We start from the raw sequence: 57,452 nt of genomic DNA, 5'->3' as shown, positions 1-57,452 counted from the left end.
TTTACTGCACGGATTCTGCTGGGTATTTACTGCCAGACCAGGTTGAAGAGCGAATTGCACTGCTGCGCCGTGAACTTAAACCTGGGACCGAACTGGGCTTCCATGCTCACCACAATCTTAGTCTAGGTGTAATGAATTCGCTGGTTGCTGTGGAGGCTGGTGCGAATCGTATCGACGGTTCTGTTGCGGGTCTGGGTGCCGGTGCCGGTAATACCCCACTCGAAGTTTTAGTGGCGGTAATGGAGCGTATGGGTGTCGATCACGGTATTGACCTGTATAAAATTATGGACGTTGCTGAAGACCTTGTTACCCCGATCATGGATAGCCCAATCAGAATCGACCGCGATTCCCTAACCTTGGGCTACGCTGGGGTGTACTCGTCGTTCTTGCTATTCGCTAAGCGCGCAGCAGAAAAATACGGTTTATCGTCGCGGGACATTCTGGTGGAGCTCGGTCGCCGCCGCACTGTGGGCGGCCAAGAAGACATGATTGAAGATCTCGCTCTAGATATGGCTGCAATAAAATAATAAGTTCATTTAAATAATAAACAATTCGAGGTAAATCGTATGAGCTCAAACTATACAAGAAATCATCTTTACATCGGTGGTGAATGGATACTTCCGAGCACAGATAATAAAATAGAAATTATCTGTGCATCGACTGAGGAACGATTGGGCTTTGTACCTGAGGCTGGGAAACTGGACATAGATAAAGCCGTAGATGCGGCGAGATCTGCGCTTAATTCAGCTGAGTGGCGAGATTTAAGTGTTCAAGAGCGGTCAGCACTGCTTGTAGAATTCTCTAATTGTATTGCAAAGCGGGGAGCTGATATAGCAAATGCTGTGTCTCTGCAAAATGGTATGCCTGTTAATCTAAGTTCAAGTTTTGAAGCAGGCTTTCCGGTCGGGTTGTTGCAGTATTATGCAGCGAAGATTGCTGAGGAGTCAGAGCCAGACATTCGGATGTCGAATTTCGGCAAAGAGTCGCGCGTTGAAAAAATTCCGGTCGGTGTTGTTGCGGCCATTGTGCCTTGGAATTTTCCAGTGACATTGGCGATGAGTAAAATCGCTCCCGCTCTAGCCGCGGGGTGTACATTAGTTGTTAAGCCTTCTCCAGGGACTGTCCTTGATAGTTACTTACTGGCAGAAGCAGCCGAAGAGGCCGGTATTCCTAAAGGTGTAATAAACTGGGTTCCTGCAGATAGAGAGGTCGCATCTTATCTTGTAAATCATCCGGGAGTTAATAAGGTCGCCTTCACTGGTTCGACTGAGGTAGGTAGGAAAGTCGCGGCGGACTGCGGGCGGTTGCTTCGACCTGTGTCCCTGGAACTTGGAGGTAAATCCGCGGCTATTCTACTCGACGATGTTGACCTGGATAAATATTTAGAATCAATGTCAGCCGTTTCGTTATTAAACAATGGCCAAACCTGCTTCAGTTGTACTCGAATATTAATTCCAAAGCCCGTTTACGAGAAAAGTGTTCGGACAATAGCCGAATATATGAAAACATTAAAAGTTGGTGACCCATTAAACGAAGCCACAATGATAGGGCCATTAGCGTCGGCTGAACATCGGAATCGTGTAGAAAAATATATTGAGATCGGGAAAACCGAGGGAAAGGTGGTGGTCGGCGGAGAAAGACCCAAAAACCATAAGCGCGGATGGTACGTAGAACCGACTCTATTTTCTGAAGTCAATTCGAAAAGTAATATTTGCCAGGAAGAAATATTTGGACCAGTACTTGTAGCGATCCCGTATTCGGGTGACGACGAAGCAGTTCAAATAGCTAATGATTCGAAATATGGTCTTGGGGGCAGTGTTTGGAGTTCCAGTACTTCCCGCGCAGAGAGTGTCGCAAGCCGTATCGAGACAGGTACAATTGGTATTAACGGTTATGTTCCGGCAATAGGATCTCCATTTGGGGGTGTGAAAAATAGCGGTATAGGAACAGAATTAGGTCCCGAAGCCTTAGCAGCATATCAGCGATATAAAACGACTTATTATATTGGATAAATTGTTTATAGAGATATTTTAAACTGATAGTTCGGGAGCATGGGACGCGTAGAAACGTAATCGTGTTATCAATGGGAGTATTTTAATCATAGTGTCATAGGGTTTTCAGCATCTTGTTCGAGGTAAAAATATCACCTAGAACAAGATTCCGTAGATCAACCCTGACGGATCATATTTTGAAAGTTTTTTATTGTTTGCAGTCATTGGGGTTTTCTATGAGAGGTCAGCATGTGGCGATCTTGATTAATTTAAATCCAATTAGTCCGGTATTTGGGCGGTGATTTATAGCGAAATTTGCGCGCTTACCGGCTAGATTAAAATTTGGCTTTTTGGTGTTGGGCTATCGAATTCTACCGATGCTCTGCAATCCATTATGGAATAGTTTGTTGGTTATTACAGCCAACAAGGCCAAATCAACATAACCGTAGTTTAAACTAAAATGCAGTCGAGGGGCAGTACTGGGTTAGCCACTGAACCGTGACCAGTTTTTCTTGACCACTACAGACAAAGGTTACACCCATATAAGTAATGACGTGACAGTAATGGTGAAAAAGTTAATAAGTTTACGAGGTCTCGGCATGACTTTCAGCGAAGCTGGCGCAATGGATTTGAGTTATACCAAGGAGATTTCCGAGGGTAATGTGGTCGAAATCATGGAGAGTGCTAGCGTTAGCAAATTTCTGCCAGTTGCTAAATAGCTAGGTGTCTCATGAATCGTGGAGAAAGGTCAGCGCTAGTCACGCAGGTTTCTTCAAAACTTAAATAGGATGATCAATGAGAATAAGCAGATCCTTTTCTGCGACACATTTGATCCTGCATCATAACCCTGGCCATTTTGGGAATACGTCAAAGTCTGAGAAATATTTTAAAGTTTACAAATAAATCTAATAAATCTATAGGAATATACAATAATGAATGCTTATAGCGAGTTAGAAGCACTAAACACGCTGAACGATGAACCTATGAATAAATTGCAATGGTATATCGTTGCTATTTGTATAGGGATATTGGCGTTAGACGGGTATGACGTACTATCGATCGCCTTTGCTGCACCAGGTTTGGCTGCAGAGTGGGGCTTGTCCAAGGATGTTTTGGGTATTGTCCTTTCCCTTGAACTATTGGGTATGGCCGTGGGTGCAATCATAATGGGCTCGCTGACCGATTCGCATGGGCGCAGGCCAATCATGCTTTCGGGGCTGGTTATTTTGACGGTGGGGATGCTTATTGCGGGAATAGCACCGAATATTTATGTACTAGGTGCGGCACGGGTATTTACAGGTATCGGTATCGGCGGATTAATGGCAACGGCAACGGCAACTTCGTCCGATTTTTGTAACGCTAGGAATCGTGCTCTAGCCGTAACTTTAGTGGCCGGTGGGTTTGCATTCGGTGTCTATTTAGGCGCTAGTTTCCTCGCGCCGCTATTAAAGCACTACAGTTGGCGAGTGACATTTTACTTGGGTGCCTCCGTTAGTTTTATCTTTATTCCTTTGGTGTATTTTCTAGTGCCGGAATCTATCAGCTACTTAGAACGAAAGCGACCAGAAGGGGCGCTAAAGCGTATCCAAAAAACAATGATTCGTTTAGGGCACACGCCTCCGAAATTATTGGTGATGCAATCGACGAGTAACGTTGAGCCAATGGGTGTAAAAAACCTATTTAAAGATGGTTTGTTACTTCCTACGAGCATTTTACTGTTTGGCTATCTCGGTAATATTGGGACTTACTACTATTTCGTAAAATGGACGCCAACTATCGTGGCGGACCTTGGTTATTCAGCGTCAGAGGCCATTGCTGTTTTAGGGGTTGTTAGTTTAGGTGGCGTCCTTGGCTCGATAGGGATAAGCATCTTGTCACGCTATTTTTCCATTCGGAAGTTAATGGCTTTTAGTTTGATTAGCGCTGCATTGGGCGTTGCACTTTTCCCCCATTTTAATGATTCACTTGCGAGCATGAAGCAAATAGGCTTTTTTGCTGGCGTATTCATACTGGCAGCAATTTCAGGTTTTTTTGGGCTTTTCGCAGCGACTTATCCTTCATCGTTATTGGGTTCGGGTTCGGGGCTAGTCCTTGGTATTGGCCGCGGTGGGGCAGTTCTTGGGCCTATGATCCCCGGGTTTTTATTTGTGGCGGGTTTTCCACTGGCGACAATTTCGCTAACGATGGCGGCCGGCTCATTCTTTGCGGGTTTAGCCGTACTTTTTCTTTCTACGAAATAGTGCTATTCCTTGGGGAGCCTTCGGGCTCCTCTTTTTTATAACAGTATTATTAATGGAGCGGGCTCATGGTTCATAAATGCAAAGCATTTAATAATGCCTGAGAATTACGATATCGTAAGCTGAAATCCCAATAGCAGTGTTTTGTTACAATAACGGCGTGTATTTCGAATTTATACTTCGCGGGAGGTATGTGGAGTATGCGCCCGTGGAGGATAAATTCGCCTGCTTCATTTGACGGCTAGGTTCACGGTCTCGCCGCGGTCAATTGTTGCTAATTTATGATGTCAAATACCAAAATAATTAATTAGAGGTTTAGTCGATGTCCCCGTTAATTGATGTACATTGCCATGTTACGCCGAAATCATTTCCCGCCTGTCCAGATATTTCTGTGTCTAATCGGTGGCCGTGTATGCAGTGCTTCGATAAAGATAAAGCTAAAATATTTATGGGCGATAGTCATTTTCGAGACTTAGATGATAGGTCGTGGAACGCGGCTCGCCGTGTTGAGGATATGGGAAGGGATGGGGTTTCGCTCCAGGTTCTCTCCGCAATGCCTGAATTACTTTCCTATTGGATGCCTTCTAATAAAGGGCAGATCATTTGTGATCACAGTAACGCCTTCCTGGCTGATATGGTGGCCCGTGATCGGAAGCATTTCCGAGGTTTTGGCTTGGTGCCTCTTCAAGATCCTGAATCTGCTGCAAAAGGTCTTTCAGATATAATAAATAAATTTGGTTTGTCTGGCGTTGAAGTGGGCAGTAACGTAAATGGACGAATGCTTGGCGATTCATTTTTTAATCCGTTCTGGGAGGCTGCGGAGGATCTCGAATTGGCGGTTTTCGTTCATGCTTTACATCCAGTGGCAGTTAAATCTATAAACGCTACACCTATATTTACGAATATGGTTGGATTTCCGGTTGATGTTGCTATGGCAGTTTCTTCATTAATTATTAGCGGGACTCTCGAACGCTATCCCCGTCTAAAAATAGGCTTTAGTCACGGCGGGGGCGGATTGGGGTCGATGTTGGGTCGCCTCGATAAATGGTGGGAGATTAGCGATGGATACGGCGGATCTTGCTTTAAAAAGCCAAGTGAGCAAGCTAAAGGACTTTTTTTAGACAGCAATGTTTATGACCCGATTTATTTGGGCCATCTTGAAAATATTGTTTCGCCGGGCCATATTTTTGCCGGTTCAGATTACCCCTATTCACTTATGCAGGAATCGCTTTCTGATTATATCGGGTCCGCAAAATTTAATGCATCCAGTTTGATGGATGTAAGATATAAGGCTGCGGAGGCGTTTCTCGGTGAAATAATATATTCTTAAGTGCCGTTGGTGAAGAGATCAAGGTATACCCTGTATTGGAATTATTTGCTTTGGCCTCGTGAGGGTTCTGCAGCCTCTGAATAATCTGTGTTGTTTATATTAAATCTAGATATAAAATATTTTGGTATCGCTGATCTTGCATAAAACATTTTTATTTATGATAGATCTTATATCTCTGCAGTTTTAAACATTACTTGCTTAGTGAGGTTACGTTGGATTATTTTTTGGTATACATGGGAATCGGAGTGTTTACTGGTTTAATGGCAGGGCTTCTAGGGGTAGGCGGGGGAGCAATCGCCGTACCCTTACTACTTTGGGTTTTTGACCTACAAGAAATAAATTCTGAAATTGCGACACATATGGCTCTTGCGACAGCACTGGCGGCCATGGTGCTAACCTCAATTAGCTCTACCTATGCTCACGCTAGTAAAAAAGCAGTTTTATGGCCAGTATTCTTTAAATTAAATGTTGGGGTGATCTTTGGCTCAATTATTGGGGTGGTCACAGTTGTGGAAATATCGGGGTCAGCTTTGCAGATTGCTTTTGGGATTTTCCTAGCTTGTCTTGCTATACAAATGGCTTTCGGCTTGTCTCCTGCGCCGTCGGCGAAGTTGCCATCTGGACCTGGGCTCCTAGGTGCAGGAGGGGTGATAGGTTGCGTTTCAATGTTTTTCGGTATTGGAGGAGGCTCCCTGACAGTTCCATTCCTCATTTACTCCGGTGTTACTCCAGTCAAAGCCATTGGCACCTCTGCCGCACTGGGGCTGCCTATCGCAGTTTGGGGCACTGTTCTTTATGCCGCTAACGGTTGGAATCATACGCTGATGCCGGAGTATTCCTTTGGGTTCGTGTATGGGCCTGCAGTTACGGGAATTATTATCATAAGCCCCATTTTTGCAAGGCTGGGGGCAAAGATAGCTCATCGGATGAATTCTGATCAATTGAGACAGGCTTTTGGAGTGACCCTGGCTATTGTCGCGGGGATGATTGTTTTGCAAAACCTGAGTCGTTACCTGTAGATTGCGAGCCAGCTGATTTTAGTATGAAATATATTGTCGAGAAAAAAGAATGCCTCTGTATAAACTACGTTAAATATTGAACGTTTTTAGGAAAAATTTCGCAAAATAAAATATATGTAAGCATTTAATTAAGTGACGAAAGTATTGATTTCGATTGAATTTTTTAATTTAACGTTGGCATTAATACGACTTCTAATTAAAATCACCGATTTTTAGTTCAGGGTTTTCTCGAAAATTCACAGACTTTTATGAGTGGTTCTGAAGGAGCGTAGCCGGGACGTGATTCATAACGCACGGCGCCATATACGATATAAAATTAGTTTTAGAAGGTTTTTCTTGGCCCGCGGCGAAGGTTGTCGGAGACATTATTAAATTTATTTCTTATAGCTCGAGGCTAATTAGTTGGAGAGTTATTTTTTTGGTGAAATAATTGTTATTTATATGTCGATATAAGACTACTTGATACGCTTAACCTGTGCTTTTGTGCCATATAATTCTTAATATTTATAGTCCCAGGAACTACCGTTTATGTCATTAAATGTATATTATTTAGCATGGTCACGCGGGCTAGTGCCAGCGATAATGGGGGAAGTGAGTGACGTTTAATTTATTACTTATCCATTGCGCGGATTATATTAATTGCGTTGCGTGCAATGGAATTTAGTCCGTATCCCCCTGCATTAAAATGTATTTTGATTTCGGATTTCATCATTCTCGGCCAGAAGCAATTAATGTGGTTTGCGACTTTCTCCGCGGCAATCGTATCATCACTGGCGCCATGTCTTAGATTTTCGGAAATGTCATTTATCATACGAACTAAATTGTGAACACTCTTGCTGTGCGCGTTGCTCATCGCCCAGTTACTCCCAAGGATTATTATAAATAACGTGACGCCCTTCGCGGGCGAAGCCAATAAGCAATTGGCCAGCTGCAGCAGCTTGCTCTATCGCCAATGAAGTGGGGGCTGACACCGCAACCAAGGCGCCAATATCTACCGCGCAACTCTTATGCACCATTTCATAACTTGCGCGGCTCGACACCAACACAAAGCCTTGGCTCAAATCCGTATGCGCTTGCAGCAACGCACCGATTAATTTATCCAGCGCATTATGGCGGCCAACATCTTCGCGCACTTTTATGATACTACCCGTCAAGTCACACCAGGCGACGCCATGACTGGCGCCGGTTTGCGCCTGTAATGCTTGGTGCTGCGGAAACATTTTAAGTGCGCGTTGTACGGCGTCATCAGACACGATTGGCGCCGTGACATTGCGTACGGGGCGAATCGCGCTCTCTAGGGATTCTGTACCGCATAAACCACAACCAGTACGGCCCGTTAAATTACGCCGCCGCTGCTTGAGGGCTGCCAAACGGGAATTGGCAATGCGCATTTCAATCGACAGGCCGTGCTCAACGTTTTTAACGTCGCAATTAAATAACTGGGCTGTATCTGTGAGTATGCCTTCACTAAGGCTAAAGCCCAGGGCAAAGTCTTTTAGGTCAGCGGGTGTCGCCATCATCACTGCGTGAGAGATGCCGTTATAGACCATCGCCACCGGCACTTCCATAGCAATATGATCATCCAGCGGCGCAGTCTTACACTGGTTGGCGCGGCGCACATCGACTGCTGCCCGCGCACTGCCTACTGGCTTGCTGCTTTCGTCCACGAGCTTAACGGCCAACATGTTCTGACGCTCCCTCGGGCTTGCTATACAGTTTGCGCTGACGCTCGTCAAAGTCTTTGAACTGCCGCTGCCATTCCGAGGGCTGACTTACCTTCTCTACCTGCACCGCCGTGACTTTGTATTCTGGGCAATTGGTTGCCCAGTCGGAATTGTCGGTGGTGATAACATTGGCGCCACTGCCAGGATGGTGGAAGGTGGTGTACACCACCCCCGGCAACATGCGCTCGCTTACCCTTGCCCTCAGTACAGTTTGACCAGCGCGACTGGAAATTCCCAGCCAATCGTTATCGTGAATTCCCCGCAGCTCAGCGTCGTGGGGATGAACCTCAAGCACGTCCTCGTCATGCCATTGCTGATTGGCGGTGCGCCGGGTTTGCGCGCCCACATTGTACTGGGACAAAATTCGACCAGTCGTTAACAATAGCGGGAAGCGGCGGTTGGTTTTTTCCGAGGTCGCCACGTATTCGGTAATCGCAAACTGGCCTTTGCCAATCGGAAAATCTACCTCGTGCATGGTTGGCGTGCCGTTAGGATGCTCTGCATTGCAAGGCCATTGAATACTGCCCTGCTCTTCTAACTTGGCGTAGCTCACGCCATTAAAACTCGGCGTTAGCTGGGCAATCTCATCCATGATTTCGCTGGGGTGTTGGTAGTTCATGGGGTAGCCCAGCGCGTTCGCCAAATCCACGGTCACCTCCCAATCTTCTTTGCCAGCAATGGCGGGCATGACTTTGCGCACGCGATTGATACGGCGCTCGGCATTGGTGAAGGTGCCGTTTTTTTCTAAGAAGGTAGAACCCGGTAAAAGTACGTGGGCAAATTTTGCGGTTTCATTGAGGAAGATATCTTGAACGATTAAGCAGTCCAAAGCCCGCAGTGCCGACTCGACGTGTTGAGTATTAGGATCAGATTGCGCGATATCCTCACCCTGAACGTAAAGCGCTTTAAAACTGCCGGCAATGGCAGCGTCAAACATATTGGGAATGCGAAAACCTGGCTCGTCGTCGAGCACCACGCCCCACGCCGATTCAAAACGCGAGCGCGCTACTACGTCGGAGACATGCTGATAGCCCGGCAATTCGTGGGGGAATGAACCCATATCGCAGGAGCCTTGCACATTATTCTGGCCCCGCAGCGGGTTTACGCCCACACCTTCGCGGCCGATGTTACCCGTGGCCATCGCCAAGTTAGCAATACCCATCACCATGGTCGATCCTTGGCTATGTTCGGTAACACCGAGGCCGTAATAAATCGCGCCATTGCCTGCATTAGCATAGGCCCGGGCGGCGTTGCGCACATCCGCTGCGGCAACGCCGGTGATCTCTTCTAGCGCTTCGGGGGAATGACGTGACTCGCTAATAAATTTACGCCAGCCTTGATAGGCCTTTTCGTCACAGCGGGTCGACACGAAGCTTTTATCTTCTAAGCCTTCCGTCACAACCACATGGGCTAAGGCATTTATGATGGTGACATTGGTGCCGGGCCGCAGCGGCAAATGCATGCCCTTGCCCATATGTGGTGTTTTTAGCAGATCAATTTTACGCGGATCAATCACGATCAGCTCGGCACCTTGACGCAAGCGCCGCCGCAATTGCGAGGCAAACACCGGATGCGCATCGGTTGGGTTGGCGCCAATCACCACTATGCAATCGGCCTTCATTACCGAGTCAAAAGTCTGGGTGCCAGCGGATTCGCCAAGGGTGGTTTTAAGACCGTAGCCAGTGGGCGAATGGCAGACCCGCGCACAGGTATCGGTATTATTATTGCCAAAGGCGGCGCGCACTAATTTTTGAACGAGGTAGGTTTCTTCGTTGGTACAACGCGAGGAGGTAATACCGCCAATACTTTCGCGGCCGTATTTGGCCTGCACGTCTTTAAGGCGCTTCGCCGCAAAACTAATCGCCTGCTCCCAGCTTACTTCCTGCCATGGCTGATCAATGCTGTCGCGAATCATTGGCGCGCGCACCCGATCTTTATGGGTGGCATAGCCAAAGGCAAAGCGGCCTTTTACACAGGAGTGACCGTGATTTGCATCGCCGCCTTTGTACGGCACCATGCGTATTACTTCATTACCTTTCATTTCAGCTTTAAAGGAACAGCCTACGCCGCAATAGGCGCAGGTGGTCACAACACTGTGTTCCGGCTGGCCTTGCTCAATAACGCTTATTTCCATCAAGGTTGAGGTCGGGCAAGCCTGCACACAAGCGCCGCAGGAAACACAGTCGGAGTCCATAAATGAGTCATTCGCCCCAGCGGACACCTTGGAATCGAAACCGCGACCATCAATCGTTAAGGCAAAAGTGCCCTGCACTTCTTCACAGGCGCGCACACAGCGCGAACACACTATGCACTTGCTGGGATCAAAACTGAAATAGGGATTCGATTCGTCTTTCTCGGCCTGCAGATGATTCTCGCCGTCGAAACCATAGCGCACTTCGCGCAGACCAACGGCGCTCGCCATATCTTGTAACTCACAGTCACCGTTAGCGGGACACGTCAAACAGTCCAGCGGGTGGTCGGAGATATACAACTCCATAATATTGCGGCGCAGCTTGGCCACTGGCTCGGTCTGGGTACTGACCTGCATACCCTCGGCAACGGGTGTGGTACACGAGGCAGGAAAGCCCTTACGGCCTTCGATTTGTACCGCACACAGACGGCAGGAGCCAAAGGCCTCTAAATTATCTGAGGCGCATAATTTGGGAATATTAATACCGGCGAGTGCCGCAGCCCTCAGTACCGAGGTGCCTTCCGGCACCACGATCTCACGGCCATCTATGGCAAGACTCACTAGCTCGGTCGATAAGCTGGGCGGGGTTCCAAGGTCTTTATTAGGATCAAGCTTTTTTGGGTCAAAGTACTGGATCATCTTAGCGCTCCCTGTCGGCTAGTGGCCGCAGATCGTCGGCAAAATATTTCATGACGCTTTGCACCGGAAAAGGCGTCATGCCGCCCATGGCGCAGAGCGAGCCATCTATCATTGTGGTACATAATTCGTCGAGTAGCGCGAGATTCGCCTCTGGCGACTGGCCGCTGCGAATTTTGTCGATGACCTCAACACCACGGCTTGAGCCAATACGGCATGGCGTGCATTTTCCGCAAGACTCCACCGCGCAAAACTCCATAGAAAAGCGCGCCTGCTCGCCCATATCGACCGTGTCGTCGAACATCACCACGCCGCCGTGACCAAGCACCGCGCCGATTGCAGCGAAGGCTTCGTAATCCAGCGGCGTATCCCATTGGGACTCAGGTAAATAAGCCCCCAGCGGGCCGCCGACCTGCACGGCTTTAAGCGGTCGCCCGGTGAACGTGCCACCGCCAAAATCGTCCATTAATTTCCGCAACGTGACGCCAAAGGCCAGTTCGACCAAACCGCCCTGCCGCACATTACCCGCTAATTGAAATGGCAAGGTTCCCCGCGAGCGACCCATGCCAACATCGGCGTAGGCCTGCGCGCCTTTATCAAAAATATAGGGTAGCGCCGCCAGCGATAGTACGTTGTTGACCACCGTCGGCTTGGCAAACAAACCTTTTAGCGCGGGGAGCGGCGGCTTAGCGCGCACCATGCCACGTTTGCCTTCAAGGCTTTCTAATAATGCGGTTTCTTCGCCGCAAATATAGGCACCCGCACCGAGGCGAACTTCCAGTGCAAACTGTCGGCCACTGCCGCAAATATTCGCGCCCAAATAAGCCGCCGCCGTGGCCCGCGCTATGGCCTCATTCATAATGCGCTGGGCCAGCGGATACTCCGAGCGCAGGTAGATATAACCCTGATTTGCACCCACCGCCAAACCGGCAATGACCATGCCTTCGATCAGCATATATGGGTCGCATTCCATCACTAGGCGATCTGCAAAGGTGCCCGAGTCGCCTTCGTCGGCATTGCAAACAATGTATTTTTGATCGGCCTCAGCATCCAGCACCGTCTTCCATTTAATGCCAGTGGGAAACGCCGCGCCGCCGCGCCCCCGCAAGCCGGAATCCGCAACCTGCTGCACGATATCTAGAGGGCTTAACCTCAGCGCGTGCTGCAAGCCGCGAAAGCCGTCATTAGCAAGGTAATGCTCAAGAGAAAGTGGGTCACCTAAACCCAGCCGTGCAAAGGTCAGGCGCTGCTGGTTTTTCAAGAAGGGGATTTCTTCTGTCGGGCCTTGGCATAAGGGGTGCTCTAAATCGCCATCGAGCAAGCCGCTCTTAAGCAAGCCATCGACATCACTAATGTCTACCGGTCCGTAGGCGACTCGACCCACTGGGGTTTCTAACTCAACCATTGGCTCTAACCAGAACAGGCCACGACTGCCGTTGCGGATCAGTTCGACATCCACACTATTCTGCACAGCAGCGAGTTCAATCGCTGCGGCGATGGCATCGGCGCCAAGTGAGCAAGCGGTGGTGTCGCTGGGTACAAAAATTCGTAATGTCATTACACCAGCTCCACAACTTGGGTCGTCATATCATCGAACAGCTGCTCAAAGCGCGCTGGCGAAACACGGCCATAAATTGAATCACCGATCCGTAAAGACGGCCCACAGCTGCAATTACCCAAGCAGTACACCGGTTCTAAACTCACGCGACCATCGGCTGAGGTTTGGTGGTAGTCAATATTCAAGCGCTGCTTAATATGCGCCTCCAACTGTTTTGCCCCCCGCGCCTGACAGGCCTCGGCGCGACAAATTTGCAGCACATGATCACCCGGCGGAGTGCGCCGAAAATGATGATAAAAACTGATCACCCCAGAGATTTCTGCGCGGGTCTGGTTTAGCCCATCTGCGATGATGGCGATCGCCTCGTCCGGCACATAAGCGAGCTCATCTTGCACCGCATGCAGAATAGGCAGCAAGGCACCGGGCTGATGCTTTAGGGATGCAACAACAGCCGCGACACTGGGGGAGGCAGGCTTCATAAATAGTCTCTCGATTTACTATATATATGATTCTAAATATGTAATTATTTGCATATTATTCGCACTTATAGCGCTATTATTGGCGCTTAGCTTAGCAGCTCGCCCACACTTACTAAATATGCACAACTTTGCCTATGAAACATTTGCAAATCTCCCCTGCGTGGTTTTTTACTGACGGCCAAGGCGAACAACTGGACCCTCGCCTCTTTGCCTTACTACGCGCTGTTCACAAGCAGAATAAATTAACCCAAGCCGCTGAAGCCTGTGGCTTTTCCTATCGTCATGCGTGGAATATGTTGCAACACTGGGAAGAGTTCTTTGGCACCCCGCTGATTGAGAAGCAACGGGGGCGCGGCTCACGCCTGTCGCCCTTAGGTGAGAAACTACTCTGGGCTGAGCAACGGGTTGCGGCGCGCTTGGAGCCGCAATTAGAAAGCCTTAGCTCAGAAATAAATTTGGAGATTGCCCATTTACTGGAGGGCAACAAACCGGTGCTTCGCCTGCATGCCAGCCACGGCTACGCCGTCGCGCTGCTGCCAAAGCACATGGGCGAGCTGCCATTGGATTTGCAATATTGCAGTCCCGCCGACGCGCTCTCGGCACTGGCCCGCAACGCCTGCGATATCGCTGGTTTTCATCTGCCTATTGGCACTGCCCAAGCGCTTAACCGTGAATACCGAAAACGTCTTAAGCCCCGCAACCACCAAATAATTCAGTTTATTACTCGGCGCCAGGGCCTAATGGTGCAAGCAGGCAACCCTCTGGGAGTGAAGGGACTCGCTGATTTAGCCGAGATTGACCTGCGCTTTATCAACCGCCAAACCAACTCGGGTACACGCTCACTGCTGGACGCACTATTGAAAGAAGCGGATGTTTCCAGTGTAAAAATAAAGGGGTTCGAGCAGGTAGAGTTTACGCACTCCGCCGTAGCGGCTTATATCGCTGCGAATATGGCCGACGTCGGCTTTGGGGTAGAGGCCGCCGCCAGACAATTCGGCCTCGACTTTATCCCACTCGCACGGGAGCGCTATGTGATGGCCTGCCACAAACAATTACTGAACGATCCGAAGTTTCAAGTATTTCTAAACATCATCCGCGGCGAGGAGTTTCGCAAGGCCGTAAGGCTGTTGCCGGGATACAGCGGTGACGACTGCGGACTTGTTTCTACCGTGGATGAGACATTTAAAGCCAGAGAAATTTCTATATACGAGGCTTAATAGGAGTGTGTGTTTGGCAGAAAGATAGGGGGCAATGTTAGATTTGATGACAGTGCTGGATGGGAGTGCGACAAGAGAGTCATTTAATGAACACTTAAACCCGCTCCGGAGATCAGGTATTTAGCACATTTTCTGGCGTTAGTTGTATTTTACATCACTTTGCAATAGGGCTAAATCCTAGCCGCCGAAAGGCATGTTATTCTGATCTAAACTTGACAACACAGGTGTTGATTGGCACTTAATACTGATCCAGGATTTTTACTTTTAAATGATCAGCTATGAATAACACTTTTACTTTTTAATTAAATGCTTGCAGGTACCTAAGGTTTAATAGGGGCGCCCGTTGCATTGCTTGGTGTTGTTAGTTAGTGCCTGTAGATTGAACTGCCAGCTTTGTCATAAGCCTGCTGCACGCTTTGGCAATGTTTTTATATCTAAAAACATGCACACAATAGTAGAGTCGTGCGTGTCGTATTTATTATTGATTCGCCGGTAGACTTTAATTGAGCTCTGGGTCGCTGAAATAATTTTATGTCACTCGCTCTGGATTATAATTAGTTTATGAAAAGGGATGCTGTTGAAAATCACGAAATATATGCAGCCAACGAGATTCAATGTATGAGGGTTTGCAGTGATGGGGTTATGCAAGAAAACTTTTCCTAAATTTGGAATTGCTTTCTTGGTTTGTTTTTTTGATTTAGCGGAATTTTTACTGGCAGCTCGATCAAACGCCATTTTTGAGCCATGCCATGCTGCAGCTCTCGGACTTTAACGAGCTGCTTTGCCAGCCAGATAGCGCCTTCCCCTGTGACCGCCAAATACTAATGCGCTGTTTGCTTCGGTTTTCGGGCTGTGAAATGGGCATTAATTCCGTTGCCTTCATAAAAACCCAGGAGCCAATCTGCGCAGTGCCTAGCTGCTGTGATCATGTGGGTCAGGTGACCGTTATTTCCTGAGCGGATGTGACCATCGCCGGCGAATAGACCGGCGGAAAAAGCCATAGCATGACTTGATTTTACGAACTTGGAAGGTGTGGATCTGAGTGTTTTCGAGCTAGTTACGCCAAAATTCTTTTCTAGAGCTTTAATGTGATTATCATTTTTCCAGCCGGTCGAGGAGTACACTGCACGGCTTCCGGTAATGGCGTTAACGGTCCGGTACTTGAGCGTATTCTCCAGCCCGATAAATCGTATCAGAGCGACCAGTATTAATTTGTCAATCGCTTTTAGCTCAATTGATACGCGTCCTTTCGCAGAAATACTCCCGTCCTCCCCGATTAGACCGGCAAAAAACAGTTCTTCGGTTTGATGCAGTCAAAAATCTCGTCGTATACTCGATTTGGTAGTAGCATTTTTGGGGGTACGCCTGAGGTCTCGGGCGTTACGATGCGATATAGTCTCGCTGTTGAGTTTTCCGTATGCAGGCGTTAAGCGGTTTAACGCTCTGCTCTGTTTATTATTGGTCCAAGTTGGTCGGTGATTTTTTGTAGTGCTTCTCTGCGCTCCTCTAGATAGTCGTGCCGGTCGTAAATTCCCTCGACTCCTCTTAGTTTGTGATTAAGGCAGCGTTCCGCTATGTGGGGCGAGACTCCTGCTGAAGCGAGGAGGCTGCGGCAGGTTCGCCGCAAATCATGTACGGTGAAGTGCTCGATACCTGCATCGCCAAGTTTGTTGGCTGGATGATCTCCCGGCTTGGTTTTCTTGCCGAACATTTTGGCTAGCGCATGATTAAGCGTATCGTCGCTGATGTACGCACGACGTTGACTAGTTCGACGAGCTGGGAAGAGATGCTCTGAGTTGTATCCGCGTACCTTTAGCTCTTCTAACCATTCGATGGCTGCGTTTGGTAGGGGGATGGTGATAGGTGCTCCGGTTTTGCTGCGTGCTTCTGGCAGTTTCCAAATGGCATTGTCTAGATCGAACTCTGTCCAGCGCGCGGCGATCAATTCCCCCTTTCGAACACCTAGTATGAGTAGCAGTGCGACGGCTAAGTAGTTGTCTCGGGTGAAGCTTACAGGGTTGTCGTGGAGTATCTGAAATACGGTGTTCAAGTCAGAAATAGATAGTGCTCGGTTGCGGCTTTTTTCAATTCCGCCTGCGTGGTGGATTGTGAATGCCTCGGCAGGGTTCGACTTCATAAGGTCGAGCCGAATGCCGTGCCGGAATAATTGCTTGCTGTAGCCCAGTGCATCGTTTGCTACTGTGGGGCGCCCGCTGGTGGTAATCGCCTGAATAGCATGTCGCACGTCTAGTGGAGTAACACGTTTTAGGGCTAGCTCACCGAAGTGTGGTGACAGGAGCTGCTTGTAGATCCGACGAGGTATCTGGGGGTGTTTGAGGCGTTTTTCGATGTCATTGTGTAGCCAGTCTTCGGCGAGGTCGTTTACGGTTCTTATTTTTACCATGTCGGGCCGTTTTTTCTCAGCCAGTGGGTCAATGCCTTTCCGTACGTCCTCTTTCAGCTGGAAAGCTTCGGCGTAGGCCGTAGCTAGTGACTTGTCTGGGTAGCGTCCGAGCGTGATTTCGCGCCTTTTGTTATTTGCGGTGTAGCGGGCGACCCAAAAACCGCTACCCTCGCGGCTAACCCGAAAGTAGAGCCCGCCTCCCACCGCATGTCGTCCCGCCTCGCCTTTGCGTAGCAGGGATTTAATTTGTTTGTCGTTAAGTCTGGTGGCCATAGTATCTCTGACGAAATTGGTGGCAGATTCGAGTGGCCGGTTACTTGTGGAGTAAAGTTGTAATTTCTGTCACCGCCCATGTCACCATTATCCTGCAACTTAATGCAATAAAAGTAAAATATGTGAACAGATAAATTTTTGTTGTATTTGTTAAGCTGTTGTTTATTAATGATCATTGTAACAACTAGCAACAGCTTAAAACGGTCTTAAAAAATTATTCAATATTCTGAATCTGCTCCCGCATCTGTTCAATCAACACCTTTAACTCCACTGCTGCTTGAGTGCTTTCAGAAACAACGGCCTTAGATGACAAGGTATTGGCCTCCCGGTTGAGTTCCTGCATGAAAAAGTCGAGGCGTCTGCCGCTGGCGCCGCCTTTTTTAAGGACTCGGCGTACCTCGGTTATGTGGGTGTCGAGGCGGTCGAGTTCTTCGTCTACGTCGGCTTTTTGGGCGATGAGGGCGATTTCTGCCTCTAGACGCTCGGGGTTGAGTTCCACTTGGAGTTCGGCAAGGCGCTGTTGTAGTTTTTCGCGTTGAGCGATGACGATGCCGGGCATTTTGCTGCGGATGTCGGCGACGATGGCGCTGATGCTGTCGAGGCGCTGAGTGATGAGGTCCGCTAGTGCTTGGCCTTCACGTTGGCGGTTGGCGAGGTGTTCTGCGAGGGCCTGTTGAAAGCCTTCGAGTAATTGGCTGCTAATGGCGTCGCCGTCGACACTTTGAGGTTCGAGTACGCCGGGCCAGCGCAATAACTCAAAAACATTGATGGGCGCGGCGTGGGCGATATCTGATTTCAGCTTATTGGCTGCGTCGAGAATTTGGCTGGCGAGCACATTGTTGAGTTGCAGCGCTTGCTGCTGGTTGTGCAGTTGAACCTTGAGCGCGCATTCAACTTTGCCGCGCTGCAGGCCTTTGCGCAGGGCGTCGCGGAGGCTGGGTTCTAAATTGCGCCAGCTCTCAGGCAGTTTGAAAGACAGCTCCAGGTAGCGATGGTTGACCGAGCGAAGTTCCCAAGTGGCACTGCCCCAAGGATAGTCAGATTGCTGGTGGGCAAAGGCGGTCATGCTGCTGGTAGTCAATGTCTTCCCCTTGGTGTTGATTAGAAACACCATTCTAAACTTTTTAGCCGGTTTCTTCAGCAGTGATTTGATTTGGCGGCGGGAGTTTGTCTGGGAGAAGTTTGGGGTGGGGATGGCTTGGCAGGTATAATCTGCGCCACTCTTTTGAATGCCTATGGAATTAAATGATGACACGACCCAGCGAGCGCGCCAGCGATGAAAAACGTCAGGTAACCATTACCCGCAATTACACCTGCCATGCCGAGGGTTCGGTATTGATTGAAATGGGTAATACCAAGGTGATTTGTACTGCGTCGGTACAGAACAGCGTACCTGGATTTTTGCGTGGCAGCGGTCAAGGCTGGGTAACGGCGGAATACGGCATGTTGCCGCGTTCTACCGGTAGCCGTATGGATCGGGAGGCGGCACGGGGCAAGCAGAGTGGCCGCACCCAAGAGATTCAGCGCTTGATAGGCCGCTCGCTACGCGCGTCTATCGACTTGACTATGCTCGGTGAGAATACCATTTACTTGGATTGCGACGTGATTCAGGCCGACGGCGGCACGCGCACCGCGTCTATCACCGGCGCCTACGTTGCCTTGGCGGATGCAGTGGCCAGTTTGCAGAAGAAGGGTTTAATAAAAGGTAATCCGCTTCAGCAGCAAGTTGCCGCGATTTCGGTCGGCGTATACCAAGGCGTGCCGGTGCTGGATTTGGATTACGCCGAGGACTCCAACGCCGAAACCGATATGAATGTGGTGATGGATGATAAGGGCGGCGTGATTGAAGTGCAGGGTACGGCAGAGGGCGCAACCTTTAGTCGCGCTGAAATGAATGCAATGATGGATTTAGCTGAGAAAGGTATTGCTGAATTGATCGAGGCTCAGCGCGCGGCGCTGGCCTAATTGTTTACCAGAAAGCCCTTAAAAGGGGCTTTCTGGTAACTCAAAGTCGTAATCCATAATCACCGGTGCGTGTTTGCCAAATTGCTGTACTTTGTAAATGGCACCGTATTCAACTCGCGGCGTCATGTGCTCTGAGGTGATTTGGTAGTCTACCCGCCAGCCGTTAGTGCCGGGCTCACCGTCTGGCCACCAGCTAAACTCGTCGGGATCGTTATTAATTAGACGAAATGCATCGGAGTACTGTTGTTCCCGAAACAGACGATCCATCCACTGCTGCTCTTCGGCCAAGCTGCCGGGCTTGCCGTGGTTACCGCGAATGTCCTGAATATCGATACCGCGATGGGCAATATTCCAGTTGCCGCAAATAATAAAGTCACGGCGTTTGTTGCGCACTTTGGTTAGATGGTTGCCAAACTGCTCAAAAAATTGGTTTTTACGAATTAGGCCTGCGCTATCGCCTTCTTCGGCGGTGGGGGCAAGCAAGCTGCCAATACTGATGTTGTCAAAGTCGGCCTGAATGTAGAGGCCGTCCATATCAAAATCTAAAAATCCCAGCCCTGTCATGATGGCTTTGGGCAGTTTGCGGCAGTAAATGGCGACGCCGTTGTGTTTACCGTCGGCGGCATCAAAGAAATAGGGGTTGTAGTCGCGGGGAAAATACACGTCGTCGCGAAGTTTGTACTCGGCAATGCCTAGGTTCTGAATGCAGATGATGTCGGCATCCTGCTTGGTAACCCAGTCGAAGAAGCCTCTTTTTGCAGCATCTACGATGCTGTCAGCGCAAAAGCTGATAATTCTCATGTCTTTCCTATCGTGTCGATAACGAGGCCGTGGTGGCCAAGCTTGAGCGTTGAGGTAAATCGTTATAGCGAGTTAAGACGCCAAACCTCAATACAAAAGTGGCGTTCAGCAATAGCGTGGCTGAATTTTCGATATAAACAAGGTGTTAGACTACAATGAAACCCTATTGACAACAATCACAGTAAAGAATATCTGTTAAAAAAACACTGGATTGATAGCCGAGGTTCAGTATTTTTACGGACTTTTGTCTGCATTTCGTGTCGTAGGTGAGGTTTTCACCGTAGCTGGGTAAAATGGGCGGCTACATATTTGAAATATTAGTCATTGGACGTATTAATGAGCATTAAACCCTATCAACAACGATTTATTCAGCAGGCCATTGCCAGCCAAGCACTTTGTTTTGGCGAATACACTCTAAAGTCGGGCCGTGTTAGCCCTTATTTTTTTAATGCCGGTCGCTTCAGCAGCGGTGGGGCATTGGCAGCACTGGGTCGCTGTTACGCCGATGCTATTGTGGCGTCGGGTATTCAGTTTGATGTGTTGTTTGGTCCGGCCTACAAAGGTATTCCACTGGCGGCGGCAACAGCTTGTGCACTGGCAGAACACCACCAGCTAGATGTACCGTACGCGTATAACCGCAAAGAAAAGAAAGACCACGGCGAAGGCGGCAGCCTTGTTGGCGCCGCGCTTGTTGGGCGCGTTTTAATCATTGACGATGTGATTACAGCCGGCACCGCAATCCGTGAAGCTATTGCAATGATCGCTGCCGAGGGTGCCGAGGTAGCCGGTGTTGCGATTGGTCTCGATCGCCAAGAGCGTGGCCAGGGTGAGCGCTCGGCGATTCAGGAGCTGGAGCAAGATGCCAATTTGGCGGTGGTGAGCATCGTAGGATTGAACGATATTGTGGCTTATTTGACGCAATCGGCAGAAGACGATGATCTGGTAGCACGTATCAATGCGTATCGAGAACGCTACGGCGTTGTTATATAAATAGCGTATTAAGTGACTTTGTAACGCGACGGGAGATGGGATTACAGTGATTATGGCTCGTGCTTTACTGCTATTAGCGCTGTGCTGGATTGAGCTGTCAACGGTTCAAGCCCAGAGTATTTACTATCGCTATCCCGGTCCAGATGGCACGGTGGTGATTGACGACAGCGTGCCGCCGGACGCCGTGCCCCGTGGTTACGATATTATTCGTCTCGATGGCAGCGTGGTCAAAACCGTTGCTCCCCAGTTGAGTGAAGCTGAGCGTAAAGCCCGAGAATTAGAACTTGGTATTGAAGAGGCGCGAGCTGCCGCTGATGCTAAAACCCGCAAATGGGATGAGTCGCTGCTGCTGCGTTATAGCAATGTTCAAGACATTGATGTTGCTAAAAAGCGTGCGCTTAACGATATAAAAGTGCGAATTTCTATTTTAAAAAGCAATCTCTCCGTTATTAAGCAGCAGGTCTACAGCAATCAAGCTGAGGCCGCAGAACTGGAGCGTCGCGGTTTAGCGGTGCCCTCTGAGCTTACGAATACCTTGGCATCGCTGCGCCGCGAACTTACCACTACCGAGCAACATATCCGCTCCCGTCAAGAAGAGCTTGAGCAGGTCGCCAATAATTACGAGCGGGATAAAAGCCGCTTTGCAGACCTGCAGGAGCAGGTTGACGTAAGGCGGCACTATTACTCAAATCCGAAAAAATAAGGCGTTTTCTTGGGGTTTGCTGTTTAGCGGAAAATCGTTTCACTGAGCAACTGCCACTGCTCTTCCCAGTTTTCGGTAGGGAGGCGTTTAAAATCACTGCGTACAAATTGGCCAATGCGGCCCTCGGCGGCAGCAATAAGGATATTGGCGGTGCTGTTGGCAGTGATTTGGGTGCGCAGCCCTTCACGAATTTCGGCTTCGCGTAAAATTTGTTTAAGCTGAGTCTCTAGGCGGTCGTAAAACTGCACCACTCGGCTGCGCAGGCGTTCATTTTCCCCCGCCAAGGCATCGCCATTGAAAATACGGGTGATACCGGGGTTGCGCTCAGTAAACGTCAGTAGCAGCTGCAGTACTTTGGCAATTTGGCCTCGAGCTTGTGACTCTTCGCCAAGAATTAAGCTGACGCGACTGAATATTGCGTCTTCTACAAATTCAATTAAGCCCTCAAACATCTTGGCTTTACTCGGAAAATGCCGGTAGAGGGCGGCCTCAGACACCCCTACTTCTGCCGCTAATTTAGCGGTAGTAATACGGGTGCCCGGCTGAGATTCGAGCATTTTGGCAAGTGCTTGAAGAATTTCTTCGCGTCGTGAAGGACGTTTATTCATAGGGTGTAAATGACCTTATCGAGCGCTGAGTTTAATCTAATTCGCTTTGAGTATTGGTGATCAGGGTGCCAACGCCGGTGTCGGTAAAGATCTCGAGAAGCACAGCATGGGGTACGCGGCCGTCAATAATGTGGGCGCTTACTACGCCTGCATTCACTGCAGAAAGTGCGCAGCCTATTTTGGGCAGCATGCCACCGTAGATAGTGCCGTCGGCAATTAAGGCGTCGACCTGTTCGGTGCTCAGGCCAGTTAATACCTTGCCTGATTTGTCCAGCAAGCCTTCGATATTGGTGAGCAGCATCAGCTTTTCAGCCTTAAGGACTTCTGCAACTTTGCCCGCCACTAAATCGGCGTTGATATTGTAAGACGCGCCGTCAGCACCGACGCCAATAGGCGCAATTACCGGAATAAAGTCGCTGTTGACCAACATGTCTAAGACTTCGGTGTTGATCTTTTCAACTTCGCCAACATGGCCGATATCAATGATTTCGGTTTTGGCCAAGTCTGGGGTGCGCTGCGTCACTTTGAGCTTTTTGGCGCGAATCAACTGACCGTCTTTGCCGGTTAGGCCAATGGCTTTGCCGCCATTGCGGTTGAGTAGCGACACAATTTCCTTGTTCACTGAGCCGCCCAGGACCATCTCAACCACGTCCATCGTGGCGGTGTCAGTGACCCGCATACCGTCAACGAAGTGCGACTCAATGGCGAGGCGCTTTAGCAGATCGCCAATCTGTGGGCCGCCGCCGTGCACGACGATGGGGTTCATGCCAACCAGCTTCATTAGCACGATGTCGCGGGCAAACTGTTCTTTTAGCTTGTCATCGACCATGGCATTGCCACCAAATTTGACCACAATGGTTTTATTGGTGAAGCGCTGAATATAGGGAAGTGCTTCGGTCAGTACGCGGGCAACATCCCCGGCGGCGGTGCGACTCATCGACATGCTGAAATCTCTTGTGGTCGGTGGCGAAAAAACGCCTATTAAAGACTATCTGCCAGCTTGGGATCAATCCTTGCTAGCAAATCCTTGAAATCATTCTGAATTCGACCCAGCGCAGCCTCGCTATCGGCCTCAAAACGTAGGGTAATCGCCGGTCCGGTGTTAGACGCCCGTATCAGTCCCCAGCCGTGACGGAAGTCAACGCGCAGCCCGTCTATCTCAGAGAGGGTGGCTTCGGCAAAATCCTGATTCTCAGCAAAGGTTTCGACAATCGCAAACTTGCGGTCTTCGTCTACCGGAATGATGATTTCCGGACTGCTGAGCAGGGCGCGGTGGTTGCTCAGTGCATCGTCCATGCTACGTCCGGACAGGGTTAGTATTTCGAGTAGCCGAGCGGCGGTATACATACCGTCGTCGAAGCCATACCAGCGCTCTTTGAAAAAGATATGGCCCGAAAACTCTCCGCCCAACAGCGCGCCGGTCTCAGCCATTTTACGCTTCATATACGAGTGACCGCATTTCCACATGGTGGGGCGACCGCCGTGCTCAATGATTAACTCGGGCAGTAGTCGTGAACATTTGATGTCGAACAAAATTTCGGCACCGGGGTTGCGCACCACCATGTCTTGGGCCAAGACCATGAGCAGTTGGTCGGCCTTGGGGCATTTCCCTTTTGATGTTACTACGGCAACGCGATCACCATCGCCATCAAAGGCAATGCCAATGTCGGCGTGATTGTCTGCGACGGCGGTGCGCAGCGCGGCGAGGTTTTCAAAGATGGTGGGATCGGGTGCATGGTTGGGGAAGTTGCCGTCGGTCTCACAAAATAGCGGAATGACTTCGCAGCCTAATTCTTCAAATAGTGCGGGTGCCACGTGGGCGGTGGCGCCGTTACCGGCATCAATAACAATTTTGAGGGTTTGCGCAATCACGACGTCGCCGCAGATCCGGTCGATATAGCGTTGTTCAATGCTGTCGTTGGTTAAGCTGCCCTGGCCCTGCTCAAAGTCTTGATCTTCTATGCGTTTGCGCAGGCTTTGGATGTCTTGCCCACTTAAACTTTGGAATTCCAGACTAATCTTCATGCCATTGTAATGGCCGGGGTTATGGCTGCCGGTGATCATAATCGCGTTGCCAATATTAAAATACTGGCAGGCGTAGTGGAGCATCGGCGTGGCGAGAAGACCGAGATCGATCACGTCTACGCCGCTACCGAGTACGCCTTTTACTAAGGCCTCGTGGATGCGTGGGCTGCTGAGACGGCCGTCACGCCCGAGCAGTAGCTTGCTTTGACCGCGGCTGAGTGCTTCGCTGGCGACCGCGCGGCCTATGGCTTCGCAGGTCTCATTGTTTAATTCGGTGTCGGCCACGCCGCGAATATCGTAGGCGCGAAAGCAGTTAATGGCTAAGGGGCCGGGGCGTTTGCGGGCGCCTTGCTGCAATTCCGGCAGCGGCGGCGCGCTGTCTGGGGCCGGAAAATTATCGCGACGGTTGGGCGTGCGACTGCGATTGGCGGCCAATTTTTTCGCTAGGGCTTGTTCTAAGTCGAGGATGTCCGTTTCCGCTTTGTCGACAACCGCCTTTTTCGGTGGTGAACTCGCTGGGCGTGCAATGCCGAAGCCACGAACAAAGAAGATGGCGTGGCTGGCGACGATTGCGGCGACGCAAAACATGCACAGTAACCACAGTAAGGTGCCATCAGAGCGCAAATTCTGCACCGTTTGGGGTTGTGGGTAAACTTGCAAGGTCCAGCCTGGTACCGATAAGACGCGGCTTTGCATCGCTTCAGCGTAATCGGTGTTTGCGGGGCGAATAACGGTGTCGCGGCGGGTTTTATAGGTTTGAATCAGCTCATTGGTAACGGCATTGCCAGCCAGGCTTTTGAGCATGTGTTCAAAATACTGGGCGCTGAAAGTGATAATGAGGGCGCCATGCTTGTCGACTTTTGTGACGAAGGAAATAAACCAGTCATTTTTGTGGCTGTAAGCCTCAATGACAATACCGTCTTCGCCGAGACTTTTGCGCAACATATCAATTTCGATATTATTGCGCAGCCTTGCGGTTTCGCTGCGCTCATCTGCGATACCCTGGGGACCAATAAAAATAACCTTGGTGTCTACTGCTTCTGGAAAAGCGCGCTGTAAGCTTTGTTCAAATGCGTTTCGCGCAGAGAGATCACTGGATTGAAGGAGTTTACTCAATTCAGGGTTGTCGGCTTGTTGCTTGAGTCTGGTGCTGAGCTGGGCAATGGCTTCACGAATAATGACGCGCTGGTGGTCGGCGCTGTTCGCGGTGACGGTATTTATGCGCTGACTCAGGGCGCGGGGTTCCTCAATATTCTGAATCCAATAAAAAGCGGCCACAATACCGCAGATACAAAGGACTGCTGAAATGGCAATGTCACGTTGGAGTACGGAAAAGCGCGAAGCTTTTTTAAGTTTTTCTGGGATCGTTGTGGATGCTTTTTTACTCATCGCAGCTTTAGTGTCGTCCTGATAGATTTAATACTTATAATGGAAGGCCCTGAGCATGCTGTCTAGCTTTGTGAACTATGAAATTGTTGCGCGATCAGCGCGATCAATTGCACCGCCAATTGATTTTTGCCCATTTGAGCAATGCTTTGCTCCCCGTCGGGGCTTAATACGGTTACCGCATTGTCGCTGGCATTGAAGCCAATGCTGGTGTTGGCAACGTCGTTGGCCACGATCATATCAAGGTTTTTACGCTGCAGTTTTCCCCGAGCGTAACGCAATAAGTCTTGGGTCTCCGCGGCAAAGCCGACCGTAAATGGACGCTGGGCATGATTTGCTACGGCGGCGACTATGTCTGGGTTGCGGGCCAAGTCGATATGCATACTGTCATTGTCTTTCTTTATTTTCTGGTCCGCGCAATTGACGGGCCGGTAATCCGCTACGGCGGCGCAGGCAATAAATACCTGGCACTGTCCCATCATTGCCATGGCTGCGTTATGCATATCGCTCGCGCTGACCACATCAATACGATGAACGCGGTCTGGGCAGGATAAGTTGGTGGGGCCACTTATGAGGCTTACGCGGGCGCCCGCGTCGGCTGCGGCGCTGGCCAGTGCGTAGCCCATCTTGCCGGAGCTGTGGTTGCTTATATAGCGCACAGGGTCAATTGCTTCGCGGGTAGGACCTGCGGTAATCGTAAGATGGACGCCGTCCAACAGGCGGCTATTAAAGAGCCCTGCGCAGCGTTCAGCTAGATCCTCTGCTTCTAACATGCGACCGGGGCCGATATCACCGCAGGCCTGCTCGCCAGCGGCGGGACCAAAAAGGTGGATGTTTCGCGCTTGCAGTGTGACGACATTGGCTTGGGTGGCGGGGTCGCGCCACATGCCCTGATTCATTGCTGGCGCAAGCGCGATGATCGCAGGCGTGGCCAAGCATAGGGTGGTGAGTAAGTCGTCGCCGCGACCCGTGGCCAATCTCGCCATAAAGTCGGCACTTGCCGGAGCGATCAAAATCACGTCTGCCCAGCGCGCTAACTCAATATGGCCCATACCGGCTTCTGCGGCGGGATCGAGTAAGGTGGTGTGCACTGGATTACCCGACAGCGCCTGTAGGGTGAGAGGGGTAATAAACTCCATGGCGGCGGCAGTCATCACCACGCGCACGTCGGCGCCGTGGTCTTTGAGGCGACGGATGAGCTCGGCGCTTTTATAGGCCGCTATGCCACCCGTAACGCCTAATAGAATATGTCGGTTGCTCAGTTGTTTCATTTTGCCATTCGTCATCGCTGAGTTTGGCGGTATTATGAAGCTTATCGGCGCTGGCGACTACCAGTGCCATGAATCGTATGTTCACCAAGGAGGGTGATATGGCGATCACGGATTGGCCGGTAGATGAGCGGCCGCGAGAAAAACTGTTACAGCGTGGCGCAGCGGCCTTGGCTGACGCCGAGTTGCTGGCCATATTTTTGCGCACTGGGGTTAAGGGTAAGTCCGCTGTCGATTTGGCCAGAGAGCTATTGGCTGAGCACGGCGGTTTGTGTGCGCTGATGGCCGCCAGTCAAGAGCGCTTTTGCCGTTCCCACGGGCTTGGTGATGCCAAGTATGTACAGTTGCAGGCCGTAGTAGAGATGTCGCGCCGGTATTTGGCAGAGGATTTACGCCAGCGGCCGGTTTTTGCGAGTGCCGCGAGTACCCGCCAGTTTCTGTTGGCTCAGCTGCGTCAGGAGGTAAGAGAGGTCTTTGCCGTGCTGTATTTAGACAACCAGCATGGTCTCCTCGTATACGAGCCCCTGTTTTACGGGACAATTGACGGCGCGGCGGTGTACCCGCGAGAAATTGCCCGCCGGGCATTGGAGTTGCACGCCGCCGCCTTGATTGTGGCCCACAACCACCCGTCGGGGGTGGCCGAACCCAGCGACGCCGATGTGCGGATCACCAAAAGAATTCGCGAGGCCTTGGCATTGCTGGATATCCGCTTGTTGGACCACTGTGTGGTGGCCGGCCCAGAGGTGATTTCGCTGGCAGAGCGAGGCTTGCTCTGAGTAAAATTTTGCAGTAAAACTTGCTTGCCTACGCCCCTTCTGGTATAAAGTCGCGCTCCATTTGGGCCGTGTCCGGGATTCACATCATCTTAGGACTCCCGAGTATAGGTAAACGCGCGGCGGCCCGGTTTGAACCTGATTTTATAAACCTTTTGCACCGCGCATGCGGATAAAGGTTGAAGAGGCGACTATCATGTCTAGAGTATGTCAAGTTACTGGCAAGCGTCCGGTAACCGGAAACAATGTATCACACGCAAAAAACCGCACTCGTCGTCGTTTTTTGCCGAACCTGCACAGCCACCGTTTTTGGGTTGAAGCAGAGAAGCGTTTTGTTACTTTGCGCGTTTCTAGCAAAGGCATGCGTATTATTGACAAAAAGGGTATTGAGGTCGTTTTAGCTGACCTTAGCGCCCGTGGCGAAAAATTCTAAGGAGTCTGCTCATGGCTAAGAAAGGCGCAAGCGACAAAATCCGTCTGGTTTCCAGCGCGGGTACTGGTCACTTCTACACGACCACTAAGAACAAGCGTAATACTCCGGATAAATTTGAGTTCTCAAAATACGATCCAGTAGTACGTAAGCACGTGATGTACAAAGAAGCTAAAATCAAGTAACTGCTATATAAGCAGTTTTGGTTTAAAGCATTCATAAAAAAACCGCGCTAGGCGCGGTTTTTTTATTGCTGGCAGATTGTTGTCAGCTACGTGCAGATTAGTTGACAACCTGAAGATTGTCTTCAACATCTGTTACATGGTCAAAACCTTTGGCAATCTCGATGGCGAGATCGTGAGCGGTTTCATTTTTGACGGTACCAGTCAGCATCACTTTGCCATTTTTGGTGTCGACATCAATAGCGGTGGCCTCAATGTCGTCATTGGCAGCATACTTAATATTAATGCCCGCTGTTGTGCTTAGGTCGTGCCAGGTACGGCTAAAATTTTGACCTGTTTGCGCCACTTTGCTTTTGTGGTTTGGATTTACCTCGAGCTTGTTGTCTACTGAGTTCACGCCGTCAACATTCTCGGCAATTTGCCCGGCCAAATCTTTTTCTATCTCGCTTGTTACTGTGCCTGTCAGCAAGACTTTAGACTTGTTAACTTTGGTGTCTATTTCAAAGTTGTTAAGCTCGCTGTTTAGCATTAGCGCAGTTTCTATTTTTCCATCCAACCACGCATCATTTGTTTTACCCTGCCAGTCGTTGGCGAGCACTGGAGTAATACTGATAGTAGAAAGAACAATGGCGCCTGCTAATGTCTTTTTAATAGTCATATTTTTCTCCTTAAAATCCGACAATAAAAATTCAATTAATACTGAATTAAAGCTAATTCAGTATTTAAGAGACTTTCTTTTTTAATTCGTTAAATTTCTTTTCGGCCTCGTCTTTAGCGATGCCGTAGCGCTCTTGAATAACGCCAATAAAGTGATCGTTATTGGCTTGCGCTTGCTCTATTTCGTCATCAGTTAAATCGGCCCACTTCTCTTTTATCTGAGCTTTTAACTGTTTCCATTTACCTTCTGCAATATCCTGATTCATAACGTACTCCTCGTGATGGTTAAAATATTTCATTTAATAAATTGAAATATGATTAAAGACGGGGTGGTCTACCCCGTAGTGCTTGCATAAGCATTGAGATAACAAACAAAATTACGAAAACAAAAAATAATATTTTTGCAATGCCAGTTGCCGCGCCAGCTATGCCGCCAAAACCTAACGCGGCAGAGATGAGAGCAACGATAAAAAAAATCAGTGACCATCCCAGCATAATGACTCCGTGTATATTTCAATATTGTTAATAAAAATATTGCTGTGTGCAGTAATTCAGACTCTCATTTTTGGCTTAGTTCAAAATTAATTTTTTAAAGAGCGCATAAAAAACTTTCTCAATTTATCGCTGTCAACAAAATTACTGCGATTAATCATAGGAGGATGAACATGAACAATTCGACTGCATCTAATACGTCAACAGCAAATAGCCGTCATGAAAGAACAGATGGCGCAGCAGAGCGCGTCCATGAGGCTGTTGATCGCGCAGCGACAATTGCGGGAATGAGCGAGGAGCGTTTGATGGTGCTCGCAGATGAATTGCGTGGCCATGCCGATAAGTTAGCAAAATCGGCGCGCAGCCGGTCTAAAGAGGCCACTGCTGCGGTCGGTGATTACACTAGAGAAAATCCAATTAAAAGCATCGGTTTAGCTTTTTTAATGGGCACTATTCTGGCGTATATATTCCGTAAATAGTGTGGGGATAGGTGCAATGAGGGATGAATCGAAGGCGCCGAGCGCTGCAGACCAGTATGCTAGTAGTGAAGCAGCAAAAGATAATACTGGATCTGGTGGCGATAACCTCGCGCAGTTAACAGCGGCGTGTGGTGAATACCTAGATTCATCTCTGGCCTTAGCGCAGTTGCACGGCCAGCGCTGCCTTTTATCGCTATTCAAAATGCTGATGCTGTGGATTGCGACACTCGTACTTCTCGTTGCGACATGGCTTAGCGTCCTTCTTGCTGTCTTTGAGTTTGCGGCGCAAATGGGCGCTCCGCCAGCGCTTGTTATGTTGTTGCTTGCATTGAGTAATTTGGTGTTGGCATGGTGCTGCTGGCGCAGCCTGTGTAGCCGTCTGCAAGGCTTGTTCGGGAGGCCCCAAAAAAATGCTCTGGCCGGCGGGGAAAGTGAGGTGGATTATGAGCGCTGAAACTCGTTTAGCGCAGGCCATTGGCCGAGAGCGCGCCCGGCGGGCGCTTTATAAGCAGCAACTCCGCGGCCAATACCACGGGTACCGCCATCACCTTTCGGCTCAACTGGCAAAACCGGAGAACCTGGCAGCAGCTTTTGGCGTTGGCCTAGGCATGGGCTTATACGCGGATTTGAGCCATGGCGGCCGAAGTCGGCACTTACTTACCGAGTTGCTAGATCGACAGCTGTATCGCGCTTTGAGGGCGATTATTCGTTGAGGTGATCAGTTTTGTTAAAGCTGAGTAATTGCTTGGTGCGCAGGCAAATTTCGGTAAAGGCGGTGTTGTGCTTACCGTACTTGGGCCAGAGCGTGGTATTACCATCGAGATAATGGGCGAGGGCAATACTAATGGTGACGCCGTGGGCCACGATAATGACGTTGTCATTGGGGTGTTTTGCGGCAATTTCATCGACTGCGGCAACAATTCGCTGTTTGACTATATTCTGTGACTCGCCATTAGGTGCGGTGAAATCGGGATTGTGGATAATTTGCTCTAAAACATCGCCTTCGGTGACGAGGTCAGCAAAACGTTTTCCCTCCCAGTCGCCAAGATCGAACTCCATCAGGCGTGGGTCGTGTATTACCGTCAAATTAAAAGCCGAGGCTATTGCCTCGGCGGTGATGCGTGCCCGCTGCAGTGGGCTGGTGTAAATAACATCGGCGCGTAAGTACTGGGGGAAGTAGGCGCCTAAGCGGCGAGTTTGTTCGTAGCCTTCTGCGGTTAGCTCGGTGTCGGTTTGGCCATGCCAGACTTTATCAATATTTGCGAAGGTTTGGCCGTGGCGAACAAAGCACAATCGGCCAGTAGTATCGGCAGTCATTTTTAACACCTATATTGTATTAAATGCTGAGGCCAGCAGTTTACCAGCAACTGTGGCGAATAGAGGCGTAAAATTGCCAGAATATGGCTGTTTGAAAGATTTGAGCTAGTGAGGTTTTGGGCGCCATCGTTGTGCGGCGCCCAAAGGACTTGCGGTTAATATTGAAGATTACTGTTGTGGTGTAACCGGGTTTTTACTCACGTCTTGTAAGGGGAGGCGGTCAAACAATGCTATTTCCTCGGCAGTGACCGTTAGCTTTAAGCGGCCGGTGTCGCTTAGCTCTAAGGTCGGGCTACCGCCAAGGTCGGAAAGCCCCGCGTCGCCATTGGTGTCCAGGGTTTGGCTTACGGTTAACACTTTGGTATTTGCGTCAACAGCCCATGTACCGCGCTCTAGGCCACGTTCACCGCCGCTTCCGTCTTTTACGTGGGTCATAAAGTATTTGCCGTTGCTAAAGAAGTTAACAACGATAGGGCCGTCTGACTCTGGTTCGTCTAGCAACCAGCTACCAGCGATACCAGTGCCGACGGGAATCAAGCTAAGGTTTAAGCTATCGTTGGCTTCGCCGCCAATATTGGTAAGCGCAATCGTGGTGTCGCTATTCAGGCCGATGTCGGCGGTTATGCCCGCACCCTGCTCATAAAAGCCGCAGTCGCCCTGGGGGCCGGTGGTGTCAACAAAAACGGTTTCGGTGCTGAATTTGCCGGTTTCTGCATTGATTTTATAGGAGCCCCATTCCAGCCCATCTAGACAATTGGGGTCGTTATGATCGATACCCAGTACGTAATGGCCATTACTAAAAAAGGTGATTATTGCACCTTGATCGTTAACCCCACCGGCGTCAACGATGTTCCAGCTACTCGCAATTTTTTTACGAATTGCGCCGCCGGTGTGCTCCGCTGCGGCGTCTGGGCTAACAATCGTTTTGTTGGTATCGCTCGCTAATTGGCTTAGGGACGGGTCATTAACAAAGTCATTGGGCAATACGCCAAAATTGATGGTGGTATTCGCTGCCGCAGTGGCGGTCGCCGCCGAGATCGTTATGCCGTTGTCGGGGTTGCCGTCTTCATCAAAGCTTTGCAGCAAAATGGCAATATTGAGAGCAATGTCGGCAGCACTAATACCACTGGGTAGCGATGTGATGCTGGCGGCAATCGTTCGAGGTGTGACAATCGCTTGGCCTGCGGCGGTGCCCACGGTAATACCGCCAAAGCTAAAGCTAAGCGTGTCATTGTCGCGGTAGCTAAATTCACCCGCAGAATTTGTTGTGCCGCTGAGCCCTGAGGGCGAGGCAGAGTAGCTTAAACCGCCCACTTCGGCATCGAGAAAAACACCAGACTTGGGAGCGGGGTTGCTGCTATTACTTTTGTTGTCGCTACCACAGCCAGTGACCAGCAGACTTACCGCTGCAGGGACAATAAGGTGGGAAATAAGTGATTTAATCGCCATGAACCATCTCCTTGTTTTATTTATTTTCAGCCAGACAACGGCTTAATTTACTTGCTGTGATAAAGACAGAGCAAGTACACACCCAGTGACAGCCACGGCACGTTGAGGGTAGGTAGCGCAATGGTGAGGGCTCTGCCAGAAAATAGTGTGCGTTAAGGCAAATCACGTTAGGCAATATCTGCTTAGCCTATTACGGTATAGCTGGCTTTAATGTGCAAGGCAAGACACGCCAAATAAAATTTACAGTCGCAGTTGCATGCCTACCTTAAGTTCTATGGCCTTTGCTTCTTCCCAGTCCAGAGCGTCGGTACGCAGACTTACATTAAAATGTTTAGCGGCTAGCGCTAAGCCCCAGGCTTCGCTGCGGAAGTCGTAATTGAGCTGCCATTGCTTGTTTTGCCAGTGTCTCTGGTAGCCCAGTCGAGGAAAAACATGGCGATCATAGGCAAATAATTCGCTCGTTAGCGTGTGCTTGCTATCGAATTGATAGCGGCCAATTACTGAGTAACGGGAAGCTAATCGTTGGGTTTGATCGCGATAGCGCTCTACGCCGCTGACGGTAGGTTTGGCATCGATTGTGCCGTTTTGGTCAAAGGAGATATTGTCGGTATTGGCGATGGCTGTGGTATAGGTAAGGTCGCGATACTGGATAAATGACAGTATATCGCGGCCACTAAAATCAATATTCAACTGCTTGTTCACTTGCCAGTGAAGGTCAACATCAAGGGATGTGCCGTGACCGTCACTGTCTTCTTCGGGGCGGTCGAGTAAGGTGTCGCGGCTATAGCCGTAATTGAGATAGAGCTGGGCTTGGTAGCCGTCATTAAGGGTGTTTAATTGGCCTTTTAAATAGCCATCGGTGGTGTGAGTCGCGCGCAAGTAGTTCAGTCGTGTTTTCAAGGATAGCTGAGGGCTGATGTTATAAAAATGCGCGGCGCTTAAACCCCAGGCGCGAAGGTGATTGGGGCGCAAATAAACGTTGTAATGGGTGTTTTGCGGCAGGGGCAAATCGTTGCGTTGTAAATAGGCCAGCTGCCCAGTGTCTTTGTTAAATTTTAAATAATAGTCGTAGCGATAAAAATAACTGAATTCAAAATCATTTTTGCGTACGCCGATTTCAAACTGATTGTGCGTAAAAGCAAATTTTCCAGATTTCAGTGGTGCGCCATCAAGATCGTGAATCATCTGTTCTATCGGTGCTGCTTGGCTGTAGCTGAGGCTGTCGATGTAAGAATAGTATTCAGTGTCTGGTGTGGCGGCAAAACTCGTTATTGAAAAGATACTAAAGAAAATAGCGATGACGGCGAGCATAATAAAATTCCGAAATCTGTATAAATGAAAAAGGGAGGCAAAAGCCTCCCTTATAGTACAACGGTGTCGCTTACATTACCGTCTCGAAGCTGCCATCGACATAGCGAATAACAACTGCGCCGCTGTCGTCGCTGATAGTGGCAAAAGCGGTGCCGCCGTGTTTGATATCACCAGAAAGGCTGGTTTCCTCATCGACTTCGGTCTCGGTTAGCGTCATGGTCACGCCGTTGTGGTTACTAAGGGTTGCCGTATTGCCGCCCTCGTAGTTCAAGTTAAGCTGCTTGCCGCCGTAGTTCAGTTTTAATGAACCCTGACCGGTTTCTAGTCCGGTACGACTGGCGTTAAACTCGACTTTGACGTCGTCATCGACACCGCTGATGTCCAAGTTGAAGACAATGCTCAGGCTGACCATTGCGTAATCGGTCTCGGTTTCATTGAGATCGCATTCATAGCTATAATCGCCGCCGTTTTCAAAACTGTAGCTCGACGCCTGAGTACAGGTTTCACTATAGTTATCGATATTGGCCGCAAGGCTTGCGTTAATGGCATTCCCGTCGTCATCACTAAATTCACCAGACAAGCTTATTTCGAAACCATCAAAGGTAACGGTTTCAGTGTATTGCTCTTGGTTAGAATTAGCCTGCCAGTCAGTGAAACTGTAGCTATTGCTGTAGCTGCCGACTTCAGTGCCAGTTAGCTCGCCGAGTTTAAGCGCCATATTGCCGGTGAAGCCGACGTTATTGTCACTATTAAGCTGTGCAAGGGTGATGTTTAGCTTGGCGTCGATATTGGTGACGATAAACTCATCGTCCCAAGTGTCGCTGTAGCCACCGCCGGTTTCTGATTGAGTCTCGGTCTCGGTCCATTGGCTATCATAGCTTAAGGCGCCGCTAAAGCTACCTGCGTTTATCGTGAGGGAAACGGCGGTGCTGGCTGCAGAGCCTGATACCGTTAATGCCGCTGTTGCGGTGCCTGTTTCTGAAACGGTTCTGGTTCCATCAACTGTATTGTCTACCGGCTCTTCTTCATTGATGACTGAGCTGTCGGCGGCACTTAATTCAAGGGCGACCTCGGTTTCGGCCACGGTGACGTTATCGTCTACAGAAAGCGTTATCGTACCAGCCGCTTCTGAGATAGCGACAGTAATGCCATTCACGTCTATCGAGCTGGGTTTGTCTTCATCTGGCGCATCTTGATACAGCTCGTAAGCGCCGACAATCGCGTGAAGACCTAGACCTAGGGCTTCGGCAACGATATCACTGTCAGCCGAAACCGTTTCACTGGCCAGATCAATTTGGGTGGCGAAGGCCTCTTGATTGGTCGACATCACTCCAGCGCCGGCTAAATCACGAACCTGCTTTACAAAAGCCTTACTGGCAACGAGTCCGTCGCTGCCAGCGTCCGCAGGAACCTCACCCGGCGTTGGGCTGGTGTTAGTACTTTCCTGAGCGGTCGATTCGGCGGTGGTTAGGCTTGTTTTCGAGCTGCTGACACCTTCACTGTTTTCATCGACACCTTCCACCGTTTTCACTGTTTCAAGCAAGGCAAGTGCTTCTTGGAGTAATTCCTGAATGCTTACCGCGTCGGTATTTGCCTCTTCTCTATCGGCAATACCGCCATTGCTAAACTGTGTTACAAAGTTTGCTACGGCATCTTCTAAGCTTGGGGCAGTACTGGCTTTAAGCGCAGCAGAAACAGCAGCGGCAGATTTTAAGTTGTATTCTAGGGCAGCTTGATTCGCTCCGTTGACGGCGTCGGCACTAGTGATGTCGACAATAGGTTGGTCAATCAGGCCGCCAGTGATACCCAGCCGGCTGGCGACTTGCGCATTAGAGCCCGCTGCAGCAGCAGATGGATTTGCACCAGCCGCCACTTTTTGTAAGGTGAGCTTAGATGCAATATCGGTAAGAGGTGTGATGTTAACTGCGACGCTGCTGCCGCTGGCTTGGGGCAGTGTTGCTGACATCGCAAAACCTGATGCCAAGATATAGTCGTCGCCAAAGTTTTTCTCGCCACATTTGGCAAGGTCGCAGCGCATTAAGGTGCCGTCTACTGCAGTGATTTCCACGTAAATAGCGGTGCCAGGCACGTAGTTGCCATTCAGCGTAAGGCTATAACTGCCGTCTTCTGCCGTAGTAGTCGGTTCGGCTAAGCTAATGTCTTTGTCGACCATACCGGTGTCGGTGATTGGGTAAGCATTGACGTTGCCGCCAATGATGATGCCTTTTGAGCTCGCGCCCGCAACCGTTGTCGGTGCTGCTGAGCTGCCTTTATTATCGCTACCACAGGCGACTAAGGCCGCGCTGATAGCTAAAGGAAGGACGAGTTTGTGGAACTTGGGAATTTGACGCATATAACATCTCCTTGTTTCCCTATATCGGCAGTAGTGCTGCGCAGTTAACCTCCATAATAAACAGAGGGTTCCTGCCAGTTGCTCGCACTCCAATGTGCTAGCAGCAATCCGATTAGGTATTTATAGTATTTTATGTGTTGCGGTGTAGTCAGGTAGAACAGCAATGAGAAATCCAAAGAAAACACATTTTTATTCACGCGATACGACACGTTAACGCCATTACGTTTTAGCGTTTAATGTGACGCATATCAAGTTTTTTGAGTAATTAGTTCGCGGTAGGTCTATTGGCAATAGCGTTTAATCATTGCTTGCAACACATCAACTGTCGGTTGAATTTGATCCAGTGCCATATACTCGTCGGGCTGGTGGGCCTGATCAATTGAACCTGGCCCCATCACAATAGTTTGTAGACCAAGCTGCTGAAAAAACGGGGCTTCTGTGGCGAAGCCAACGGTGCCAGCGGGCTGTCCGGTAAGATGTTCTACCAGCGTGACTATGTCGGAATTTTCCGGCTCTTCATAAGCGGCTAAGCCCGGCATTAAAGCGCGTAAGCCGATATTAATTGCGCGGCGTTCGGCCACTGGGGTGAGTACCTTCTGAATTAGCTCGTCTAGCTCACCATTGTCCATGCCGGGAGTGGTGCGAATATCAAAATGCAGCTCGCACTGACCGCAGATGCGGTTGGGGTTGTCGCCGCCGTGAATGCAACCAAAGTTCAAGGTCGGGGTTGGCACGCTAAAGCCCGGGTGTTGGTATTTTAGCGCCAGTTCTTGGCGCAATTGCATAAGGCCGCTCATCACCTCGTGCATGGCGTCCATGGCGTTATTGCCAAGTAAGGGGTTAGATGAGTGCCCCGAGCGGCCGGTAATGGTGATGCCCTTCATCACAATGCCTTTATGGGCACGCATCGGCTTTAGGCCGGTGGGTTCGCCCACCACCGCATAACGGGCGCCAGATACATCGGCGTGCACCAGCGAGCGAGCGCCGTCCATACTGCTTTCTTCGTCGGCGGTGGCAAGAATAATCAGCGGTGCGCTCAGGGGTTTTTCTAAGAAGGGCTTTAATGCCTCTATTGCGATAGCAAAGAAGCCTTTCATATCGGTGCTGCCTAGCCCATATAAACGACCATCGCGCTCGGTGAGCGCAAAGGGGTCGCTGTGCCATAGGGTATCGTCACAGGGCACGGTGTCGGTGTGGCCGGCCAGCACTAAGCCGCCACTGCCGCTGCCGAGGGTGGCAACTAGGTTGGCTTTATTGGGGCTTCCGGCAATGGGTAATATGCGAATGGCGAAGCCCAGCGGCTCTAGCCAGTTGGCCAGTTGCTCAATTACTTTGATATTGCCCATATCGCGACTGGGCAGAGTAGAACTAACCGAGGGGAGTTTGACCAGCTCTGTCAGCATAGACAGAACGTTTTTTGTGTTCATAGAGTTCGCCATATGTCGCTGTCGCCGCATGGCGATGGAGACGATATTGTAGCGAGTCGGGCAAACAATAGCAGCGGTTTACGCAGATATTGTTTGCCCTGAAGGCCGGTTTTTCTAGAGGAAAATAGCCTTGAAGATGAAGAAAAACACGATGGCTAAACCGGCGCCAGCAGGCAGGGTGATGATCCACGACATGAAAATGTTGCGGATAACACTCAGGTTTAGCGCGGCAATGCCCCGTGCTAAGCCCACCCCTAGTACAGCGCCCACAAGGGTGTGTGTAGTGGAGATGGGTAAGCCGGTCGCCGAGGCGACAACCACCGTCGACGCCGCGCCTAACTCGGCCGCAAAGCCGCGGCTGGGGGTCAGTTCAGTGATTTTTGTACCGATGGTCGCAATAACTTTGAAGCCGTAGGTGGCCAAACCAAACACGATACCGCCAGCACCGACCAGCAAAATCCAGCTGGGTAAGGCCGACTTAGCGCCGATCTCGCCGCCGGATTGAATCACGCTGACTACTGCGGCAACCGGGCCAATGGCATTGGCTACATCGTTAGAACCGTGGGCAAAGGCCATGGCGCAGGCGGTAAATACCATCAGTACCGCAAACATGCGCTCGACATTGGCAAAGCGAAAGCGGCCATCGCCAGACGGTACATCTTTAATACGACGTAAAAACATCTGCCCAATACCGGCGACAATAATACCCACTATGGTGGAATAGCCGAGACACTCCTGAAAGTTTAAGCCTAAACCGATGTGTTTAAGGCCTTTGGTCATGGTGACCATGGCAATCATAAAGCCGACGAGGAAGAGGTAGTAGGGGATGTATTTCTTGGCGGCTTCGAAGGGGTTTTGAGTATTTAGAATCAGGCGCTGAGCGCTGAGGAATATACCAAAAGAGATGGTCCCGGCCATAACCGGCGACACCACCCAGCTGGCGACGATCTGGCCAACTTTGCCCCACTCCACGGCATCACTGTCGATACCCACGGCGGCAAAACCGACCAGTGCACCAACAATGGAGTGCGTAGTGGAAACGGGCCAGCCCATCATGCTGGCAATAAATAACCACACACCGGCCGCCAATAATGATGATAGCATGCCGAAAACCAGTAGATCAGGGCTGTCGGCGACAAAGGCGGGGTCAATAATACCTTTGCGAATGGTTTCTGTTACTTCGCCGCCAGCCAGGTAGGCGCCGCAGAACTCAAAAACCATGGCGATGAGAATCGCTTGCTTAATGGTTAGCGCCTTAGCGCCCACCGAGGTACCCATGGCATTGGCAACATCATTGGCACCAACGCCCCAGGCCATAAAAAAGCCAAAAAGGCAGGCTAAGATAAGCAATAACTGCCCGTGTTCAGCAATAATTGACATGTGAATTCCTTATGTAAGCTTGTGCCGGCTTTTCAGCGAGCAATAACAATTTGCAGACGCGAGCCTACTTTTTGTGATTTATCAGACAATTCGCCAATCAGTGTAATGGTTTGGTACATAAACATTACGTCAACCGGAGGCAGGTCTTTTTCAATGACATAGAGCGCCCCGCGGATATCGATCTGTAATTTGTCGGCGGAGTGCTCTAGGCGATCTAGCTCTTCTATCATGGTTTCGACGAGGCTAACTTCGCGGCCTCTGAAACCGGTTTCGAGCAACTCATCCAGCTCTTCAATGGCTTTCATGGCCTGGGCTGAGGTGGCAATTGCTAATTCAACATACTCGCTCAGGGCTGTCGCTAGCGGCGCAGGAATCTGCATTTTTCGGCCTAACATAAGCCCGGCAATATCCTTGCTGCAGTTGGCGATGCGATCTTGCATACTGACCAGGTCGAGAAGATCGGCGCGGGGCACCGGAAGGAATAGATTGTTCGGGAGTTGCAGGCGTACCTGCTTTTTGAGTTTGTCGGCTTCGTTTTCAAGGTCGACGATAATTTGTTGGGCCTTTTCGGCTCGCTCCCAGTCGTCAGCTAGTACAGCATCGATAAAGGGTTTGAGTGCGGCGGCACAGGCTTGTGCCTGCTTCATGTGTTCCTGTATCGGTTCGAAAGGTGATTTTCCGAACAGACTGCCCAGTGAATTTAATGGCACGGTGCGACTCCTGCGTATCGTCAGTCGTATTAGTGGGCGGATTATACTGACCTAGGCCATGGGTAACCAGTTTTTAACACGACGCTGTTACAGGGGTGTAATTTGCTTGGGACTTGCCATAATGCAAGAGTGGCTCTGCGCAAGCGGAAATTTTGTCAAACATCAGAGTCACCCAACTATAACAAGGGGTTAGCGCGGGGATGCAAAGCCAGATCACAAAAACAGGGCCGTTGGAAACTGGCGCGTTACTGCGCCAATTGGTAGCCGACGGCATTATTGATGCGAGTAGCGCTAAGCGCTTGCGTATTAGCCCGCCGCGCAATGGCGACAAAATTCAGCATGTACTCAATTATATCGTTAGTGAGCAACTGGCTGATTTGTCGCGGCACGGTCGCACGTTGAACATGGATACGCTGCTGGAGTGGCTGGCGGGCCACTGCGGTCAAGAAGCCATGCGCATAGACCCCTTGAAAATCGACGTACCGGCGGTGACCGAGGTGATGTCCTTTGCCTTTGCCCAGCGTCACCGGATCTTGGCGGTGGCCGTTAATGCGAAAGAAGTGGTGGTCGCTGGTGGTGAGCCCTTTGTCACAGCATGGGAAAGCGATTTACAGCAGGTGTTGCGGCGTCCTATTCGGCGGGTACTTGCCGACCCCGAGGCTATAGACCGCTTCACCGTTGAGTTTTACAGCCTCGCCAAGTCGGTGCGGGGCGCCAGCGGCGACAATAGTCGGCGCGGCAATGCCAGCAATAACCTTGAGCAATTGTTGGAAATTAGTAACTTAAAAGACCTCGATGCCAACGACGGCCATGTGGTGAATATTGTCGACTGGTTGCTGCAATACGCCTACGACCAGCGCGCGAGTGATATTCACATTGAGCCGCGCCGCGAGCAGGGTAACGTCCGTTTCCGTATCGACGGTGTGCTCTACAATGTTTACGAACTCCCTGCCACGGTACTAACTGCCGTAGTAAGTCGCCTAAAAATACTTGGCCGTATGGACGTTGCCGAGAAACGCCGCCCTCAAGACGGTCGCCTCAAAACCAAGAATCCTGGCGGCGCCGAAATTGAATTGCGGCTGTCGACCCTGCCCACCGCCTTTGGCGAAAAAATGGTAATGCGCATCTTTGATCCAGAAGTATTGCTGCGCAGCTTTGACGAGCTTGGCCTCCGCGGCGAAGATCGCCAGCGCTGGGACGGCATGATTCGCTCCGCTCACGGTATTGTTTTAGTCACCGGCCCCACTGGCTCGGGTAAAACCACCACCCTGTATTCTAGCCTCAAGCAAATTGCGACCTCTGAGGTGAATGTCTGCACCATTGAAGACCCCATCGAAATGGTTGAAGACGCCTTTAACCAAATGCAGGTGCAGCACAATATTAATCTGGATTTTGCCGGTGGCGTGCGGGCGTTGCTACGCCAAGACCCAGACATCATCATGATCGGTGAGATTCGCGATTTAGAAACCGCCGAAATGGCGATTCAGGCCGCGCTTACTGGTCACCTGGTGATCTCGACGCTACACACCAACGACGCGCCGTCGGCAGTGACTCGCTTACTGGAGCTGGGTGTACCTGCCTACCTGATTCGCGCTACCGTACTTGGGGTGATGGCTCAGCGCTTGGTGCGGACCTTGTGCCCTCATTGCAAAGAGGCCACTACGCTGAATGAAACCGAGTGGACAACCTTAACCACGCCGTGGAAGGTCGCGCCGCCCAAGCAGGTATTCCACGCGCCGGGTTGTTTGGAGTGTCGGAATACCGGCTTCCATGGCCGCCAAGGTATTTACGAAATTTTGCCGATGGAGGGTTCTATCCAAAGTGCCATTGGCGACGATATCGAACTGGATAATCTGCGCCGCTTGGCCATGAAAAACGGTATGCGCACCCTGCGTCTCAGTGGCGCTCAAAAGGTTGCCAGAGGCGAAACGACCATTGCGGAGGTGTTGCGCGTTGCGCCACCAGTGCAAACCCAGTAAGCCACTGCTGCAAAACTAATAAGGAGAGAAGGCTAGGCGATATGACATCAGTAGAGAGTTTGGCACTACAGGATGGCGAACTGCCCGCCGCACTCATCGCAGAAGTTGAACAGCGCTGGCAGAGCCTGCTCGAGCACTGTGACAGCGAGCAGGCGCAATGGTATCAGGGCTTTGCCAACTCGGCGCGGCGCATTGAGCTATTGCAAGCACTGGCCTGCAGTCACACCTTATTTGAGTTCTGCGTTCGCCACCCAGACTGCTTGCCCAGTCTGGACACGGCAGGCTTGTTGGAAAATAGCATAGCGCCAGCGCGTTGGCGGGCAGAGTTAAGTGCGGCCTGCGCCCGGTGTGAAAATGCCGATGATCTCGCACAGATACTGCGCCAGTTTCGTAACCGGCACTGGCTGCGCATTGTGTGGCGCGACCTTAATCGCCTGGCGACAATGGAAGAGACTGTTGCCGATTTATCCCACTTGGCAGAGGCCTGTGTGGATGTGGCGCTGGATTTCTTACATCGTCAGCTGTGCGCTGAGCGCGGCGAGCCGCAGTCTAAAGCGGGTGAGCCCCAGCAACTGGTGGTGATTGCCATGGGCAAATTAGGGGCTGGCGAGCTGAATTTGTCTTCAGATATCGATCTTATCTTTGCCTATCCTGAAGCCGGTGAGACCGTGGGCGCGGCGCGCAGCGTGGATAATCAGGAATTCTTTATTCGCCTAGGGCAGCGCCTCATTAAAGCGCTAGATACCCGCACCGCCGATGGCTTTGTGTTTAGAGTGGATATGCGCCTGCGGCCATACGGCCAGAGCGGGCCATTGGTAATTAGCTTTGATGCCTTAGAAGAATACTACCAAGACCAAGGCCGCGACTGGGAGCGCTACGCGCTCATTAAAGCGCGCTGTATCGCCGGTGACCGCGCGGCGGGTGCGCAGCTTTTAGAGCAGCTGCGGCCCTTTGTGTATCGCCGCTATTTGGATTTTTCTGCTATTGAATCCCTGCGGGAAATGAAGAGCATGATCCAGCGCGAAGTGCTGCGTCGCCAGTTGCAGGACAATATCAAATTGGGCGCTGGCGGGATTCGAGAGATAGAGTTCATTGCCCAATGCTTTCAGCTGATTCGTGGCGGACAGGAAGTCGCTTTGCAAGCCTTGGAGTTGCAGACAATTTTACGGGAGTTGGCGGCGCAACAGTATTTACCGACCGAAGTGGTTGCTGAGTTAATCGAGGCCTATCGCTTTTTACGCAATACCGAACACGCTATTCAGGCTTGGCGAGACCAGCAAACCCAGCAATTGCCACACAGCGATGGCGAGCGTTGTGCTTTGGCTTTAGCGATGGGCTTTAAGGGGGACTGGGCGGCCTTTGCGGCGGCATTAACTGAACACAGAAGCAGGGTAAGCCGCTGTTTTGCCAATGTTATTGCGCCGGTGGAAACCGAGGTTGAGCGTCCCCACCTCAGTCATCAGCGCTGGCGCTCGATGCTTGATGATCTTGACCAAGATGAGGTGCGCGCCACCCTTGAGGAGGCGGGCTTTGACGCAGCAGAAGAGGCGGCACGCTTATTGGTTGCCTTGCTTAACGGCGCCAGTGTGCAGCGTATGCAGGGTCGCGGCCGCGACCGGCTGTACGGCTTGCTGCCGTTATTATTAGAAGATTTGTGTGGGGTATCGGCGCCAACGGCAACGCTACTGCGACTGATCCCCTTAATTGAAGCGGTTCTGCGCCGCACCGCCTACTTGGTTTTACTTATCGAGAACCCCGGTGCACGGGGGCGCTTGGTTGAACTTTGTGACGCTAGCCCGTGGATTGCACGTCAGCTCGCCGCTCACCCAGTGTTACTCGATGAGCTACTTGATGCCCGCAGCCTGTATTCCATGCCCGACCAAGACGGCTTGGCGAGCGAGTTGCGGCAGCGCCTCTTGCGTATCGAAGGTGACGATCTAGAAGCGCAAATGGAAGCGCTGCGCTATTTCCGGCTCGCCCATGTTTTGCGCGGTGCAGCCTCAGAGGTCACCGATAGCCTCCCCTTAATGAAAGTGAGTGATTATCTCACCGCAATTGCCGAAGTGGTCTTGGCGGCGGTGCTCGATATCGCCTGGCAGAATTTGCTCGATAAACACGGAAGCCCGGTTCCCGATGGCGATGACCGTCGCCACTTTGTGGTGCTGGGCTACGGCAAGCTTGGCGGCCTCGAATTAAGTTACGGCTCAGACCTAGATTTGGTGTTTCTCCATGACTTACCCACAACGGCAGTGACCGATGGCGAGCGCTCGGTGGATGCAGGCACGTTTTTTACTCGCCTAGGGCAGCGCATTATTCATATTCTTACCGCCACCACGCGACTCGGCGCCCTCTATGAGGTGGACATGCGGCTGCGGCCCTCGGGTAATTCGGGCTTGTTGGTGTCGTCTTTTACCGCGTTTAGCGATTATCAGCAAAATCAGGCTTGGACATGGGAGCATCAGGCCTTAGTGCGGGTGAGGGCGGTTGCTGGCGATGGGATTTTGGCAGAAAAATTTGCTGATTTGCGCCGCCAAACCCTGTGTAAAAACCGGCCACAAGCGGCGCTGGCCAAGGAAGTGATCGCCATGCGCCAGAAAATGCGGGATCACTTGCTGCTCGGGGTAAATAAAAATACTGAATTTGACCTTAAACAAGGCGAGGGAGGTATCGTTGATATTGAATTTATGGTGCAATATGCCGTTTTAGCATGGTCACATCAGCACCCACCGCTTACACACTACACTGATAACATTCGCATACTGGAATCGCTGAATAATAACGGTCTGATTTCGAGTGCGGATACCCAGGCACTGATCGACGCTTACAAGGCGTTTCGAAGTCAGGCGCATCGCCTTAGCTTACAAGAGCAAAAGGGGCGGATAGCCATTGCGGCATTGGGCGCAGAGCGGAAAAATGTCAGTCGACTCTGGCAGCAACTGATGTTGTCTACGTAATTTTATTTTTTGCTTGCCCGCTTTTTTTGAGGAGTAACACGCGATGTCCATGGCTGATCGTGATGGCCTGATTTGGTTTGACGGCGAAATGGTTCCTTGGCGCGACGCCAAAGTCCACGTATTAACCCACACCCTGCACTATGGCATGGGCGTGTTTGAAGGCGTACGCGCCTATAAAACAGAAGATCGCGGCACCTGCATTTTCCGTATGCAAGAGCACACAGACCGTCTGTTCCGCTCTGCGCATATTATGCGTATGGAAATGACCGCGACCAAAGAACAGATCAACGAAGCTCAGCGCGCGGTAGTGCGTGAAAACGGCCTAGAAGAAGCCTACCTGCGGCCAATGTGTTTTTACGGCTCCGAGGGCATGGGCCTGCGCGCCGATAACCTAAAGATGCATGTGATTGTTGCCGCCTGGGATTGGCCTAGCTACATGAGCCCAGACGCGCGGGATAACGGCATTAAAGTACGCTGCTCCTCTTATACTCGCCACCACGTCAATATTTCCATGTGCAAAGCGAAAGCCAACGGTCACTACATCAATTCGATGCTAGCCCTGCGCGAAGCGCTAGACAGCGGCTGTGAAGAAGCCCTGTTGCTGGACAACGAAGGCTATGTTGCCGAAGGCAGCGGTGAGAACGTTTTTCTTGTTCGCAACGGTAAGATTTTTACTCCCGAGCTGACCAGCTGCTTAGATGGCATTACCCGTAATACCATTTTTGAATTTGCTAAAGAGCTGGGTCTGGAAGTCTCTGAGAAGCGTATTACCCGCGACGAAGTCTATGTGGCAGATGAAGCCTTCTTTACCGGCACGGCGGCAGAAGTATTGCCAATTCGCGAGCTGGATGGCCGAATAATTGGTGCCGGTAAGCGTGGCCCGATCACCACCCAGCTGCAAACCATGTACTTCGACCAAGTTAAGGGTCGCCGTCAGCAATTCCCCGAGTGGTCTACCCCCGTTCGATAATGACGACTATATACTGAGCCCCCGCAACGCGGGGCTCAGTTCGCCATTCAAACTACTCAATATACCGGCACTCGCCGCGAATAATGATTTCATTCAACACGGCATATTTGTCGGTAATCGTATAGCCTTTCGGGCAGTACTCTTTTAATCGTGGGTCTTGCTTTAACAGGTAGTCGGCGCGTTTTAACTGCGCTTCTTCGCTTTCTTTTGGGTCAATGTTTTGAGTCTGGCTGCCATTGGCGCGCTGGGTGATGGGGCGTGGCTTTTCCCTAAATAAGGGCAGAAGATAGCGAAATAGGCGAATGTCATCGCCTTTGATCGTGGTGTCAAACAAGCCTATTTCTTTGCCACTGCGACCGTTGCTGGCGCAGCCCGTTAAAATAATTAAGGCAACGAGGGTCATTTTTTTATAGTGGGGTAATGCTGTTATACGCATTGCTATCAAGGTCTCTGCAAGGGGGTTGGGGGCCTGCGGCGAGTGTAACATGACAAAGTCTTAATGCCAGATACAGCGGCTGTGGGGCATCGCGAGTGGATTTATGGGCATGCCATGGTTAGAATCCTGTTACTAGATTGCGGCATTCTTCGATGAGATGGGTCATATAGGGTTAAATGGCTCTCTGTGTCTCCTGGCTAGGCTGTTGAAAAGCCGTTCTGTTAGCGCTGAAGAATTCCTCGGTTTCATAAAAACGAATAACAGCGATCCTGGATATGGCGTCAACACCCACAGCAGCTACTTCAACTAAACCGGCATTTAAAGCCAAGGTCATTCCACTGGATGACGCCCGTCCTCGGCGTGCACTCAAAGTGTGTTTGCTTGGTTACCGCAGCGCGCCCTATGGTGGCGGCCAAGGTATTTACCTTAAATACCTTAGCAAAGCCTTAGTTGAGGCCGGACACACGGTAGATGTGATCTCAGGTCAGCCCTACCCGCATCTTGACCCTAGAGTAAACCTGATCAAGATGCCCGGCATGAACCTCTTTGAAACTGGCCTTGGCTCGATTCGTCCCCATCACTTGCGTTCCATGACCAATATCATTGAGTGGAGCGGTAAGCTGACAGGTGCTTTTTCTGAACCTTACTGTTTTGGTCGGCGGGTGGTTAAATACCTCAAAAAGCATGGCCGTCACTACGATATTATTCATGACAATCAATGCCTTAGTTACGGCATGCTAGAATTGCAAAAGCGCAATTTCCCGTTTATTACCACCATCCATCACCCGATTACCAGTGACCTTAGCATCGCCTTGAAAGCGGCTAAAAATTGGCGGGAACGGCTACTCATTCGGCGCTGGCACAGCTTTTTAATCATGCAGCGCCAGGTCGCTCGCCAGCTTCACCATGTGGTAACGGTTTCGGAACGCTCTCGGCAAGACATCGCGGTGGCCTTTGATATGCAGCCCGCCGGTATTAGCGTAGTGCTTAACGGCATTGATACTGAAGAGTTTCGCCCTCTGCCGAATACGGTAAAAAACCCGAACAGGGTGATGGCCGCGGTATCTTCTGATCAACCGCTGAAAGGCATGCGTTACTTGCTAGAAGGCGTTGCCAAGGTATTGCCTAAGTACCCCGATTTAGAGCTACTACTGGTTGGTCAGCCTAAAGAGGGCGGCGAGAGCAGCGCACTAATTAAAGACCTGGGTTTGAGCAAGCATATTCGCTGTGTTAGTGGCATTAGCACCGAGGACTTAGTGGGCTTTTACAACGAAGCCTCGGTGGTCATTGTGCCTTCGGTGTATGAAGGCTTTGGTTTGCCCGCGGGGGAGGCCATGGCGTGTGGCACCGCAGTCATTTCCACCGATGGGGGCGCATTACCCGAGGTGGTTGGCGACGCGGCAATTCAAGTGCCCGTGCGTGATAGTAGCGCGATTGCCGAGGCGCTAGATGCTCTGTTGGCGTCGCCCGCCAAGCGTGAACAATTAGCGGCTGCAGGGCGTCAGCGTATAGAAGAATTGTTTTGCTGGCGGCGTGCCGCCCAACAAATGACAAATTATTATTGGCAGGTGTTACAACGTGAAAACAGTTGATTTCCGTCATTTCCACCTGAATCGTGGCGATAAAGTATTAGATTTGGGCTGCGGCGAAGGTCGCCATGTGATCTCGGCCTATGTTGAAGGTGAGATAACGGCTATTGGTGTAGACCTATGCCTAAAGGATTTGCAAACAGCGCAAACTCGCTTTACTGACTTTAATGAGGCCAATAATGAGCACAAGGCATTTGGCTTAGCCAATGCCGACGCCTTGAAGCTCCCTTTTGCCGACAATAGTTTTGATAAAGTGATTTGCTCAGAGGTACTTGAGCACATTCCTGATTACGCGGCAGTGCTCAAAGAAATTGAACGTATTCTCAAACCCGGCGGCTTGTTCTGCGCGAGCGTTCCCCGCGCGTGGCCTGAGCAAATATGTTGGGCTTTGAGTGAGGCTTACCATAAAGTTGAGGGTGGCCATTTACGCATTTTTAAAGCTAGCGAGCTGCGTAAACAAATACAAAACTTAGGTTTTCGCTTTTACCGTCGGCATTGGGCACATGCTTTGCATTCCCCTTACTGGTGGCTGAAGTGCGCATTTTGGGACCGCCAAGATAGCAATCCATTGATTAAACAATATCACCGCTTTCTAGTTTGGGATTTAATGGACAGACCGTTGTTCACCCGCACCCTAGAAGCGAGCCTCAACCCGGTACTCGGTAAGTCGGTGGTGATGTACTTTGAAAAGGCGAGCCCGGCATGAGTGGTTTATTTTTAAGTAAGGGACTATTTCCCCAGGAATTTTTCCGGCCGACAGTCGAATTTTTAGTACGCGCTCAACAGCAAGACGGCAGTATTCCGTGGTTTGCGGGTGGTCATGCTGACCCCTGGGATCACGTAGAATCGGCGATGGGCCTGAGTATTGGCGGTGAGTTTGAGGCTGCCGAAAATGCCTACCGCTGGCTTAAAAATACTCAGCTTGAAGATGGCAGCTGGTGGGCCGCCTACCGCGATGGCGAAGTCGACAATCATGAGCGCCGCGAAACCAATTTTGTTGCCTATATTGCCACTGGCGTTTGGCACCATTTTTTGATTAGTGAAAACCAAGGGTTTTTGCGAGAAATGTGGCCCTGTGTTCAGGGGGCTATTGAGTTTGTACTGGCCCAGCAGTCTCCTCACGGCGAGATTAACTGGGCGGTAAACGCCGATGGTGAAGCCATGTGCGACGCCTTGGTTACCGGCTGCTCCTCCATCTATAAAAGTTTAGAGTGCGCCGTGAATATTTCGGTGCAAGTTGGCTCGCCGCGACCAATCTGGCGTGACGCGCGACAGGCATTGGGCGAGGCGCTACGTAAAAAGCCAGAGCGTTTTGACCGTACCTGGGAGAGCAAATCGCGCTATTCCATGGATTGGTTTTACCCCGTGTTAACCGGCGCAATACCGCCTGCCAAGGCGAGCGCCCACCTGCAAAAGCGCTGGGGCGACTTTGTCGAGCCAGGTCTAGGGTGCCGCTGCGTCTCAGATGAGCCTTGGGTTACTGTCGCGGAGTCTTGCGAGCTAACCATGGCGCTATTGGCGGCAGGGGATCACGCCCGCGCTGTAACGGTGTACAGCTGGTTACATCAATGGCGCGAGAGCAACGGCGAGTACTGGACGGGTTACCAATTTGCTGAAGACTTGCTGTGGCCAGACGAGCGACCAACCTGGACGGCTGCTGCAATTCTACTGGCGGCGGATGCGCTAACAGAATACACCGCTGCGCATCGCTTATTTAAAGAAGTGTGTATGTTGGATGTTGATGCGGCAAAAATTTTGCCAGAAAGAAGCCGAGCACAGTCTTTATAAACATAAGCCTGTTGGCTCACTTTGCCGCGGAATTGCTGTCGCGGCGAAGCTCCGTTCTTTTTTAGCCTAGTCTCGCGTCAATATTCGCTTAGCTGAGAGTCTTCTCGGCTGAGTGATTGCGATGCCGCCTTTTTACCGTTCATCCTGCCAGCGTCACATCTGCCCTTGCGGTGAAGTCCGACCGCGTGAGGTCTTCGAGCGCGCCTATTCGGTGCGCTCTTTATCTTCGTTTGCCGCTAGCTCTATGGCCAATTGCCGCGACACGGTGTGTGGCGAATTGCTATGGCGCGCCAATAGCCGGTAGGCCATCGGGATGACAAACAAGGTGAGTAGGGTAGCGCTGCTAACCCCAAACACCACCACAATCCCAATTGCGTAGCGGGACTCACTGCCAGCACCAAACGACAGCAATAAGGGCACAGCACCAATTACCGTGGTGATGGCGGTCATCGCAATGGGCCGCAGGCGCTGCTGGGCAGATTGAATAATCGCAGTGTCAAAATCCAAGCCCTGATCCCGCAACTGGTTCGCAAACTCCACCAGCAATATGCCATTTTTGGCGGCCAAGCCCACCAACATAATCAGCGCTATTTGACTGTATATGTTTAAGGTTTGGCCAAACAAATACAGGCCCAGCAAGGCACCGGCAACGGCTAAAGGCACGCTCAGCAAAATAATAAAGGGGTGAATAAAACTTTCAAATTGGGCTGCCAGCACCAAGTAAACAATTAATAGCGACAGCGCAAAGGTGAAATATATGCTGCCTCCGGCGTCGCGGTAGTCTAAGGACTCGCCTTTGTAATCAACTACCGCCTCAGGAAACTTCTCGGCAACAAGATTCTCCAGATAAGTCAGCGCTTCGCCAAGTGAATAGCCGTCGGCTAAGTTGGCGTCTATGGTAATCGCTCGCACGCGGTTATAGCGATTCAGCACCGCGGCGTCGCCGCGCTCCTGAATAGTCACCAAGTTGCCAAGGGGGATTAGCGCATCTGTGGTGGTAGACCGCACATAGATATTACTGAGGTCTTCAGGGCTGCGCTGGGTCTCTGGCTCGCCTTCGAGGATCACGTCGTACTCTTCACCGGCCATCATAAAGGTGGTTACCCGCCGGGAGCCGAGCAGGGTTTCGAGGCTGCGGTTGATCTCGCTGGCGTCTACACCAAGTGCGGCGGCGCGGTCGCGGTTAATTGTTACCGCAAGCTGGGGCTTGGTTTCGCGGTAGTCGCTGTCGATGCCAAGCAAGCCAGGATTGGTGCGCGCCTCGGCAATAAGTTGGTCGCGCCATTGCGCTAGCTCTTGGTAATTGCTGCCGCCGAGCACGAACTCGACTGGTTTACTAAAGCCGCCACCGAGAGACTGAGGAGTAACCGGAAAAACACTTAAACCGCTAAAGCCAGCAAGGCGCTGCCTAATTTCGCCGACTATTGCCGATACCGGAGGGCGCTCCTCCCAAGGGGCGAGCACCATAATACCTACGCCTTCATTATAGGTATCTGCGCCACCGCGGCCACCGGGCGCACGGAGCAAAAAGCGCTTTATTACGCCGCTGTCGACCATGGGCATTAGTCGCGATTCGACTTCAGCCATTTGCGTGGTGGTGAAATTAAAGGAGCTGCCCTCGGGGGCGCGAATCATCATAAACACCACGCCGCGATCTTCTTTGGGCGCGAATTCAGCGGGTACTTTTTCTAACAGAAACAGGCAGCCGCCAATAGTCATTGCCAGTAGCACGGCCGATATAATCGGTCGCTTCATGCTGCGGCCGAGCAGTTTGCCGTAGCGGCTTTCCATGCGGTGTAGCAGCGACTCTACAAAATTGGCAAGGCCGCCGTGCATGGCGTCGCGATTTAATACACGTGCACAAATCACCGGCGACAGCGTTAAGGCCACAAGGCTAGAAAACATGACGGCCACGGCCATGGCAACCGCGAACTCGCCAAACAGACGGCCCACGTCGCCCTCTAAAAAACTGATCGGCACAAAAACGGCGACCAGTACTGCCGTGGTCGCGATAACCGCAAAACCGACTTGGCGGCTGCCGCGATAAGCCGCAACCAGTGGCGGCTCGCCATTTAGCAGGCGGCGATGAATATTTTCTAAAACAACAATGCTGTCATCTACAACCAAGCCAATGGCTAATACCAGCGCCAATAAGGTCAGTAAATTAACGGTGTAACCCAGGGCGTACAGCACCGTAAAGGTGGCAATAAGCGATACCGGCACCGTAATTGCCGGTACCAACATGGCGCGGAAATCACCAAGGAATAAAAATATCACCAGCACCACCAACCCGGCGGCAATAAATAAGGTGCTATAAACTTCGCCAATGGCGCTGGCGATAAACACCGAGCTGTCATAGCTGGAATGCAGGCCCACGCCGTCGGGCAGGGATTTACGAACAAACGTGGCTTCTTTGTGCACCGCCTCGGCAACCGCAAGGGTATTCGACACGCTCTGCTTAACAATGCCCACGCCGACCATGGGTACACCATTGCCGCGGAACATATTGCGGTATTCGGCGGCGCCCAACTCGACGCGAGCAACCTCGCTAAGGCGCAATAAATTACCGTTGGTTTCGCGTTTAATAACCAGGTTTTCAAAGTCACTGGGGCTGAGGTAGTGGCGGTTTATTTTAACCACAAAGTCGCGGTCTACCGATTTAAGCGTACCGGCGGGCAGCTCGACGTTCTCGCGCCGCAAACTGCTTTCGACATCGGCCACCGTGAGCTGGCGGGCGGCGAGGGCCTCGCGGTTTAACCAGATCCGCATGGCGTATTCGGGGCCGCCGCTAATCCGCACCGAGGCAACGCCATCAATCACCGCAAAACGGTCAACAATATAGCGTTGGGCGTAGTCGGCCAACTCAAGGGTGGTGTGGTTCTCTGAGGTGAGATTTAGCCACATAATCACCTGTTCATCGGCGTCGGCTTTGCGCACCTCTGGCGGCTCGGCCTCTTCCGGTAGGCTGGCCAGTGAGCCAGAAACACGGTCGCGAACATCGTTGGCGGCGGCGTCTATGTCGCGATTTAGAGAAAACTCAATATTGATCGACGAAAAGCCATCGCGGCTACTGGACTCAATAGTCTCGATGCCCTCAATACCGGCAATGCGATCCTCAATCACCTGAGTAATACGCGACTCCACCACCTCGGCAGAGGCACCGGTATAGACCGTGCGTATCGACACAATGGGCGGGTCAATGTCGGGGTATTCCCGCAGCGGCAAACGCTCAAAGGCCAATAAGCCAAATGCCAATAATAATAAGCTAATAACAACGGCAAAAACCGGCCGCTTTATGGCGGTATCAGAGAGCAACATGGTTTATTTGTTTCCCTGTGGGGCAACAGCCATACCGGCTTGCAGATTGCCAATGCCCTCGTAAATTAACTGCTCACCGGCGCTGAGGCCGCTGCGAATTTCCACAAAACCGGGTTTGCGAACGCCCAACTCAACTTGGCGCTGCTCGGCCTTGCCGTCGCTTAACAACCACACATAATGGTGTAACTGCTCGCTCAGCAATGCCGATTCCGGAATGAGAATGCCCTCGCGCTCAGATGTAATTAACACGACCTGCATCAACATGCCGGGTTTAAGGTGGCCATCGGCGTTGGGGATAAGCGCCCTGACCTTCAGGCTGCGTTTGATCGGATCTATGCGGCTGTCGATGGCGGAAATATGGCCAGAAAAATCTTCATTTAGCGCGTCGCTGCGGGCAATAATTTCCTGACCCAGCGCCAGCGCCTTAAGGTTCAGGCTGGGAATATAAAAGTCCAAGCGCATCACACTCAAATCATCCAGACTGGTAATGCGGGTGCCAGGGCTGAGCAGGGCGCCGGGGCTGAGTTCCCGCAAACCTACCACGCCGCTAAAGGGCGCGCGGATGCTGCGTTCATTTAGCAATGCAGAAATTTCAGCAATCTTGCTCTCGGCGCGCAGCTTAGAGGTTTGGCGTTGATCATATTCGGTTTGCGCGGCAGATTGCTTGGCCAATAAGCCTTTCAGGCGCTGCAGCTCACGCTCGTGCTCTGCCAAATCGGCGCGGGCAGATTTAAGCTGGGCGGCTTCTTCGGCTTGCTCTAAGGTCACCAGCAAATCACCGGATTTCACGGTTTGGCCGTCGTCAAAATGCAGGCTTTGGATCTTCTCTGTCACACTGCTACTGATATCCACCGACTCCCGCGCCAGCAAACTGCCCAAGGCCTGTAAGCGCGTTTGTATGAGCTCAGTTTTTAGGGTTTGCACCTTCACCGGCGTTGGCGGGCGGCCCTTCGGCGCAGCAGCCTCGGGCGCGGGCTGGCAAGCCAGTATGCTAAGGCTAAGAAGGCACACGGAAGAGTAAGACAGAATCGATCTAAAACTATGGCTGTAATTAGCACCGAACATCGGTGAACTTCTCCCTTTAATGGTGCGCAGGCGCGAATAAATGATGCAAATAACGCAAAATGCCCTGCCGCGCATAAATCCTGCGGTAGCCCGTTAATGTAACGGTTGAGGTGGTAATTTTCAAAGCTAAATAAGAATTATTTTCAATAACTTGGGGCGGGCAGTAGCGTGCCTGTGTTCGCAATTTTCTAAGCACGCGGTTATTGTCGCCTAGTAAAAATTAATGCTGCTCAGAATCAATCAAGTGCTTGCTCAAAAGCAGGCGGCACATTATTGTTATTTATATCGTTATACTGGCGTACAAGTAGGTACACCCGCATCGACCAAAGGAATGGTGAAGCACTCATGTCGACAAGCCCTGCCAATTACTGCCTGCCTACGCAGCATAGTTTTCTTTCCGCTCCAGTTAAGTGCTTTGGCCAGCGTAATAAGAAAGGCCTTCCTACGCCAAAATTAAATATATTGAAAAACAATAAGTTGCTGTGCGGCACTTTGAGTATTAAAAAATTAAAAGGCCGCGTTCTAATAATTATTAATGAGGCCGGTGGCCTCATTAACAGACTGTTAGAAGTATTGAGATATGAGTGAAATTGAATTTTTGTGTTTTAATCAAGTGAATCCAGAAGACTTCATGGCAGTCGTCAATGAGGATTCTCTGAGAACACATTTAATCGATCATCCATATTTTGATGCAGCCAGCCTTCAAGAGTGGATGGGAGATAAAATTAAAGTGGATGCGATAGAGGGTTGTCGTATTCGGGCAGTTTATATAGGTGGGGTTTTAGCTGGTTGGTGTGGAATTCAGCCAGATGATAATGGTTTTGAATTAGCTGTTGTTATCTCACAAAAATTCTGGGGTTTTGGCATTCCAATTTTTAAAGTGCTCATGTGTTGGGCAAATGAGTTAGGGCATAAAGAAATACTATTTCATTTACTTGAAAGTAGGCCTGAGTACAAGGCATTAAATAAAATGGCCACTAAAGTTCATAAAACAGAACAATTAGGTCGGTATTTTACAACTTACCATATTCCAGTAGGTAAATAATGAGCGAAAAAACTTCTAACAAGTGCGTGCACGGGATGTCAAAAAGCTGCGCTTTTCGCCACCCGTGACGCAGGCGTTAAGAGCAAGGAGAATATCAAGTAATGGCAAGTCTAGCCAACAGATGGGCAGGCCGTTTATACGGCACTAACACAGGTAATGTTTTTCTTGATCTATCTCAGGATGATCAAAATATATCTGGTCGATTAAGGATAATGGATTCAATTTTTGGTGTTTCAATCTACGAATACACCGGAACAATAGATGAGGAAATTGTACTTAATTGTACGCCATCTCAGACTGTTGAGGGGGTTGAGCTGGGAGAAGTAGTCGTAAGAGGTCGTCTAACGCAACAAGGTAATATTCGAGGTGAATGGGAGTCTACAATTGGTACGGCGGGCACATTTGAAATTCACCCTCATGATATAAATTCATCTGACCCCAGTGCAAAAGACACTAATCCCGAGCAAATACACAACAAAACAGTTCAGTTGGGCTCAATACGTCTTTTTAAGGACGATGTGGTTCAATTAGTAGACTTCCTTAAGAAGGACTTTAGTAACGGTAGGGTTATAGTAACTTACTCGCAACGGGGAAGTGAGCTTACTAAGTATGCTGACGATTTTCTTGGACAGTTAGATGGCATTGTTCAATTGAATTACATTAAGCTTGTGATTCAAGAGCCGGAAGCTCATGGCATCAATCGCGTTATTGTCGTTGAGCTTGTAGCCAACGGAAATAGTGAAATCCGTGTTTCCGGTATTAATGAGTCATGGGTTCTTGGGAAAGCGGAGTCAATTTTACAAACCTTAAAACCAAAGCAAAATTCCTTAGTCACAACATATAGAAAGTATGGTCTCAATTTAAATGGGGCAATATTCATTGCTATGTTAATCGCAATACCCGACATTGAAGGGTGGAAAAGTAGAGCCGTATTCGTAATTTCAGTATTCTTGTTACTTAACTTTCTACTGTTTATTCACAACAAATTTATACCTAATACAGCAATATACCTTGAGCAGGTCAAGCCCAGCTTCTTTAAGCGAGCTTGGCCGAGCATGCTATCTTGGTTTATAGCGGTCAGTAGCTCAGTTATTGCGGCAATTATTTTCTCAATACTCAAGAGCGGAAGCTCTTAACAAAGCAAGCAAGAAGGACGCGCTAAAGCGCGCCTCTTCTTGCGGCGTTATGCATTGGTAGAAGCGTGAACTATGCTCACAAATAATGACCTTAAAAAGCTTGCTGAGATCAGGCTGGAAGACTCGATACTGCTGCTCCGAAGCGGGAAGGCATCATCAGCCTACTATTTGGCAGGTTACTCTATTGAACTGGCTATAAAGGCGTGTGCTGCAAAGCTCTTCCAAAACAACACCATTCCGGACAAAAGTTTAGTGAATGCCCTATATTCACACAGCCTAGAGCAGCTTATGGCCTCTTCTGGCCTCCTGCCGGAACTAAAAAGTGCTATAAATGATGATTCTATATTTGGTGCCAATTGGGGTGTTGTCACAAAGTGGAATGAATCAAGCCGTTACGAAATTTGGGATCCGATGGCAGCAGCATCACTCATCGGGGCAATCGCGGAACCAGACCACGGAGTATTTCCATGGGTGAAAAACCATTGGTAGAGGGTCTTATCGAAGACGCTATTGAGTTAGTTAAAGACCTCGACTCATCAGGAGATAATCCCGGCTTGGTTGTATGGTATTACTACGAAGACGCTGGAGATTGGCGACTAGTTTTGGCAGGAAAAGGTTTTGATAAATATTTGCCAAAGCAGGAAGCCTTAGCCTACCAAAAAGTATCGGAGGCGATTTCAAAGTGCTCCCTTCAGTCTCTTCCTATATCGCTCGTTAAGCTTGTTCGTACTGATGATGCTCTCCCCGGCGCCATTGGCTTCCTTATCGGTACGCCGCCCGATGGCTTCATGCAAGCAAGTTTTACCGATACAACCATAAATGGAATCTTTATCAAAGAAATGTTGATTATTCGGTCAGCACTGAGAAATGCATAACAATAGTAGGCTGTCGGACAAATTACTCGCTGCGCTCGCAATTTGCCGCAGCTACTGGCGTTAGGCAATCCACAAAATCATCAGCGTTTTACAGGGAAAAATGTGAGCGGAACAAATAGAGCAAAATTAACATTTCTAGAGCTGATTATTCCTCCTATCTCGAATCAAGAGGCTGTTTGGTTTAAAGATGAGCCTTTTGCCGAGTATATGCGGCAAAGCGACTTCTACATGATCGGAGGAAAGGCTAAATCAAAATTTGTTAATGTTCGCGCGAGTGAAGGTAATGATCAAATTCTCTTTGACATTGTTGTAGGCGATGAATGCAAAACCAGCGGAGTCATTAACATACAGCAATTGAAGCCTGTAATTGATTTCGAAGGCGATAATTTTGGTGTCGGGTGTGGAGAAGAAGCGATCGAGTTTTTCTATGAGAGAAGCGGAGAAAACATCCTAATAGCTAGATTCACACCAGAAAACATCCTTTGGTATCGCTCTAGGCAAGAGCAGGGTATATCAGGTTTGGACAACTATG

Annotated in this window: 52 protein-coding genes (2 of these 52 cut by a window edge); 27 read left to right on the top strand and 25 right to left on the bottom strand. The window is 50.5% G+C overall.

What is annotated here, in order from left to right:
• From dmpG to AZF00_RS17790, 5 genes are all read left to right on the top strand, one after another.
• On the top strand, window positions 1-527 hold the 3' portion of the coding sequence (dmpG, locus tag AZF00_RS17810; protein ID WP_008252784.1) for a 4-hydroxy-2-oxovalerate aldolase. The gene continues 493 nt to the left of window position 1, outside the view; only the last 527 of its 1,020 coding nucleotides appear in the window; its start codon lies off the left edge, out of view; the stop codon is at window positions 525-527.
• A gap of 39 nt (window positions 528-566) precedes the next feature.
• Complete coding sequence (locus AZF00_RS17805) at window positions 567-2,012, top strand: aldehyde dehydrogenase (protein WP_008252783.1); 1,446 nt, start codon at window positions 567-569, stop codon at window positions 2,010-2,012.
• A gap of 911 nt (window positions 2,013-2,923) precedes the next feature.
• Window positions 2,924-4,231 (top strand): MFS transporter, encoded by a 1,308-nt coding sequence (locus AZF00_RS17800; protein ID WP_062384529.1) that lies wholly within the window; start codon window positions 2,924-2,926, stop codon window positions 4,229-4,231.
• A 319-nt stretch (window positions 4,232-4,550) separates the two neighbouring features.
• Window positions 4,551-5,558, top strand: coding sequence for an amidohydrolase family protein (locus AZF00_RS17795; protein WP_040804051.1), 1,008 nt, complete (start codon window positions 4,551-4,553; stop codon window positions 5,556-5,558).
• Between the two features lie 245 nt (window positions 5,559-5,803).
• The gene (locus AZF00_RS17790; RefSeq protein ID WP_197465685.1) at window positions 5,804-6,577 is read left to right on the top strand and encodes a sulfite exporter TauE/SafE family protein; all 774 of its coding nucleotides are present in this window, start codon (window positions 5,804-5,806) and stop codon (window positions 6,575-6,577) included.
• 610 nt (window positions 6,578-7,187) lie between these two features.
• On the opposite strand, the gene AZF00_RS19840 is transcribed toward AZF00_RS17790, so the two are convergent.
• The 5 genes from AZF00_RS19840 to AZF00_RS17765 are packed head-to-tail and all read right to left on the bottom strand — an operon-like array spanning window position 7,188 to window position 13,165.
• Window positions 7,188-7,388: a formate dehydrogenase subunit delta gene (locus AZF00_RS19840; RefSeq protein ID WP_418112991.1), complete on the bottom strand. Its 201-nt coding sequence runs from the start codon at window positions 7,386-7,388 to the stop codon at window positions 7,188-7,190.
• A gap of 49 nt (window positions 7,389-7,437) precedes the next feature.
• On the bottom strand, window positions 7,438-8,262 hold the full coding sequence (fdhD, locus tag AZF00_RS17780; protein ID WP_008252776.1) for a formate dehydrogenase accessory sulfurtransferase FdhD: 825 nt from the start codon (window positions 8,260-8,262) through the stop codon (window positions 7,438-7,440).
• A complete protein-coding gene (gene fdhF / locus AZF00_RS17775; protein ID WP_008252774.1) occupies window positions 8,249-11,131 on the bottom strand; it encodes a formate dehydrogenase subunit alpha in 2,883 nt (960 codons plus the stop codon). Before fdhF ends, fdhD begins: the two co-directional genes overlap by 14 nt.
• Window position 11,132: 1 nt before the next feature.
• The gene (locus AZF00_RS17770; protein WP_008252772.1) at window positions 11,133-12,686 is read right to left on the bottom strand and encodes a formate dehydrogenase beta subunit; all 1,554 of its coding nucleotides are present in this window, start codon (window positions 12,684-12,686) and stop codon (window positions 11,133-11,135) included.
• Window positions 12,686-13,165 (bottom strand): formate dehydrogenase subunit gamma, encoded by a 480-nt coding sequence (locus AZF00_RS17765; protein ID WP_008252771.1) that lies wholly within the window; start codon window positions 13,163-13,165, stop codon window positions 12,686-12,688. Before AZF00_RS17765 ends, AZF00_RS17770 begins: the two co-directional genes overlap by 1 nt.
• 134 nt (window positions 13,166-13,299) lie before the next feature.
• Between AZF00_RS17765 and AZF00_RS17760 the strand changes: the two genes are divergently transcribed.
• Entirely contained in the window at window positions 13,300-14,382 is a 1,083-nt protein-coding gene (locus tag AZF00_RS17760) for a substrate-binding domain-containing protein (RefSeq protein ID WP_008252770.1), read from the top strand.
• Between the two features lie 1,435 nt (window positions 14,383-15,817).
• Here AZF00_RS17760 and AZF00_RS17745 read toward each other — a convergent pair.
• Window positions 15,818-17,059 (bottom strand): tyrosine-type recombinase/integrase, encoded by a 1,242-nt coding sequence (locus AZF00_RS17745; protein ID WP_008252766.1) that lies wholly within the window; start codon window positions 17,057-17,059, stop codon window positions 15,818-15,820.
• Window positions 17,060-17,273: 214 nt separating this feature from the next.
• Window positions 17,274-18,125: a YicC/YloC family endoribonuclease gene (locus AZF00_RS17740; protein WP_082793691.1), complete on the bottom strand. Its 852-nt coding sequence runs from the start codon at window positions 18,123-18,125 to the stop codon at window positions 17,274-17,276.
• Between AZF00_RS17740 and AZF00_RS19390 the strand changes: the two genes are divergently transcribed.
• Together AZF00_RS19390 and rph are read left to right on the top strand one after the other, a co-directional pair.
• Window positions 18,124-18,270 (top strand): hypothetical protein, encoded by a 147-nt coding sequence (locus AZF00_RS19390; protein ID WP_156474877.1) that lies wholly within the window; start codon window positions 18,124-18,126, stop codon window positions 18,268-18,270. The two genes, AZF00_RS17740 and AZF00_RS19390, sit on opposite strands and share 2 nt — an antisense overlap.
• Window positions 18,271-18,307: 37 nt before the next feature.
• Window positions 18,308-19,024 (top strand): ribonuclease PH, encoded by a 717-nt coding sequence (rph, locus tag AZF00_RS17735; protein ID WP_062384521.1) that lies wholly within the window; start codon window positions 18,308-18,310, stop codon window positions 19,022-19,024.
• A gap of 18 nt (window positions 19,025-19,042) precedes the next feature.
• Here rph and AZF00_RS17730 read toward each other — a convergent pair whose 3' ends face one another.
• Window positions 19,043-19,825 carry an exodeoxyribonuclease III gene (locus AZF00_RS17730; protein WP_062384519.1) on the bottom strand — a complete coding sequence of 261 codons (783 nt, stop codon included), beginning with the start codon at window positions 19,823-19,825 and terminating at the stop codon, window positions 19,043-19,045.
• A gap of 336 nt (window positions 19,826-20,161) precedes the next feature.
• Between AZF00_RS17730 and pyrE the strand changes: the two genes are divergently transcribed.
• Window positions 20,162-20,815 (top strand): orotate phosphoribosyltransferase, encoded by a 654-nt coding sequence (pyrE, locus tag AZF00_RS17725; protein WP_156474876.1) that lies wholly within the window; start codon window positions 20,162-20,164, stop codon window positions 20,813-20,815.
• Between the two features lie 52 nt (window positions 20,816-20,867).
• Window positions 20,868-21,518 carry a hypothetical protein gene (locus AZF00_RS17720; protein ID WP_062384516.1) on the top strand — a complete coding sequence of 217 codons (651 nt, stop codon included), beginning with the start codon at window positions 20,868-20,870 and terminating at the stop codon, window positions 21,516-21,518.
• Between the two features lie 23 nt (window positions 21,519-21,541).
• Here the strand turns inward: AZF00_RS17720 and slmA are convergent, their stop codons facing one another.
• From slmA to coaBC, 4 genes are all read right to left on the bottom strand, one after another.
• Window positions 21,542-22,126 (bottom strand): nucleoid occlusion factor SlmA, encoded by a 585-nt coding sequence (gene slmA / locus AZF00_RS17715; RefSeq protein ID WP_062384513.1) that lies wholly within the window; start codon window positions 22,124-22,126, stop codon window positions 21,542-21,544.
• 31 nt (window positions 22,127-22,157) lie between these two features.
• Window positions 22,158-23,069, bottom strand: coding sequence for an acetylglutamate kinase (argB, locus tag AZF00_RS17710; protein WP_062384509.1), 912 nt, complete (start codon window positions 23,067-23,069; stop codon window positions 22,158-22,160).
• 38 nt (window positions 23,070-23,107) lie between these two features.
• A complete protein-coding gene (locus AZF00_RS17705; RefSeq protein ID WP_062384506.1) occupies window positions 23,108-25,540 on the bottom strand; it encodes a phosphomannomutase/phosphoglucomutase in 2,433 nt (810 codons plus the stop codon).
• A gap of 62 nt (window positions 25,541-25,602) precedes the next feature.
• Window positions 25,603-26,808 carry a bifunctional phosphopantothenoylcysteine decarboxylase/phosphopantothenate--cysteine ligase CoaBC gene (gene coaBC, locus AZF00_RS17700; protein WP_062384900.1) on the bottom strand — a complete coding sequence of 402 codons (1,206 nt, stop codon included), beginning with the start codon at window positions 26,806-26,808 and terminating at the stop codon, window positions 25,603-25,605.
• A gap of 98 nt (window positions 26,809-26,906) precedes the next feature.
• On the opposite strand from coaBC, the gene radC reads away from it, so the two are divergent.
• The 3 genes from radC (at window position 26,907) to rpmG (ending at window position 28,193) form a co-directional block, all read left to right on the top strand.
• Window positions 26,907-27,581 (top strand): RadC family protein, encoded by a 675-nt coding sequence (gene radC, locus AZF00_RS17695; protein ID WP_008252731.1) that lies wholly within the window; start codon window positions 26,907-26,909, stop codon window positions 27,579-27,581.
• Between the two features lie 193 nt (window positions 27,582-27,774).
• Window positions 27,775-28,011, top strand: a complete 237-nt coding sequence (gene rpmB, locus AZF00_RS17690) for a 50S ribosomal protein L28 (RefSeq protein WP_008252730.1) — start codon at window positions 27,775-27,777, stop codon at window positions 28,009-28,011.
• A gap of 11 nt (window positions 28,012-28,022) precedes the next feature.
• On the top strand, window positions 28,023-28,193 hold the full coding sequence (rpmG, locus tag AZF00_RS17685) for a 50S ribosomal protein L33 (RefSeq protein WP_008252729.1): 171 nt from the start codon (window positions 28,023-28,025) through the stop codon (window positions 28,191-28,193).
• 97 nt (window positions 28,194-28,290) lie between these two features.
• Here the strand turns inward: rpmG and AZF00_RS17680 are convergent, their stop codons facing one another.
• The 3 genes from AZF00_RS17680 to AZF00_RS19215 form a co-directional block, all read right to left on the bottom strand.
• Complete coding sequence (locus tag AZF00_RS17680) at window positions 28,291-28,848, bottom strand: BON domain-containing protein (protein ID WP_008252728.1); 558 nt, start codon at window positions 28,846-28,848, stop codon at window positions 28,291-28,293.
• Window positions 28,849-28,912: 64 nt separating this feature from the next.
• On the bottom strand, window positions 28,913-29,113 hold the full coding sequence (locus tag AZF00_RS17675) for a CsbD family protein (RefSeq protein ID WP_008252727.1): 201 nt from the start codon (window positions 29,111-29,113) through the stop codon (window positions 28,913-28,915).
• A gap of 52 nt (window positions 29,114-29,165) precedes the next feature.
• Window positions 29,166-29,342 carry a DUF1328 domain-containing protein gene (locus tag AZF00_RS19215; protein ID WP_008252726.1) on the bottom strand — a complete coding sequence of 59 codons (177 nt, stop codon included), beginning with the start codon at window positions 29,340-29,342 and terminating at the stop codon, window positions 29,166-29,168.
• 170 nt (window positions 29,343-29,512) lie between these two features.
• On the opposite strand from AZF00_RS19215, the gene AZF00_RS17670 reads away from it, so the two are divergent.
• Genes AZF00_RS17670 through AZF00_RS17660 form a run of 3 tightly spaced genes read left to right on the top strand, consistent with a single transcriptional unit; the run spans window position 29,513 to window position 30,531 of the window.
• Complete coding sequence (locus AZF00_RS17670) at window positions 29,513-29,818, top strand: ElaB/YgaM/YqjD family protein (protein WP_062384503.1); 306 nt, start codon at window positions 29,513-29,515, stop codon at window positions 29,816-29,818.
• A gap of 16 nt (window positions 29,819-29,834) precedes the next feature.
• Complete coding sequence (locus AZF00_RS17665; RefSeq protein ID WP_062384498.1) at window positions 29,835-30,272, top strand: hypothetical protein; 438 nt, start codon at window positions 29,835-29,837, stop codon at window positions 30,270-30,272.
• Entirely contained in the window at window positions 30,262-30,531 is a 270-nt protein-coding gene (locus AZF00_RS17660) for a hypothetical protein (protein ID WP_008252723.1), read from the top strand. The genes AZF00_RS17665 and AZF00_RS17660 overlap by 11 nt, the downstream gene beginning before the upstream one ends.
• Here the strand turns inward: AZF00_RS17660 and AZF00_RS17655 are convergent.
• From AZF00_RS17655 to AZF00_RS17625, 7 genes are all read right to left on the bottom strand, one after another.
• The gene (locus tag AZF00_RS17655; protein WP_062384495.1) at window positions 30,521-31,135 is read right to left on the bottom strand and encodes a histidine phosphatase family protein; all 615 of its coding nucleotides are present in this window, start codon (window positions 31,133-31,135) and stop codon (window positions 30,521-30,523) included. The genes AZF00_RS17660 and AZF00_RS17655 overlap by 11 nt on opposite strands.
• A 168-nt stretch (window positions 31,136-31,303) precedes the next feature.
• Window positions 31,304-32,584, bottom strand: a complete 1,281-nt coding sequence (locus AZF00_RS17650) for an IMP dehydrogenase/GMP reductase (protein ID WP_008252721.1) — start codon at window positions 32,582-32,584, stop codon at window positions 31,304-31,306.
• A 240-nt stretch (window positions 32,585-32,824) separates the two neighbouring features.
• Window positions 32,825-33,895, bottom strand: a complete 1,071-nt coding sequence (locus AZF00_RS17645; RefSeq protein WP_062384492.1) for a hypothetical protein — start codon at window positions 33,893-33,895, stop codon at window positions 32,825-32,827.
• A gap of 70 nt (window positions 33,896-33,965) precedes the next feature.
• Window positions 33,966-36,248: a hypothetical protein gene (locus AZF00_RS17640; RefSeq protein ID WP_062384489.1), complete on the bottom strand. Its 2,283-nt coding sequence runs from the start codon at window positions 36,246-36,248 to the stop codon at window positions 33,966-33,968.
• A 281-nt stretch (window positions 36,249-36,529) separates the two neighbouring features.
• A complete protein-coding gene (argE, locus tag AZF00_RS17635) occupies window positions 36,530-37,675 on the bottom strand; it encodes an acetylornithine deacetylase (protein ID WP_008252718.1) in 1,146 nt (381 codons plus the stop codon).
• Window positions 37,676-37,789: 114 nt separating this feature from the next.
• Window positions 37,790-39,055: an inorganic phosphate transporter gene (locus AZF00_RS17630; RefSeq protein ID WP_008252717.1), complete on the bottom strand. Its 1,266-nt coding sequence runs from the start codon at window positions 39,053-39,055 to the stop codon at window positions 37,790-37,792.
• 32 nt (window positions 39,056-39,087) lie between these two features.
• Complete coding sequence (locus AZF00_RS17625) at window positions 39,088-39,702, bottom strand: TIGR00153 family protein (RefSeq protein WP_008252716.1); 615 nt, start codon at window positions 39,700-39,702, stop codon at window positions 39,088-39,090.
• 263 nt (window positions 39,703-39,965) lie between these two features.
• On the opposite strand from AZF00_RS17625, the gene tfpB reads away from it, so the two are divergent.
• Genes tfpB through AZF00_RS17610 form a run of 3 tightly spaced genes read left to right on the top strand, consistent with a single transcriptional unit; the run spans window position 39,966 to window position 45,668 of the window.
• Entirely contained in the window at window positions 39,966-41,744 is a 1,779-nt protein-coding gene (gene tfpB / locus AZF00_RS17620; RefSeq protein ID WP_008252715.1) for a type IV pilus assembly ATPase TfpB, read from the top strand.
• Between the two features lie 41 nt (window positions 41,745-41,785).
• The gene (gene glnE / locus AZF00_RS17615; RefSeq protein ID WP_062384488.1) at window positions 41,786-44,698 is read left to right on the top strand and encodes a bifunctional [glutamate--ammonia ligase]-adenylyl-L-tyrosine phosphorylase/[glutamate--ammonia-ligase] adenylyltransferase; all 2,913 of its coding nucleotides are present in this window, start codon (window positions 41,786-41,788) and stop codon (window positions 44,696-44,698) included.
• 43 nt (window positions 44,699-44,741) lie between these two features.
• A complete protein-coding gene (locus AZF00_RS17610) occupies window positions 44,742-45,668 on the top strand; it encodes a branched-chain amino acid transaminase (RefSeq protein ID WP_008252713.1) in 927 nt (308 codons plus the stop codon).
• A 52-nt stretch (window positions 45,669-45,720) separates the two neighbouring features.
• On the opposite strand, the gene AZF00_RS17605 is transcribed toward AZF00_RS17610, so the two are convergent.
• Entirely contained in the window at window positions 45,721-46,155 is a 435-nt protein-coding gene (locus AZF00_RS17605; protein WP_008252712.1) for a hypothetical protein, read from the bottom strand.
• Window positions 46,156-46,379: 224 nt separating this feature from the next.
• Between AZF00_RS17605 and AZF00_RS17600 the strand changes: the two genes are divergently transcribed.
• From AZF00_RS17600 to AZF00_RS17590, 3 genes are read left to right on the top strand one after another with little or no spacing between them, the layout of a single operon-like run.
• A complete protein-coding gene (locus AZF00_RS17600) occupies window positions 46,380-47,696 on the top strand; it encodes a glycosyltransferase family 4 protein (protein WP_008252711.1) in 1,317 nt (438 codons plus the stop codon).
• The gene (locus AZF00_RS17595) at window positions 47,683-48,399 is read left to right on the top strand and encodes a class I SAM-dependent methyltransferase (RefSeq protein ID WP_062384484.1); all 717 of its coding nucleotides are present in this window, start codon (window positions 47,683-47,685) and stop codon (window positions 48,397-48,399) included. Before AZF00_RS17600 ends, AZF00_RS17595 begins: the two co-directional genes overlap by 14 nt.
• Window positions 48,396-49,481 (top strand): prenyltransferase/squalene oxidase repeat-containing protein, encoded by a 1,086-nt coding sequence (locus AZF00_RS17590; protein ID WP_008252707.1) that lies wholly within the window; start codon window positions 48,396-48,398, stop codon window positions 49,479-49,481. Before AZF00_RS17595 ends, AZF00_RS17590 begins: the two co-directional genes overlap by 4 nt.
• 204 nt (window positions 49,482-49,685) lie before the next feature.
• On the opposite strand, the gene AZF00_RS17585 is transcribed toward AZF00_RS17590, so the two are convergent.
• Together AZF00_RS17585 and AZF00_RS17580 are read right to left on the bottom strand one after the other, a co-directional pair.
• Window positions 49,686-52,799 (bottom strand): efflux RND transporter permease subunit, encoded by a 3,114-nt coding sequence (locus tag AZF00_RS17585; RefSeq protein ID WP_062384482.1) that lies wholly within the window; start codon window positions 52,797-52,799, stop codon window positions 49,686-49,688.
• 3 nt (window positions 52,800-52,802) lie between these two features.
• Window positions 52,803-53,864 carry an efflux RND transporter periplasmic adaptor subunit gene (locus AZF00_RS17580; RefSeq protein ID WP_062384480.1) on the bottom strand — a complete coding sequence of 354 codons (1,062 nt, stop codon included), beginning with the start codon at window positions 53,862-53,864 and terminating at the stop codon, window positions 52,803-52,805.
• Between the two features lie 580 nt (window positions 53,865-54,444).
• Here AZF00_RS17580 and AZF00_RS17565 point away from each other — a divergent pair.
• The 5 genes from AZF00_RS17565 to AZF00_RS17545 form a co-directional block, all read left to right on the top strand.
• Complete coding sequence (locus tag AZF00_RS17565; protein WP_062383255.1) at window positions 54,445-54,909, top strand: hypothetical protein; 465 nt, start codon at window positions 54,445-54,447, stop codon at window positions 54,907-54,909.
• Window positions 54,910-55,010: 101 nt separating this feature from the next.
• Window positions 55,011-56,045: a hypothetical protein gene (locus tag AZF00_RS17560; RefSeq protein ID WP_062384472.1), complete on the top strand. Its 1,035-nt coding sequence runs from the start codon at window positions 55,011-55,013 to the stop codon at window positions 56,043-56,045.
• 72 nt (window positions 56,046-56,117) lie between these two features.
• On the top strand, window positions 56,118-56,534 hold the full coding sequence (locus AZF00_RS17555; protein WP_062384469.1) for a HEPN domain-containing protein: 417 nt from the start codon (window positions 56,118-56,120) through the stop codon (window positions 56,532-56,534).
• Complete coding sequence (locus AZF00_RS17550; RefSeq protein WP_062384466.1) at window positions 56,513-56,920, top strand: hypothetical protein; 408 nt, start codon at window positions 56,513-56,515, stop codon at window positions 56,918-56,920. Before AZF00_RS17555 ends, AZF00_RS17550 begins: the two co-directional genes overlap by 22 nt.
• Before the next feature lie 42 nt (window positions 56,921-56,962).
• Window positions 56,963-57,452, top strand: the 5' portion of a protein-coding gene (locus AZF00_RS17545) for a hypothetical protein (protein ID WP_197465683.1). Its footprint extends 542 nt past the window's final position; 490 of the gene's 1,032 nt are visible here — the first part of the coding sequence; it begins with the start codon at window positions 56,963-56,965; its stop codon lies off the right edge, out of view.

Source organism: Zhongshania aliphaticivorans (assembly GCF_001586255.1).
Classification (GTDB): Bacteria; Pseudomonadota; Gammaproteobacteria; order Pseudomonadales; family Spongiibacteraceae; genus Spongiibacter; species Spongiibacter aliphaticivorans.
This window is presented reverse-complemented; position numbering and strand designations above follow the sequence as displayed.

Coding starts and splice junctions, on each gene's coding strand:
- AZF00_RS17630 (WP_008252717.1), bottom strand. CDS start 39,055: ATGTCAATTATTGCTGAACACGGGCAGTTATTGCTTATCTTAGCCTGC.
- AZF00_RS17555 (WP_062384469.1), top strand. CDS start 56,118: ATGCTCACAAATAATGACCTTAAAAAGCTTGCTGAGATCAGGCTGGAA.
- rpmB (WP_008252730.1), top strand. CDS start 27,775: ATGTCTAGAGTATGTCAAGTTACTGGCAAGCGTCCGGTAACCGGAAAC.
- AZF00_RS17645 (WP_062384492.1), bottom strand. CDS start 33,895: ATGCTCGCCGTCATCGCTATTTTCTTTAGTATCTTTTCAATAACGAGT.
- AZF00_RS17740 (WP_082793691.1), bottom strand. CDS start 18,125: ATGACCGCCTTTGCCCACCAGCAATCTGACTATCCTTGGGGCAGTGCC.
- AZF00_RS19390 (WP_156474877.1), top strand. CDS start 18,124: ATGCTGCTGGTAGTCAATGTCTTCCCCTTGGTGTTGATTAGAAACACC.
- AZF00_RS17730 (WP_062384519.1), bottom strand. CDS start 19,825: ATGAGAATTATCAGCTTTTGCGCTGACAGCATCGTAGATGCTGCAAAA.
- rpmG (WP_008252729.1), top strand. CDS start 28,023: ATGGCTAAGAAAGGCGCAAGCGACAAAATCCGTCTGGTTTCCAGCGCG.
- AZF00_RS19840 (WP_418112991.1), bottom strand. CDS start 7,388: ATGATAAATGACATTTCCGAAAATCTAAGACATGGCGCCAGTGATGAT.
- AZF00_RS17765 (WP_008252771.1), bottom strand. CDS start 13,165: ATGAAGCCTGCCTCCCCCAGTGTCGCGGCTGTTGTTGCATCCCTAAAG.
- AZF00_RS17655 (WP_062384495.1), bottom strand. CDS start 31,135: ATGACTGCCGATACTACTGGCCGATTGTGCTTTGTTCGCCACGGCCAA.
- argB (WP_062384509.1), bottom strand. CDS start 23,069: ATGTCGATGAGTCGCACCGCCGCCGGGGATGTTGCCCGCGTACTGACC.
- AZF00_RS17680 (WP_008252728.1), bottom strand. CDS start 28,848: ATGACTATTAAAAAGACATTAGCAGGCGCCATTGTTCTTTCTACTATC.
- tfpB (WP_008252715.1), top strand. CDS start 39,966: ATGCAAAGCCAGATCACAAAAACAGGGCCGTTGGAAACTGGCGCGTTA.
- AZF00_RS19215 (WP_008252726.1), bottom strand. CDS start 29,342: ATGCTGGGATGGTCACTGATTTTTTTTATCGTTGCTCTCATCTCTGCC.
- AZF00_RS17760 (WP_008252770.1), top strand. CDS start 13,300: ATGAAACATTTGCAAATCTCCCCTGCGTGGTTTTTTACTGACGGCCAA.
- slmA (WP_062384513.1), bottom strand. CDS start 22,126: ATGAATAAACGTCCTTCACGACGCGAAGAAATTCTTCAAGCACTTGCC.
- AZF00_RS17640 (WP_062384489.1), bottom strand. CDS start 36,248: ATGCGTCAAATTCCCAAGTTCCACAAACTCGTCCTTCCTTTAGCTATC.
- AZF00_RS17705 (WP_062384506.1), bottom strand. CDS start 25,540: ATGAGTAAAAAAGCATCCACAACGATCCCAGAAAAACTTAAAAAAGCT.
- pyrE (WP_156474876.1), top strand. CDS start 20,162: ATGAGCATTAAACCCTATCAACAACGATTTATTCAGCAGGCCATTGCC.
- fdhD (WP_008252776.1), bottom strand. CDS start 8,262: ATGTTGGCCGTTAAGCTCGTGGACGAAAGCAGCAAGCCAGTAGGCAGT.
- AZF00_RS17585 (WP_062384482.1), bottom strand. CDS start 52,799: ATGTTGCTCTCTGATACCGCCATAAAGCGGCCGGTTTTTGCCGTTGTT.
- AZF00_RS17550 (WP_062384466.1), top strand. CDS start 56,513: ATGGGTGAAAAACCATTGGTAGAGGGTCTTATCGAAGACGCTATTGAG.
- AZF00_RS17580 (WP_062384480.1), bottom strand. CDS start 53,864: ATGTTCGGTGCTAATTACAGCCATAGTTTTAGATCGATTCTGTCTTAC.
- AZF00_RS17675 (WP_008252727.1), bottom strand. CDS start 29,113: ATGAATCAGGATATTGCAGAAGGTAAATGGAAACAGTTAAAAGCTCAG.
- radC (WP_008252731.1), top strand. CDS start 26,907: ATGGCGATCACGGATTGGCCGGTAGATGAGCGGCCGCGAGAAAAACTG.
- AZF00_RS17660 (WP_008252723.1), top strand. CDS start 30,262: ATGAGCGCTGAAACTCGTTTAGCGCAGGCCATTGGCCGAGAGCGCGCC.
- AZF00_RS17625 (WP_008252716.1), bottom strand. CDS start 39,702: ATGAAGCAGGCACAAGCCTGTGCCGCCGCACTCAAACCCTTTATCGAT.
- AZF00_RS17720 (WP_062384516.1), top strand. CDS start 20,868: ATGGCTCGTGCTTTACTGCTATTAGCGCTGTGCTGGATTGAGCTGTCA.
- rph (WP_062384521.1), top strand. CDS start 18,308: ATGACACGACCCAGCGAGCGCGCCAGCGATGAAAAACGTCAGGTAACC.
- AZF00_RS17610 (WP_008252713.1), top strand. CDS start 44,742: ATGTCCATGGCTGATCGTGATGGCCTGATTTGGTTTGACGGCGAAATG.
- AZF00_RS17770 (WP_008252772.1), bottom strand. CDS start 12,686: ATGACATTACGAATTTTTGTACCCAGCGACACCACCGCTTGCTCACTT.
- coaBC (WP_062384900.1), bottom strand. CDS start 26,808: ATGAAACAACTGAGCAACCGACATATTCTATTAGGCGTTACGGGTGGC.
- AZF00_RS17670 (WP_062384503.1), top strand. CDS start 29,513: ATGAACAATTCGACTGCATCTAATACGTCAACAGCAAATAGCCGTCAT.
- glnE (WP_062384488.1), top strand. CDS start 41,786: ATGACATCAGTAGAGAGTTTGGCACTACAGGATGGCGAACTGCCCGCC.
- AZF00_RS17650 (WP_008252721.1), bottom strand. CDS start 32,584: ATGGCGATTAAATCACTTATTTCCCACCTTATTGTCCCTGCAGCGGTA.
- AZF00_RS17560 (WP_062384472.1), top strand. CDS start 55,011: ATGGCAAGTCTAGCCAACAGATGGGCAGGCCGTTTATACGGCACTAAC.
- AZF00_RS17665 (WP_062384498.1), top strand. CDS start 29,835: ATGAGGGATGAATCGAAGGCGCCGAGCGCTGCAGACCAGTATGCTAGT.
- AZF00_RS17590 (WP_008252707.1), top strand. CDS start 48,396: ATGAGTGGTTTATTTTTAAGTAAGGGACTATTTCCCCAGGAATTTTTC.
- AZF00_RS17795 (WP_040804051.1), top strand. CDS start 4,551: ATGTCCCCGTTAATTGATGTACATTGCCATGTTACGCCGAAATCATTT.
- AZF00_RS17600 (WP_008252711.1), top strand. CDS start 46,380: ATGGCGTCAACACCCACAGCAGCTACTTCAACTAAACCGGCATTTAAA.
- AZF00_RS17565 (WP_062383255.1), top strand. CDS start 54,445: ATGAGTGAAATTGAATTTTTGTGTTTTAATCAAGTGAATCCAGAAGAC.
- argE (WP_008252718.1), bottom strand. CDS start 37,675: ATGAACACAAAAAACGTTCTGTCTATGCTGACAGAGCTGGTCAAACTC.
- AZF00_RS17805 (WP_008252783.1), top strand. CDS start 567: ATGAGCTCAAACTATACAAGAAATCATCTTTACATCGGTGGTGAATGG.
- AZF00_RS17800 (WP_062384529.1), top strand. CDS start 2,924: ATGAATGCTTATAGCGAGTTAGAAGCACTAAACACGCTGAACGATGAA.
- fdhF (WP_008252774.1), bottom strand. CDS start 11,131: ATGATCCAGTACTTTGACCCAAAAAAGCTTGATCCTAATAAAGACCTT.
- AZF00_RS17745 (WP_008252766.1), bottom strand. CDS start 17,059: ATGGCCACCAGACTTAACGACAAACAAATTAAATCCCTGCTACGCAAA.
- AZF00_RS17605 (WP_008252712.1), bottom strand. CDS start 46,155: ATGTTACACTCGCCGCAGGCCCCCAACCCCCTTGCAGAGACCTTGATA.